Here is a 55,490-nt window from a genome sequence, read left to right on the forward strand (position 1 = left end):
GACCCGTACATGCGGGGACGCATGGACGAGGGCCCGTCGTACGCCGCGCCGGTGGCGGTGGGCGCGGTGATGGAAGGGCAGACCGTGGCCGAGGTGTTGCAGTCGAACGCCGAGGGCGTAGCCACAGGTGAGCTGGTGCTGGCACCGGGTGGCTGGCAGACCCACGCGGTGCTGCCGGCCAAGGCACTGGGGCGCCGGCTGGATCCGGCCGGGCTGCCGCTGAGTACGGCGCTGGGGGTATATGGCATGCCCGGCTTCACCGCCTATTCCAGCCTGCATGAAATCGCCCGTTTGAAGGCGGGCGAGACGTTGGTGGTGGCTGCCGCGACCGGGCCGGTGGGTGCGACCGTGGCGCAGCTGGCCAAGCTGCAGGGCGCGCGCGTGGTCGCCATCGCCGGTGGCGAAGCCAAGCGCGCTTACCTGCAGACGTTGGGGGTGGACGTGGCGCTGGATCATCGCGCCGCTGATTTCGCCGCGCAGCTGCGCGCAGCGGTTCCTGCGGGTATCGACGTGTATTTCGAGAACGTGGGCGGGCACGTGCTGGATGCAGTGCTGCCGCTGCTCAACGACTTCGCCCGCGTTCCAGTGTGCGGCACCATCGCCACCTACAACGAGCGCGGCGTCGAGCAGCCCGGTCCGGACCGGTTGCCCGCACTGTTCAGCCAGATTCTGCGCCAGCGCCTGACCGTGCGCGGTTTCATCGTGCACGACTTCAACCACCTGTGGCCGGACTTCGAACGCGAGATGCCGCAGTGGCTGCGCGATGGCCGCATCCAGTACCGCGAGGATGTGGTGGAAGGGCTGGAGAATGCGCCGGAGGCGTTCTTCGGGCTGCTGAAGGGGCACAACTTCGGCAAGCTGGTGGTGAAGCTGGATTGAGGGCTTGGCGGTGTGCCGACCAAGGTCGGCACCCACGTCAGGCAGTCGAGGCCTTTTCCCGGCGCAGCAGTTCGCGCTTGCGCGCTACACCCCACGCATAGCCGGACAGGTCCCCATCGCGACGTACGACGCGGTGGCAGGGAACTGCCACCGCTAGCGGGTTGCTTGCGCATGCACGTGCTACGGCACGGCTCGAGCGGGGCGCGCCGATGCGTGCGGCGACATCCGCATACGACGCGGTCTGCCCGCGCGGAATCTGCTGCAGCGCCTGCCATACCCGTTGCTGGAACGCGGTGCCGCGGATGTCCAGCGGCAGCGTGGCGCCCCGCGTGGGATCCTCGACCAGGCCCACCACCTGTGCCACCAGTTGTTCATAGCCCTGGTCGGCGCCGACCAGTTCGGCCTGGCGGAAGCGTTGCTGCAATGACTGCAGCAGCGTCTCCGGATCGTCGCCGAGCAGGATCGCGACCACGCCGGTGGCACTGCTGGCCACCAGCACGCTGCCCAGTGAACTTTCGGCAAGCGCGAAGTGGATGACTTCGCCACGCCCCCCTGCGCGCCATTGCTTGGGAGTCATGCCCAGCAACTTCGGTGCGTTCTCGTAGAAGCGTCCGCTGGAGCCGAAGCCGGCATCGTGGAAAGCGTCGGTGATGCGTTCCTGTTGTTCCAGCCCGGTGCGCAGGCGGTCGGCGCGCAGCGCGGCAGCGTACTGCTTCGGGGTCAACCCGGTTGCTTCCTTGAAAAGGCGATGCAGGCGGGTTGGGCTGCAACCCGCGATCCCGGCCAGTTCCTGCAGCGAGGGTTCGTCGTGGCTGGCCTGAAGGTGGCGGCAGACCCGTTCGACGCGGGCATCGAGGGCGGTGGTGGCGGTACTGTCCATGGCCGGATTCTGGCACGCGCCGGTGCTGCGGAAACTCCGTTTCCTGCACCGATGGGCCAGGCCCGGAAACGGAGTGTTGGCAGGGGAGAGGCGCGGCATCGTGGCGGCCACTTCACAACCGGTACCACGACCATGCGCCTGAACAACAAGATCGCTCTCATCACCGGTGCCAGCGCCGGCATCGGCCGCGCCAGCGCCCTGCGCTTCGCTGCCGAAGGGGCAAAGCTGGTGCTCAACGCACGGCGGCCGGAGCCGCTGCAGGCGCTGGCCGAGCAGATTCGCGCCGCCGGTGGCGAAGCCGTGGTACATGCCGCCGACGTGGCCGACCCGGGTACGGCGCAGGCGCTGGTCGATCTGGCCCAGCAGTCATTCGGCGGCCTGGATATCGCCCTCAACAATGCCGGCATGCTTGGCCCGGGCGTGCCGGCGGCGGAGTTCCCGGTGGACGCCTGGCGCGAAGTGATGGCGACCAATCTGGATGCCGCCTTCCATGCGGCACGCGCGCAGTTGCCGGCACTGCTGGCGCGCGGCGGCGGCTCGCTGGTGTTCGTCGGTACCTTCGTCGGCCACACCGTGGGATTCCCGGGCATGGCGGCCTATGCGTCGAGCAAGGCCGGGTTGATCGGCCTGAGCCAGGTGATCGCTGCCGAATACGGCGCGCGCGGCGTGCGCAGCAACGTGCTGCTGCCCGGTGGCACCGATACCGAGATGGGGCGGCAGGCCGCACCCACCGGCGATGCCCGCGACTTCGTGCGCTCGCTGCACGCACTGAAGCGCATGGCCGAGCCGGAGGAGATCGCCAACGCGGCGCTGTTCCTGGCCAGCGATGAAAGCAGTTTCGTTACCGGAACCGCGATGCGTGTGGAAGGTGGGGTGTCGATCACACGTACCTGAGCGGGGTCAGGAGCGTGGCGCGTAGCGGATACCGCTGCTGGCCATGAAGCCTTTCGGATCGAAACGGGCCCAGGCTTCGCCCCAGCCGAGCCGGGCGTGGCCGCCGGCCAGCTTGCGACCCAGCGCCGCACCCAGGGTGCGGCGCATGAAGGCGACTTCGGCATCGATCGCGGCCTGGGTCGGCCAGCCGTCTTCCAACGTTGCACCGGGTAGATCGACGCCCATTGTTACCATGTCGAGCTGTTGCCCGTGGAAGCACAGGCTGATGCCAGCGGGCGCACCGCCCAGGCTGAGCTGGTGCAGGCTGAGCCAGTGATAGCCGGTGCCGACATCGCGCTCTCCTCGCATCAGCGTGGCAAAGTCGATGCGCGCCTCCTCCAGTGACAGGGTGGGGCAGATCAACGTCGGCAGGTTGCCGAGCTGGATGCTGCCCTTGGTCGCATCGAGGAGCATCGGCAACGCGTGGGCTGCGTGCTGGGCAGAAGAGGGCATGGCATACCGGTGGGCGTGGTGCCCCGGATTCTGGCTGCGCGCGGCCGTGGCGGCAAGCCCGTGCCTGCACATGACGTTGGCGCAGGACTGACCTGCGGCTTACCCGGCAACCTCTAGCGTGGTGGGCAACGTGGGCCCGCCGCCGGCGTGGGAGATTTCAATGAACGAGCGAGGCAAGGATCAGGACCCGAAGCAGGGCATCCAGGAAAGCCGCCAGGACAGGAAGCAGGACGATGTGGCCAAGCAGCGGCCGGGGCAGCGCGATCAACAGGTGCGCGATAGGCACTCGCGCAGTCCACGTCGCAAGGATGGCGGTGAGGAGCCGGCCTGAGCCCCGGGTGCTGAAAAGAAAAAACCCGCAGATCGCGGAGATCTACGGGTTCTTTCCGAATAGTGGTGGAGCCAAGGAGGATCGAACTCCTGACCTCGTCATTGCGAACGACGCGCTCTCCCAGCTGAGCTATGGCCCCACGGCAGGCTTTCAGTGTAGCGCCGCCCGGCGGGCTTGCCAAGCGCCGGGCCGGACCGGAACAGCGGCAGCCGTGCAGCCACCACCGTCCCACACTGATTCAGGCCAGGGCCTGGCGTAGCAGGGCGCCCGCGCGCTGTACCGCCACGCCGGTAGAAACAGCCCCCCCCTGCAGGTGGATGCAGGCATGGATCATCCCGGGCAGTTGCTCCAGCGTGCAGGCGATACCCTCGGCCTGCAGGCGATGCGCGTACTGCTCGGCTTCGTCGCGCAGCGGGTCGTGCTCGCAGCTGAGTACGGAGGCTGGCGCCAGCCCCTGCAGGTCTGTTGCCTGCGCGGGCGAGGCCAGTGACGGCGGCTGATCCAGATTACCCAGATAGGCCTGCCAGCAGCGCTGCATCAGTTCGGCGCTGAGGTAGTAGCCCGTGGCGTAGTCGCGGTAGGAATCGCTGCCCATGCCGGCATCCAGCGCCGGGTACAGCAGCAACTGGTGGCACGGTTGCGGCAGGCCGAGATCGCGCAGCAGCAGGCAGCAGGCGGCGGCCAGATTGCCACCGGCGCTGTCGCCGCCGATCGCCAATCGCTGCGGGTCCAGCCCGAGGCGCTCGGCGTTGTCCTGCAGCCACGACCAGGCATCGGCAACGTCGTGCAGCGGCACCGGGAACGGGTGTTCCGGCGCCAACCGGTAGCCCACGGCCACAATCACGCAGCCACTGGCATCGGCCAGCGCACGGCAGGGACCGTCATAGACCGCCAACGAGCACTGGAACCAGCCGCCGCCGTGGGCGAACAGCAGGGCCGGCGCTGGTCCGTCGGGCAAACCTTCCGGTGTGTAGAGGCGGACGTCCAGCGCCTGCCCGTCGCGTGCGATCACCGTGTGTTCGATCACATGCGCAACCGGCTGCGGCGCACCCTGCAACTGTGGCAGCGCGCTCTCGCTGATCGCCCGCAGTTCGCGCAGCTCCTCCGGCAGCGGATGCGCCGCGACGGCGTCGACAAACTGCTGCAGCGCCGGTTCAAGCTGCATGGCGCACCTCCTGCAGGAACGGCAGAAGCTGCGCCAGGAACGCCTGCGGCGCTTCTTCCATGATGAAGTGGCCGCAGCCCGGCACGATGCTGCCGCGCACGTTGTCGGCGTGCGGTTGCAGGGTCAGCATCGGCGCATCGGCGGTGGCGTGCTCGGCGCCGATGGCCAGCACCGGCATCGCCAGCCGGCGCTGTGCACGTTCCTTGTTCTGGCGGATGGTTTCCGGGATCGCGCGGTACCAGGCGAAGCCGGCCCGCAGTGCGCCGGGGCGGCTGTAGGCGGCGATGTAGGTGTCGGCAGCCACCGCGTCACGGCGGTACGACCAGCGGTCGAACATGAACTCCAGGTAGGCGCGTTCGCGGCCACTGATCAGTGCTTCGGGCAGGTCCGCGACCTGGTTGAACATGAAGTGCCAGAGGAAGATGTTGTCGGCCGGGGCAGCGAAGATGCCCGGTTCCGGCGCCAGGCCGGGAATCACCGCTTCGGTAACCGCCAGCTGGCGCACCGCCTGCGGCTGGTCGCTGGCCAGTGCATAGGCAATCCACATACCGATGTCATGTCCGACTACCTGGTAGCGCTCGTGGCCCAGCGCCTGCATGGTCTGGTGCAGGACGGCGGCGGCACTGCCGGTGTCGTAGCCGTGGCTGGGGCGATCGGATTCGCCGATGCCCGGCGGATCGACCGCGATGGCTTCGAAGCCGGCTTCGGCCAGGGCGTGCAGCACATGGCGCCAGGCGTACCAGGTCTGCGGCCAGCCGGGAATCAGCAATACGGGTTCACCGTGACCCGCGGACACGCAATGCACGCGCTGGCCGTCGATGCGCAGGTAATGGTGGCGCAGGGGAGCGTCGCCGGCAGCGCCAGCGGAAAGAGAAGTGGTCATGAGGGAGTGCTCCGTTGGGGCTCAGGCGATGCCGAGCATCTGCTGCATCTGCGCGGTGCTGATCGGTGCACCGGCGAAGTCGTCGAAGATCTTGTCGGTGACCGGAATGATGTGGTCGTGGATGAATGCAGCGCCTTCGCGCGCGCCGGCTTCCTGGTCCTTCAGGCAGCACTCCCATTCCAGCGTCGCCCAGCCCTGGTAGTCGTACTGGGCCAGCTTGGAGAAGATCGACTTGAAGTCGACCTGGCCGTCGCCCAGCGAGCGGAAGCGGCCGGCGCGCTCGGTCCAGTCGGCGTAGCCGCCATAGATGCCCTGGCGGCCGCTGGGGCGGAACTCCGCATCCTTGACGTGGAACATGCGGATCAGCGGGTGGTAGATGTCGAGGTACTGCAGGTAGTCGAGCTGCTGCAGCACGAAGTGGCTGGGATCAAACAGGATGCGGCAGCGCTCGTGCTGGCTGACGCGCTCGAAGAAGCGCTCGAAGCTGGTGCCGTCGTGCAGGTCTTCGCTGGGATGGATCTCGTAGCAGAGGTTGATGCCATTGTCCTCGCAGCTGTCGAGAATCGGCCGCCAGCGGCGGGCCAGTTCATCGAAGGCGGCATCGATCAGGCCCGGCGGGCGCTGCGGGAACGGGAACAGGTAGGGCCAGGCGAACGAGCCGGAGAAGGTGCCCATGTCCTGCAACCCAAGACGGCGCGAGGCGCGAGCGGCCAGGTGCAGCTGCTGCTGTGCCCATTCCGTGCGGGCCTGCGGATTGCCGCGCAGTGCTTCCGGCGCGAAGCCATCGCAGAGTTCATCGTAGGCCGGATGCACGGCCACCAGCTGGCCGAGGATGTGGGTGGTCAGCTCACTGACCTGCAGGCCGTGCTCGGCCAGGGTGCCACGGATGTCGTCGCAGTAGTCCTGGCTGTCGGCGGCGGTGGCCAGGTCGAACAGGCGTGCATCCCACGCGGGAATCTGCAGCGCCTTGAAACCGTGGCCGGCGGCCCACGCGGCAATGCTGGCAAGTGAGTTGAACGGGGCCTGGTCGCCGGCGAACTGCGCCAGGTGCAGGCTGGGGCCCTTGAGGGTCTGCATGTGTTGCTCCAATTATTTGTCGGTCGACAAAGAATAGGCGCGACTCTCGCGATGGTCAACACCCGCGTTACACTGCGCGCCTCACTGGAGCAGGCAGGCAGATGGCAGGGCGACCGCGCGAATTCGACAGGGACCAGGCGTTGCGCAAGGCGATGCTGCTGTTCTGGCAGCACGGCTATGAAGGCACGTCGATGTCGGCACTGGTCGAAGCACTGGGCATTGCCTCTGCACGCATCTACGCCGCGTTCGGCAGCAAGGAGCAGTTGTTCCGCGAAGCCGTGGCGCTGTACGAAGAAGGCGAGGGCGGTTTCGCGCCGCGCGCGCTGGAGCAGGCAACATTGCGTGAGGCGATCGGTTCGATGCTGCGCGAGGCGGTGCTGACCTACACCCGTCGCGGGCGCCCGCATGGTTGCCTGGTGGTGTCCTCGGCCAGCAGCGTGTCGCCCGATGGCGAAGGCGTGCGGGACTGGCTGGCCAGTCATCGTCGCCAGCGCACGGCGGCGATCATCGCGCGGCTGCAGCAGGCGCAGGCCGAGGGGGAGCTGGCCGACGACGCGGCGGTGCAGGCGCTGGGCGACCACTTCGCCACGGTGCTGCATGGCATCTCGGTGCAGGCGCGTGACGGCATCAGCCGCGAGCGCCTGCTGGCGATGGTCGATGTCGCGTTGACCCCGCTGCCCTGAGTCAAGCCTTCAGGGCGTGCGGAATGCCCTGTAACTGTGCCGAAAGCGCTTGTTTCGCCGGGTTTGGGTGCTGCGCAACGAAATCGTAACAATTTGGGGGATAATGGCCGCTTGCGCAGTTTTCCTCCTTTTTGCCGCCCGGCCCGCGCAGGCCGCTCGGACGCCTCCTCAGAGCACTGCATGCCCTCCCATACCGATTCCCGCCGCCTGTCGGGTCTGTCGTCTTCCCTTGTTTCCTTCCGCCGCCACCCGCTGGCACTGGCCTGTGCCGGTCTGGCCCTGGTCGGCAGCTTCGGCGCCGCCGCGCAGGACAGCGCGCCGACCCCGACCGGCCTGGACACGATCACCGTGACCGCCGAACACCGTGAGCAGAACCTGCAGGAAGTGCCGGTTTCGGTCGGCGTGGTGCAGGGCGAGCGCATGCGCGACTTCACCGCTGGCGGCGACGACACCCTGCTGGCGCTGTCCGGCCGCGTGCCGAGCCTGTATGCGGAAACCACCACCGGCCGTATCTTCCCGCGCTTCTACATCCGCGGCCTGGGCAACATCGACTTCTACCTGGGTGCCTCGCAGCCGGTCTCGATCATCCAGGACGACGTGGTGCTGGAACACGTGGTGCTGAAGTCCAACCCGGTCTTTGACGTGGACCAGGTGGAAGTGCTGCGCGGCCCGCAGGGCTCGCTGTTCGGCCGCAATACCACCGCCGGCATCGTCAAGTTCGACACCCTGAAGCCAACCCAGGACTATACCGGCCGCGTCAGCGCCAGCTACGCCACCTACAACAGCGTGTCGATCGACGGCGGCTTCGGCGGCCCGATCAACGACATCGCCTCGTTCCGCGTGTCGGCCCTGTACCAGCACCGCGACGACTACGTCGACAACACCTACAAGGGCCCGAGCGCCGACGGCACGGTCAGCCCGAAGAAGAACGCCATGGGCGGCTTCGATGACCGCAACGTGCGCGCGCAGCTGCTGCTGACCCCGAGCGACCAGTTCTCGATCCTGGCCTCGGCCCATGCTCGTGATTACGAAGGTACCTCGACCCTGTTCCTGCGCGGTGCGCTGACCAAGGGCTCGAACAAGACCGACGTGCCGCGCGACAAGGTTGCCTACGACGAAGCCGACAACAATCCGCAGGCCTACAAGACCTACGGCGGCTCGGTGAAGGCACGTTACGACTTCGGCGCGATCGACTTCACCTCGATCACCGCCTACGAAACCACCTCCGGCTACAGCCGTGGCGACACCGACGGCGGCGCTGCGGTGAACTTCCCGGTGAACGGCGTGCCGAACGGCTACGGCCAGTCGATGGGCCGCATCCGCGACCTGGACCAGTGGACCCAGGAATTCCGCCTGGCCAGCCATGACGACAGCGCGCTGCAGTGGCAGGCCGGTGCGTTCTACTTCAACGGCAGCGACACCACCGACTTCTACCAGCGCGCCTGGTTCCTGCAGGGCGCGGCACGCAATCCGAACAACTGGGTGCGCCTGCGCAACAAGAACACCTCGTGGGCCGGTTTCGGCCAGCTGAGCTACGCCTTCACCGACAAGTTCACCGTCACCGCCGGCCTGCGCCAGACCAGGGACGAGAAGCACACCCGCCTGCTGAAGACCGCCGACACCGCTGCCGGCGTGGTCACCTACAAGGGCCGCACCGACGTCAAGATGTCCGACACCACCCCGAGCTGGGATCTGAGCGCGATGTATCAGATCACGCCGGACGTGAGCGTCTACGCCAAGGTCGCGCGTGGCTTCCGTGGCCCGACCATCCAGGGTCGTTCGGCAGTGTTCAATGCCGACTTCACCACCGCCGATTCCGAGACGATCCTGTCCTGGGAAGCGGGCGTGAAGAGCAGCCTGTGGGACAACCGCCTGCGCCTGAACGCCACCGCGTTCACCTACACCGTCAACGACATCCAGCTCAACGGCAACGATTCGGACGGCAACGGCGTGCTGTTCAACGCCGACAAGGCCAAGGCCTACGGCTTCGAAGCCGACATGGAGCTGCGCCCGATCCCGAACCTGACCCTGAGCGCCGGCCTGAGCCTGCTGCACAGCGAGATCAAGGACAAGCGCGTCTACGCGCAGGTCTGCGGCCTCAACGGCCAGGTGGTCTGCACCGTCGGCGACCCGACCATCAAGGTCGGTGCCAACACCTTCGCGCAGATCGACGGCAACCCGCTGCCGAACGCGCCGAAGTACAACGTGAACCTGGCCGCCCGCTACGACTTCCCGGTCAGCGACGCCGGCACCATGTTCGTCTCCACCGACTGGAACAAGCAGGGTTACACCAGCTTCGTGCTGTACGACAGCAAGGAGTTCAACTCCAAGGGTGACTTCGAAGGTGGCCTGAAGATCGGCTACTCGGGCAACTACGGTGCCTACGAAGTTGCGCTGTTCGCGCGCAACATCACCAACGAGAAGAACCTCAAGGGTGTGATCGAGAACTACATGGCGGCGGTCTACAACGAACCGCGTACCGTGGGTGTCTCGCTGAATATGAACTGGTAAGCCTTACCCCGTCGTGTACCGGAAACGGCGCTCATCGAGCGCCGTTTTTCGTTGCTGGCCAGGCATCATCCGTGCTCAAGGCGTGGCGCTGACGCCCTTGCCCAGCGCTGCATCGGACGGCGCACTGGGGCCCAGCACCTGCAGCTGCATCGCCTCCATCCGCTCCAGTACCTTGCGCTGCTTGCCGTTGAGGCCGCGCGAGGTGATTGCGATGTGCTTGCGTGCAGCGTCCAGCGGCGCGGGTTGGTAGTGCACCGTGAAGCGGCGCAGGGCGCATCCCGTAAGCTTGTCGACCGGTGCGCAGTCGTTGGCGTTGAAATCGATATCGCCGTCGGCGGCAACAATGAAGGGGCTGAGCAGGATCTGCCCTTCGCGGGCAGTGAAGGCCAGTGGCGCGTGGGCCTTGGCGATGACCGCCTGGATGCGTACGGCAGGGATGTCTTCAGGGACGACCCTGTCATCCCAGTAGCCTTCGGTCGGGCGCGAGGTTTCGTAGTTCTGGGTGCCCCATGCCACGCAGTTGCCGGAGGCCACATGCACCGAGATGCAGACCTGCTGGGAGTGCTGATCGGTCAGGACGCCGGGTGGTACCCAGACCTTCTTCCAGGAATAGAAACGGTAATCGACGTCGGCCAGGCGGGTGGCGCCGATGTCCTTCGATACTTCGTCCGTGGTCCCCAGCGGCTTCAGCTTGGCCACGCGGGTGTTCAGGCGGTAGTTCTCCGCACCGTTCAGCAGATAGGTGCCCGGCGGAATCAGATGCACCTCGAACACGTCCATCAACACCGTCCGCTGCGGGCCGGTTTCCAGTTCGTTGGTGTTGAACAGCTGCACATAGCCCTGGGAGGGAATATCCTTGTGCTGGAAGGACACCCGCGTCGAGAACCCGGGTAGGTCGGTCGAGCGGTTGCCCAGATGAAAGCCGGGGACCGGAGAGCCGACACCTGGCCCGCCGTTGTGCACGACATACGGGGCCGGCACCAGCACGGCAACCAGACCGTCGCGGGTGGCACCGTCAATGATGTCCACCAGCTTGGCTGTGTTCTCCTTTTCCTGTGCATAGGAAAGCGGTGCGGCCTGCCCAGAGCATGCCAGGCCCAACGTGGTTAGCAGCAGTGCGCAGGCGGTCGCGATCTTGAGGGTCTGCATCGACGTCTCCTTGTCAGTACCGCCAAACCCTAGCACGGCCCCTGCAGGCTTGAGGTGCACGGCGCCGGCGTGGTCCGGCGCCTTGTGCCATCAACGTGCGGGCAGCAGCGCCTGAAGCTGCGATTCCAGTTCCTGCTGGCGCCAGCCCGCCAGTGCGGCCGGCCATTTGCGGCGTTCCAGATAGCTTTCCAGATGCTTGCGGGAGGCCAGCACGCCATCCGGCAGGCCCAGCTCGCGGCTGCGTTCGGCCACCGCGTCCTGCAGCTTCTTCACTACCTGCTTGTTGCTGTCGTTGGCGGGCAGTGCCAGCGGTGCCTCGGCTTCATCGGCCAGCGGTGTGGACAGTGCCTGCCAGACCGCGCCTGCCAGCTTGCGCGGTGCCTTCGGGAACTGCTCGAACAGCCTGCCCAGCGCCGTCTCGTCGGCCGGTGGCGTGCGCGCCAGGGTGGCGGCCAGTTCGTTGTCCAGGATCCAGCTTCGCGGGCGGTCGCTGCTGCGTGCCTGCACATCACGCCAGCGCAGCAGGCGCAGCAGGCGGTGCTGTGCGGCCGCGTCGAGGAACTGCGCCGAGCGCATCGCCAGATGCGGCCAGCGGTCCTCATCGTTGGCGACGCTGGCCAGCAGGCGCTCGCCATCGTCGTGCAGCCACTGCTGGCGGCCAAGCGCCTGCAGCTTGGCATCAATGGCGTCATGCAGCGCGAACAGGTGCTCGACATCGTCGGCGGCGTACTGCAGCTGCGACTCCGAAAGCGGGCGGCGCATCCAGTCCGAACGGGTTTCGCCCTTGGCCAGGGCGACGCCGGTGATTTCCGCCACCAGCTTCTGGTAGCCCATGCCGCCGCCGATGCCGGCCAGCGCGGCACCGATCTGGGTGTCGAACAGTGGTCGCGGCAGCACGCCGCACGCCCACTTGAAGGCGACCAGGTCTTCGCTGGCGCTGTGCATCACCTTGATGATGGATTCATCGGCCAGCCACGGTGCCAGCGCCTCGGTCATGCCGGGAATCAGCGGGTCGATCAGCAGGATGTCCTGCCCGACCGCCATCTGCACCAGGGCCAGCTGCGGCCAGAAGGTGCGTTCACGGATGAATTCGGTGTCCAGGCCGATGCGGGTCGGGCGCTGCTGGAAGTACGCATCCAGCTCGGCGGGGGTGGTGATCCAGGTTGCCACGGTTCAGGGCCTACTACTCGGGTTTGCTCAGGCAGGGGAGAATAGCCTAACGTCGGTGCGCGTCCGTGCCGAAGGAGGCTCCGCTTGCGTTTTCCGTTGTCGTCCGCGCTGTGCACCGCCCTGGCCATGGCCCTGGCAGGCTGCACGCCGTCGCCCCCCACGGCAGCGGACCGGAGTGCCGGGGAGGAGGCGCGCCCGTCCGCGAACGCAAACAGCGACGAGCGCCCGCAGGCCGGGCAGGGCAGCGTGACCATCGCCGGTGAGGATGCCGCCGAGGATGTACAGCAGTGGACGCCGCCGCGGGTGGACCGCCAGGGCCGCAGCCTGGCCCAGTTGCGCCGCGCGGCCGGGCAGGCCTTCACTGAGGGCCGGCTGTATGAGGATGCCGATGCCGCCATTCCGCTGTGGCTGGCAGTACAGGAAGAGGACCCGGATGACCGCCAGGCCCGCCAGGGCCTGCAGCGTGCCCGCCAGCGCCTGCAGCAGCAGGCGGATGCGTTGCTGGTGCGGCCGCTGAAGCAGCGCGAGGCGCTGGCCGAGGCCAGCCGCCAGGCGCTGGTGCTGCTGACCCTGGCGCCCAAGGACGAGAAGGTACGCGCACTGCAGGGTCGGGTGGAGCTTGCCCAGCGGGTGGTCGCTTACAACCGCGCCGGTGAAGAGGACCTGCGCGCGGACCGGATCGGCGAGGACGGGGATGGCGCCATCGGCAACTTCCGCGAGGCGCTGGCACTGGACGAGAACAACAGCCGTGCACGGCAGGGACTGGCCGCGGCCGAAAGCGGGTTGATCCGTCGTGCCGAGGACGCTGCTCGCACGCGCGATTTCGCCAGCGCGGGCACCTGGCTGGCCGAAGCCAGCAAGGTGCGCGACTCGTCGCCGACCATTGCCGACGCGTTCGAGCGCATCGAGCAGATCCGTGCGGCGGCATTGCTGCAGTTGCGCGATGACGGCCTGCGCGACCTGTCCACGCCGCAGGGCCTGAAGCCGGCACGCGAGAAACTGGCCGAGGCCCTGCGCATCGCCCTGCCGGGAGACGCGGTGGTGGCCCAGCTGCGTGAGCGCATCGACCTGGCCACCCACTACGGCAGCTTCCGCCCGGGACAGGTGTTCAGCGACGCCATGCGTGATGGCGGACGCGGTCCGCAGATGGTGGTGGTGCCGCATGGCGGTTTCCAGATGGGCGCCGGTGATGCCGAACCGGGTTCGAGCGATGCTGAGCGACCATCGCACTATGTGCGCTTTGATCGAGGCTTCGCGATGGCGATCACCGAGGTCACGGTCAGCGATTTCCAGCGCTACGTGAAGGCCACCAACGCGCGCCCCCGGGCGACGCGGCGTGGCCATTCGGTGGTCTATGACGAACGCAGCGGCAATTTCATCCGCCGCAGCGGCGTGGACTGGCGCTCGGATTACGACGGTGGCCGCGCGATGGCCAATTCGCCGGTGATGCACGTCAGCATCCGCGATGCCGAAAATTATGCGGCGTGGTTGTCCGAGCAGACCGGGCGCAGCTACCGGTTGCCCAGTGAAGCAGAGTTCGAGTACGCGCTGCGCGGCGGCAACAGTGGTCGCTACCCCTGGGGCGATGCGGGCACGCCGCCGCCGGGCAGCGGCAATTTCACCGGCAGCAAGGATGTGTCGCCGTCCGGGCGGCATTGGCACAACGCCTTCATCGGCTATGGCGATGGCTGGTGGGGGCCGGCACCGGTAGGGAGTTTCCAGGCCAATGCCTTCGGCCTGCACGATATGGGCGGCAATCTCAGCGAATGGGTGGCCGATTGCTGGCATGCCAGCTACCGGCGCGCGCCCTCCGATGGCGCCGCCTGGTTCAACCCGGGCTGTCGCGCACGGGTGATCCGGGGGGGCAACTGGGCCAATGCGCCGGAGCAGACCCGCGCCGCCTGGCGGCAATCCCAGGACTCGGATACCACCAACGCGCGCATCGGCTTCCGCCTGGTACGCGGTATCTGATCGGCAGCCGGCTTCACCCGTTGCTGGCATCGGCGCACTAAGATTGCGCCGTGCCCGCCGGCCGGCGGGGCCTGCTGGAAGCCGACCCGATGCGCAACGATCCCTTTTCCCGCCCGCCACAAGGCTCGCAGCGCCGCGGCCTGTTCGGCAACATCCGCTGGTGGGTGCTGCTGCTGGCCGCCGGCTACGCGGTCTTCTACTGGTTTTCCAACCGCACGGTGGATCCCTATACCGGCGAGAAGGTGATGATCGACAGCAGCCTGGACGCGCGCCAGGAGACTGCTTTGGGGCTGCAGGCCTACCAGCAGATCCTGTCGCAGGAACGGCCGATGGACCCCAATGCACCGATCGCGCGTGATGTGCGTGACATCGCCCAGCGCCTGATCGCCAAGGTCGATGTGGTGGAGACCGCGCTGGCGCAGGAGCATGGCGTGCAGCCGGCGCACTTCGCGCGGGATTTCCAGTGGGAAGTGAACGTGATTCCGTCCGACCAGGCCAATGCGTTCTGCCTGCCGGGCGGCAAGATGGCGGTCTACACCGGGCTGGTGCCGGTGGCGCGCACCCGCGATGCGATGGCGGTGGTGATGGGCCACGAGATCGCGCATGCGCTGCTGCGCCATGGTGCACAGCGCATGGCCCAGCAGAAGCTGACCCAGATCGGGCAGGTGGCCGGCGCCGCCAGCGGCATGGATGCGCAGCAGCAACAGATGATGATGTCAGCGATGGGCTACGGTTACCTGTTGCCGTATGCACGCAGCCACGAGACACAGGCCGACGAAGTGGGCCTGATGCTGGCGGCGGCGGCGTGCTTCGACCCACGCGAGGCGGTGCCGCTGTGGCAGCGCATGGGCCAGGCCAGTGGTGGCCAGTCACCACCGGAGTTTTCCTCGACCCACCCGAACCCGGGCACCCGCATCCAGAACCTGCAGGCGCTGATGCCGAAGGCACTCGAGTACCGGCAGAAGTTCTGCGAGCAGGCAAAGTAGAGGGTGTTCGGCAGGGCTTGCAGCCCTGCACCTGCCGAATCCAGAGCAACAGCAACCGCCGAAGCAAAAGCTGGCTATCCGTGGGATAGCGGGGTGGGTCCGGCTGCGGGAGACGCCGTAACCCCGTCCATGGGGGCTTGGCCGCGGCATCCATGCCGCGGACACTCCCGCAACCGGACCCACCCCGCCTTCGACAGATTTCTGCGACCTGCTGTAGATCCACGCCATGCGCGGATGCTTTTCGATCTCGATTCGAAATATTCGATTCCGATGGAGATTCATCCACACATGCGTGGATCTACCGTGTCGACCAAGGTCGACACCTACCAACAGCCACCGGAATCTGTCAGAGGTGGGGCGGTGTCGGAGTGCGGGGTGTCAGCCGCATGGATGCGGCTGCCAAGCCTACAAGGACGTACTTGCGGCGTCCCCGCACTCCGACATCGCCCCGCCATCCCACGGAATGCCTGCTTTTGACGTTGACGTTGCCTTGGCTTGAAGCCTCTGTGGGTGCAGGGCGCAGCCCTGCCGAACAACCCTCTACTTGACCTGCACGTCGATCACGCCGTCGCCGACGCGCGCCTGCAGCGCATCGCCAGGCTGCACCTGATCGACCTTCCGCACCAGAGTGCCGTCGTCGCTGCGGGTGAGGATGCTGTAGCCGCGGGCCACGGTCGCCAGCGGGCTGACCGCTTCCAGCGAACGCGCCAGCCCGCGCAGGTGCAGTGCATCGCGTTCCAGCAGGCGCTGCATTGCAGCCTGCGGACGCCCACGCAGGGCGGCGAGGCGGCGCTGCATCGCGTCGAGCTGGCGCTGCGGATGGTGCCCGCGCAACACCGCCGCTGCATGGCGCAGGCGTGCGGCACGGCGTTCCTGCTGCTGATTGAACGCGGCATGCAGGCGCCGGCCCAGGTCCAGCTGGCGGCGACGCAGCAGATCCAGCCTGGCCTGCGGGCTCTGCGCGCTGAGGCGCAGCAGCGCACGGTCGGCACGCTGCATCGCCTGCTGCATCGTGTGCCGCTGCAGCTGCACCATGCGTGCCGCCGTGCGGCGCAGGCGCAGCGCCAGTTCGCGCTGGTCCGGCACCAGCAGTTCGGCGGCCACCGACGGTGTCGGCGCGCGCAGGTCGGCGGCGAAGTCGCTCAAGCTGAAGTCGGTTTCGTGGCCCACCGCCGACACCACCGGGGTGCGGCTGGCGGCGATCGCACGGGCCAGTGCTTCATCGTTGAAGGCCCACAGGTCTTCCAGTGAACCGCCGCCGCGGGTCAGCAGGATCACGTCGTAGCGACCACTGGCATCGGCGGCCTGCAGCAGGCGGGTGATCTGTGCAGCGGCGCTGCTGCCCTGCACCAGGGTCGGCAGCAAGTCCACTTCAAGCAGCGGGAAGCGGCGGGCCAGCACGCTCAGCACGTCGCGCACGGCGGCGCCGGTGGGCGAGGTGATCACTGCCAGGCGCTGCACGTGCGCGGGCAGCGGCCGCTTGCGCGCCGGGTCGAACAGGCCCTCGGCCTCCAGGCGTGCCTTCAGCTCTTCGAAGGCGCGGCGCAATGCGCCTTCGCCGGCTTCCTCCATGTGGTCCAGCACCATCTGGTACTCGCCACGAGCGTCATACAGGGTCACCTTGCCACGCACCAGCACGCGCATGCCTTCGCGCGGCACGAACTTCAGGTACTGCGCCTTCATCCGGAACATCGCCGCGCGCAGCTGCGCGCGTGCGTCCTTCAGGGTGAAATACAGGTGCCCGGAGGAAGGACGGGCCACGCTGCCCAGCTCGGCCTCGACCCAGATCGCCGGGAAGCTGCCTTCCAGCAGGTCGCGGGCCAGGGTGTTGAGCTGGCTGGGGGTGAGGATGTCGTTGTTGCGTGGCTGCATGGGAACGGCGTGCTGCGGGTGGAGCGGGTGCTCAGGATCGCACGTCAGCGCGCCGTGTGCTGGCCCAGCGCCCACTGCACGTGTTCACGCACCAGCGGCGAGGGATCGTCGATGCGGGTCTGCAGTGCAGCGAGCGCTTCGACCGAAGAGGGGGCATTGCCCAGCGCCACGGCGATGTTGCGCAGCCAGCGCTCGTGGCCGCTGCGCCGGATCGGGCTGCCTTCGGTGCGGCGCAGGAACTCGGCTTCATCCCAGGCGAACAGCTGGTCCAGCCGCGCGGTATCGAGGTTGTTGCGTGCGCGGAAGTCGGCTTCGTCGGTGCGCTTGGCGAACTTGTTCCAGGGGCACACCAGCTGGCAGTCGTCACAGCCGTAGATGCGGTTTCCGATCAACGGCCGCATGTCTTCGGGGATGGCACCGTTGTGCTCGATGGTCAGGTAGGAGATACAGCGCCGCGCATCCAGGCGCTGCGGGCCGGTGATGGCCTGGGTCGGGCAGACATCGATGCAGCGCGTGCAGGTACCGCAATGTGCAGTGGCCGGAGCATCGATCGGCAGCGGGATATCGATGTAGATCTCGCCGATGAAGAACCATGAGCCGCCATGACGGTCGATCAGGCAGGTGTGCTTGCCGATCCAGCCGAGACCGGCATTGCGCGCCAGTGCGCGTTCCAGCACGGGGGCCGAATCGACGAACACGCGGTAGCCCAGCGGTGCCACTTCATCGTTGATCTGCGTGGCCAGCTTCTGCAGGCGGTTGCGCATCAGCTTGTGGTAGTCGCGGCCCAGCGCGTAGCGGGCCACGTAGGCACGTCCCGGGTCGGCCAGGGTCGCCCAGGCTTCGGTGTCGTCCTTGTGGCTGTAGTCCATGCCTACCGAGATCACCCGTACGGTGCCGGGCAGCAGCTCCGCAGGGCGCGCGCGCAGGGTGCCGTGGCGCGCCATCCAGTCCATCGTGCCGTACAGGCCCTGGCCCAGCCAGTCGGCCAGGTGCGCTTCATCCTCGCCCAGCTCGATGCCGGCGATGCCGCAGCGCTGGAAGCCATGCGCACGGGCCAGTTCGCGGATGCGCTGCACGGCCTGGGCCGGATCGACAGGGGTGGGGGCAGGGGACATGTGCACCAGTATAAAATCCCTGCATGGCCAACCTCGCCGATCTGTTCGATTCTGCTGCCGCGCGTGCGCTTGATGCGCAGGCCTCGGCACTGGCTGCCGAGGGCGGCTGGGGCCTGATGGCGCAGGCCGGCCAGGCTGCCTGGCAGTGCCTGCTGCAGCACTGGCCGCAGGCGCGGCGGATCGGCGTGGTGGTCGGAGCGGGCAACAACGGTGGCGATGGCCATGTGCTGGCCCGCCACGCGCTGCAGGCCGGGCGTGAGGTGATGGTGATCGCCTTGCCGGGGAAGTCACCGTCAACCGTGCTGGCACAGCGTGCGGCATCGGAATTCAAGTCCGGCGGCGGCACCATCACCGATTTCGACGGCGCGCTGCCCGAGGCTGATATCTGGGTCGATGCCCTGTTCGGTCTGGGCTTCGATCGCGCGCCGGAAGGCGTGGCGCAGGCGCTGATTGTCGCGCTCAACGCGCAGGCGGTACCGGTATTGGCGCTGGACGTCCCCAGTGGCGTCGATGCCGATCGCGGTGCCGTACCGGGCGTGGCCGTGAAGGCCGCTTTGACCCTGCAGTTCATCGTGCCGCATCGCGGGCTGTATACCGGCGACGCGCTGGATCATTGCGGCCAGAAGGCGCTGGCGCCGCTGCAGCTGCCCGCGGCCGCACGGCAGGGCGTGTCACCCGCCGCGGAGCACTGGACCCAGGCCCGCTTGCCGGCACTGCTGCCGCCGCGCCGCGCCAACACCCACAAGGGCGAATCCGGGCACGTGCTGTGCGTCGGCGGCAACCATGGCAGCGGCGGCGCCATCGCCATGGCGGCCGAGGCCGCTTTGCGTGCGGGCGCGGGATTGCTGAGCCTGGGTACCCGCCGCGATCACGTCGGTCCGTTGCTGGCGCGCCTGCCGGAGGCGATGACCCATGCGCTGGAAGACGGCGATGTGCTGCCGGCGCTGCTGGACAAGGCCAGGGTGGTCGCGATTGGCCCCGGTCTGGGCCAGGACGAATGGGCGCTTGCACTGTTTGCGCGGGTGCTGGCCAGCGCCAAACCGCTGGTGGTCGACGCCGATGCGCTGAACCTGCTGGCGCAGGATCCGCGCGCGCTACCGGACGCCATCCTTACGCCACATCCGGGCGAGGCCGCGCGCCTGCTCGGCTGCAGTACCGCTGACATCCAGGCTGATCGCTACCGCTGTGCGCAGGCGTTGGCCGAACGCTTCCACGCCGTGGTGGTGCTGAAGGGCGCAGGCAGCATCGTGACGGCCCCCGGGCAGGCGCCACGGCTGATCGGTGCAGGCAATCCCGGCATGGCCGTGGGAGGCATGGGCGACCTGCTCACCGGCATCATTGCCAGCCTGCGCGCGCAGGGGCTGGCCGCCTTCGACGCTGCCGCCGCTGGTGCACTGCTGCATGCGCTCGCGGGCGACGCCGCGGCCGCCGATGGCGTGCGCGGCCTGCTTCCTACTGATCTGCTGTCGCCGTTGCGGCGACTGGCCAACCCGGAACTCTCTCGATGATCGATTTCTTCCTTGCCGACAGCGATGCCACTGAACTGCTCGGGCAATGGCTGGCGGCCACCCGGCCGCCGCAGGCGTTGGTCGAACTGCGCGGCGACCTGGGCGCCGGCAAATCCACCACCGCCCGCGCACTGCTGCGCGCGCTGGGCGTGCAGGGCGCTATCCGCAGCCCCACCTACACCCTGGTCGAGCGCTATCCGCTGGCCAGTGGCGGTGAGGCGTGGCACTTGGACCTGTACCGCATCGGCCAGGCCGGTGAGCTGGATTTCCTCGGCCTGGACGAGGGCAGCGCGGTGCTGTGGCTGGTGGAATGGCCGGAACGGGGCGCCGGCGCGCTACCGCCGACCGACCTGGTGGTGGCGCTGGAGATCGAGGGGCAGGGGCGTCGCGCGCGTCTCACTGGAGTAAGCGACGTCGGACATGAATGGCTGAAGCGGCTTCCCCAAGGGGGCGACTTGCAGGCCATTTCTGTCGGCTGACGAGAACAAAGACCGGCAGGTTACGGATTATTAAGGAAAAAGGTGTTGCATTCCGTTCAGCGCGGTGATTGAATCCTGAGCCATGCGCCCGGGGAACCGTCTCATCGCCATCTGTGCCGCCGTCGGACTGGGTCTGGCGAGCGTCAGCGCGTGGGCCGGTGAAATTCGCCAGGTCCTGCTGAATACCGGTGCCACCGGCACCCGTGCCGAGATCTCGCTGGTGGGCAGTGGTGGTTACAAGACGCTGTCGCTGGCCGGACCGAACCGCCTGGTGGTCGATTTCCCGGACTCCAGCGCCGTACGCAACCTGAAAATGCCGGCGGCGCAGGGCGTGGTCACCGCAGTGCGGACCGGACAGCCGGTGCCGGGTACCTTCCGTGTCGTTTTCGACCTTGCTGAATCGGTGGCGCCGTTCCGCCCACAGATGCAGCGCGAGGGCAATGAATCCAAGCTGGTGATCGAATGGCCGGGCGATGGCCCGGCCGTGGCCGCCAGCCGTCCGGCAGCGACGCCGGCGGTGCAGCCACAGGCACCGGTCAACACGCCTGCACCGACGCCGACGCCGGCGGAGAGCGCGCAGTCGCGTTCCGATGCTGCGCGTGCCACCGCGCTGCTGACTGCCCAGGTTCGCCAGCAGGCCAGTGCCACTGCCGCCGCGCCGGCCACGCCCACCCCGGCGCCGTCCACTGCACCGGCCCAGGTCGCGGCGGCCGGTACCGTGGCCAGCAGCTCGCCTTCTTCGTCGCCGGCCGCGATCCTGGCTGGACAGCGCACCGCCGCGGTGGTGACCACGCCGCCGGCTACGGTGCCCGCACCGGAACCGACGACGGTGGAACCGCCGCGTCCGGCCATGCCCAGCGATGCGTCGCGCATCCGCATGCAGGCTGGCATGCGTCATCTGGTGGTGGCCATCGATCCGGGTCACGGCGGCCAGGATCCGGGCGCGATCGGCCCGACCGGCAAGCGCGAAAAGGATGTGACCCTGGCGGTGGCGCGTGAACTGGCCCGCCAGGTCAATGCGACGCCGGGCCTGAAGGCTTACCTCACCCGCGACAGCGACGTGTTCATCCCGCTGCCGATGCGCGCACAGAAGGCGCGTGCGAACAAGGCCGACATCTTCATTTCGATCCATGCCGACGCGGCCGAAAACCGTTCGGCCACCGGTTCGTCGGTGTACGTGCTGTCGACCAAGGGCGCCTCTTCGCAGCGCGCCCGCTGGCTGGCGGACAAGGAAAACGCGGCCGACCTGGTCGGTGGCGTGCGCCTGCAGCAGACCGAAGGCACGCTTGCCAACGTGCTGCTGGATCTGGCCCAGAGCGGCTACATGAAGGCGTCCGAGGACGCGGCCGGCCACGTGCTGGGCGGCCTGAAGCGGATCGGCAACAACCACAAGCCGAACATCGAGCGCGCCAACTTCGCGGTGCTGCGCACCTCGGACATGCCGGCGATGCTGGTGGAAACCGCGTTCATCTCCAACCCGGATGAAGAGCGCCGCCTGATCGACCCGGCCTACCAGCGCAAGATCGCCGGTGCCGTGCTGGACGGTGTGCACACCTTCTTCAGCCGCCAGCCGCCACCGGGCACGTTGTATGCCGCCCGCGCCCAGGCCGAGATCGACGCAGCCGGCACCATGGCCGGCGGCAGCAAGTAACCCGCCGAAGGCGGTTTACTGCTTTCTGTAGAGTCGAGCCGCGCCCCATGACCGATGGGCGCCCTTCTGATGAACGCAACGCCATGCGCGCGGACCCTGCCGCTGGGCACGCGGGATGATTCATGCTCGACTGGGCCTTGCCGGTAGCCCGTCAGGCGAGCATGGCTCGACTCTACCCTCGGCCGCTCCGTTATCATCCCCGCATGACGTCTGCTACCCATCCGCGCCCGATCCGGCCGTTGCCGGAGATCCTCATCAACCAGATCGCCGCCGGCGAAGTGGTCGAACGTCCCGCGTCGGTGGTCAAGGAGCTGGTCGAGAACGCGATCGACGCCGGTGCCAGCCGCGTTGATATCGATCTTGAAGAGGGCGGTGTACGCCTGATCCGCATCCGCGACAACGGCAGTGGCATCGCACCGGAACAGCTGCCGCTGGCGGTATCGCGCCATGCCACCAGCAAGATCGCCGATCTGGACGACCTCGAATCGGTGGCCACGCTCGGCTTCCGGGGTGAAGCGCTGCCGTCGATCGCCTCGGTCAGCCGTTTCACCCTGTCCTCGCGTCGCGCACATGACGAACACGGTTCGGCGCTGCAGATCGAAGGCGGCAAGATCGGCGAAGTGACCCCGCGCGCGCATGCGCCGGGCACCACGGTAGAAGTGCGCGAGCTGTTCTACAACGTACCGGCGCGGCGCAAGTTCCTGCGCGCCGAGCGTACCGAGCTGGGCCATATCGAAGAATGGCTGCGTTCGCTGGCGCTGGCGCGGCCGGATGTCGAGCTGCGCGTGTCGCACAACGGCAAGGCCTCGCGCCGCTACAAGCCGGGCGATCTGTATTCCGATGCGCGATTGGCTGAAACGCTGGGCGAGGATTTCGCCAACCAGGCCGTGCGCGTCGACCACAGTGGTGCCGGCCTGCGCCTGCACGGCTGGATCGCGCAACCGCATTATTCGCGCGCCAGCGCCGACCAGCAGTACCTGTACGTCAACGGCCGTTCGGTGCGCGACCGCAGCGTCGCCCATGCGGTGAAGATGGCTTACGGCGACGTGCTGTACCACGGTCGCCAGCCGGCCTATGTGCTGTTCCTTGAGCTCGACCCGACCCGCGTTGATGTCAACGTGCACCCGGCCAAGCACGAGGTGCGTTTCCGTGATTCGCGGCTGGTGCATGATTTTGTCTACCGCACGCTGAAGGATGCGCTGGCCGATACCCGTGCCGGCATGTCGGCGCAGGGCATCGGTGCCGGCTCCGCGCATCCGGCGGATGCAGGTGCGGCATCGATGGTCTCCAGTGCGGGCGCCTCCGGTTTCGGTCTGGTCCGCGGTGCCGCACCGGGTGCCGGTTCGAGTGGCGGCGGTGGTGGATTCTCTGGCTGGCGCCCGCAGCAACCGCTGGGGCTGCAGGTGGCCGATGCTCCGGCTGCCTATGCCGCGCTGTATGCCGCACCAGCCGGCGCCGAGCGCGGTGCTGCGCTGCCGCCAATGCCGACCGAGAACGGACTGCCGGTCACCAGTGCCGACGCAGGCGTGCCGCCGCTGGGCTACGCGATCGCGCAGCTGCACGGCATCTACATCCTGGCCGAGAATGCAGAAGGCTTGATCGTGGTCGATATGCATGCCGCGCACGAGCGCATCGGTTACGAGCGCCTGAAGAACGCGCACGACGGTATCGGCCTGCAGTCGCAGCCGCTGCTGGTGCCGATCACGCTGGCAGTGGGCGAGCGTGAGGCCGACACTGCCGAAAGCGAAGCCGACACACTGGCGGCGCTCGGCTTCGAGGTGACCCGCGCCGGCCCCGGATCCCTGCATGTGCGCAGCATTCCAGCGCTGTTGGCGCATGCCGAACCGGAAGGGCTGCTGCGCGACGTGCTGACCGACCTGCGCGAACACGGCCAGAGCCGGCGCGTGGCCAGTGCGCGCGATGAACTGCTGTCGACCATGGCCTGCCATGGTGCGGTGCGCGCCAACCGGCGCCTGACCGTGCCGGAGATGAACGCGCTGCTGCGCGACATGGAAATCACCGAGCGGTCTGGCCAGTGCAACCACGGCCGACCGACCTGGGCCCGTTTTTCGCTGGCGGAGATCGACCGCTGGTTCCTGCGCGGACGTTGAGGGGAGCATCGATGCGTTATCGGGGAGTGGGCGGCCTGCTGGCCGCTCTGGTGTTGGTTGCCTGCAGCCCGGCGACACCGCCGGCGCCGGCTTCGGCCGCGGAGGATCCGTCCTATGCCGCCGGGCAGCAGCAGTGGCGGGTGGCACGCTATCAGGACCTGACCCGCCCGGACGGTTGGACAGCGCTGGTCGGCCTGCACTGGCTGCAGAACAAATCGCACTTTGTCGGCAGTGGCGCGACCAATGGCATCCGCCTGGCGGTTGGGCCGGACAAGCTGGGCCTGCTGCGCCGCGAAGGCAGCCAATGGTGGTTCACACCTGAGGCCGGCGTTGACGTCAGCCATGACGGGCAGCCGGTGCGCGGCCGCATCCGTGTCGACACCGACAAGGATCCGCAGCCGACGCTGCTGGCCTTCGATGGCAGCAAGGGGCAGCTCAGCATCATCCGCCGCGGCCCGCGCGATGCGCTGCGGGTCAAGCATGCCGATGCGCCGGCACGCCGAGATTTTGCAGGACTGGAGTACTGGCCGGGTGGTCCTGACTGGCAGGTGCAGGCGCGCTTCATCGCGCACTCGCCGGGCAAAACCCTGCCGATCGTCGATATCACTGGCCTGACCACCGAGATGCCCAACGCAGGCGCGGTCGAGTTCCAGCGTGATGGCCGCAGTTGGCGGCTGGAGGCGATTGGTGCGCCCGGTCAACCGCTGTTCCTGATCTTTGCCGACCGCACCAGTGGCCGCGGCAGCTATCCGGCCGGGCGTTACCTGGATACCGATGCGCCGGCAGCCGATGGCACGGTACGCATCGATTTCAACCATGCCTACAACCCGCCGTGTGCGTTCACCGCCTACGCGACCTGCCCGTTGGCGCCGCCGGAGAACCGGCTGGACCTGCGCGTGGAAGCGGGCGAGAAGGCTTACCACCTGCCTGAAGGAGAAGGCTGATATGCCGATCAGATCCCTGTTGCGTACCGCCGTTGTACTGGCGGCCTGTGCGCTGGCACCGCTGGTTGCAGCGCGTACCGCGCAAGCCGACATCGCTGGCGCAGCGGTGGCCAAGCCGCCGGTGCCGTTGCTGTGGAAAGTGACTGGGCCGGGCGACTCGCGCCTCTACCTGCTCGGTTCCTTCCACCTGCTGAAGCCGCAGGACTACCCGTTGTCGCCCGATGTCGAACAGGCGTTCGAGGCCTCGCAGCGGGTCGTGTTCGAACTGTCGCCGGAAGACATGCAGTCGCCACAGCTGGCCAGCCGCATGGTGCAGGCAGCGGTCCGCACCGATGGCAGCGAGCTCAAGCGTGACCTGGATGCTGCGACCTGGCAGAAGCTGCAGGTGTTCGCCACCGAGAACAAGCTGCCGCTGGCGCAGATGCAGGGCATGAAGCCGTGGTTTGTCGGCCTGAGCATTTCGGTCGGGCAGATGCAGAAGCTGGGCCTGGACCCCGCACTGGGCCTGGATCGTCACTTCATGGAGCGTGCGCAGAAGACCGGGCGCAAGACCGCGGGACTGGAAGACATCGATACCCAGATCGGCATGCTCGACGGAATGACGCTGCAGGAACAGCGGCAGATGCTGGCCGAAGCGCTGGACCAGGCTGGCAAGGCCGACGAGCAGGCACGCCAGCTGCATGATGCCTGGCGCCGGGGTGACGAGCGCCTGTTGTGGACCAGGATGGCGGCGGAAATGCGCCAACAGTATCCACAGCTTTACCAGCGCATCAATACCGGCCGCAATGACGCCTGGGTGCCGAAGCTGCTGCCGTACCTGCAGGCCGGGCAGGGTGGCACGCTGGTGGTGGTGGGCACGCTGCACCTGCTGGGCAACGACGGCGTGGTCGAGAAGCTGAAGGCGCAGGGTTACAAGGTCGAGCGCGTATGCACGGGGTGCAAGGCGAAACGCTGATGTATCGCTGACGCGATTCAAACAAAACGGCGCGCCAGGGGCGCGCCGCTTTCGTATCAACCGTTGCTGCAGCTCAGCGGCGGGTCTTGCCGCCGGTGCCGGCGCCCGGTTCGTTCGGCTTGTTGCCGGTACCTGCCCCGGTTCCCGTTCCGGTGCCGCCCGGGCGCGGGCCACCGAAGCCCGTGCCCATGTTGCGCTGGAATTCCTGCCACAGCTCCAGGTTGCGCTCGGTCAGCTGGTTCATCATCGCCCACGGGGTCTGCCCCAGCAGGTTGCCCATCTGCTGGCGGAACTGCTGCTGCTGGTCGAGGAAGACCTGCATGCTGCGCTCCAGGTAATTGCCCATGAAGCCCTGCAGGGAGTCGCCGTAGAAGCGGATCAACTGGCTCAGCAGCTGGGTGGACAGCATCGGTTCGCCGTCCTGTTCCTGGTCGGCGATGATCTGCAGCAGGACTGATCGCGTGAGGTCGTCGCCGCTCTTGGCGTCGCGGACTTCGAAGTCTTCACCGTCCAGGATCAGCTGGCGCACGTCCTCGATGGTGATGTAGCTGGAGATCTCGGTGTCGTAGAGACGGCGGTTCGGATACTTCTTGATGATGCGGGTCGCAGCCATGAAGCGGTACTCGTCACAGTAGACGCGCAGCATGGCGCAGTGCAGCAGCCGTTGCAACCGCCTCAGCCCCCGCCAGGCTTGGCTTTCGGCGGCGATCATGTTGCGCAACAAGGGTTTGCGTGCTGCGCAGCATGACGCTTGGCAGGGGCCCGGCGGCGATCGCCGCGAGGGTCCCCTGCGCGGCTTACCAACCCATATGGTGGCCGCCGTTGATGTCCAGGTTGCTACCGGTGATCCACGAGGCTTCGTCGGCAACCAGGAACGAGACGCCGTAGGCGATTTCCTCCGGCTTGCCGAGGCGTCCGGTGGGGATGTCGGCGATGATCTTGGCGCGCACTTCCTCCGGAACCGCCATCACCATGTCGGTGGCGACGTAGCCGGGCGAAATGGTGTTGACGGTAATGCCGAAGCCGGCGTTCTCGCGCGCCAGCGAGATGGTGAAACCGTGCATGCCGGCCTTGGCCGCCGCGTAGTTGGCCTGGCCGTACTGGCCCTTCAGGCCGTTGATCGAGCTGATCTGGATGACCCGGCCCCAGCCGCGGCGGCGCATGCCCTCGATGACCGGACGGGTGACGTTGAACACCGAATTGAGGTTGGTATTGATCACATCGTGCCACTGGTCCGCGCGCATGCGATGGAACGTGGTATCGCGGGTGATGCCGGCGTTGTTGACCAGGATCTCGACCGGGCCCAGCGCGGCTTCGACCGCCCGCACCAGCGCTTCGGCGCTGCCCGGATCGGAGACATCGCCCGGGAAGATCGACACGCTGTAGCCGCGTTCGGTCATCGCCTGCTGCCAGGCGCGGGCCTTGGCCTCGTCGCGGTAGTTGGTGGCGACCCGGTGGCCCTGGTCGGCCAGGCGTTGGCAGATGGCGGTACCGATGCCGCCGGTTCCGCCGGTGACCAGTGCGACGCGAGATGTCATGGAGTGCTGTCCGGGTATCAGGTGGGGGAAGGGTGATTCTGCAACATCGGCGCGGAAAGTGCGCCGGCTGGCAGCAGGATGTCGGTACGTGGCAGCCGCGCTGGGTCGAAGGCATTCCGAGCGGCCGCCAGCAGCGTGTCCAGATCGTGCGCAGGTTCCAGCGCTTCAGGTGCCTGGCCGAGCAGTTGCCATAGCTGGCGCAGCACGGGCAGCGGGCGCGAACTGTCCACTGGCAGCGCCGCCAGCGACTTGGACAGCTTGTGGCCCGGGGCATCGAGCAGCAGCGGCAGGTGCCAGTAGCGCGGTACCGCCAGCCCCAAGGCCTGCTGCAGCAGGATCTGCCGTGCCGTGGAGTCGAGCAGGTCGGCACCGCGCACCACTTCGGTCACCCCCTGCGCGGCGTCATCGACCACCACCGCCAGCTGGTACGCCCAGCAGCCATCGGCGCGGCGCAGCACGAAGTCGCCGACCTCGGCATGCACGTCCTGCTGCTGCGGGCCGCGCAGGCCATCGTCGAAGTGCACGATGCTGCCCGGTGGCACGCGGAAACGGACGGCGGGGTCCGGTCGCGGTTGCCGGGCGACGCAGTGATGGTGGATGCCGCCGCTGGCGGCCAGGTCGCCGCGGCTGCAGTGGCAGACAAAGGCCTGGTCGCTGGCGAGCAGTACGTCCAGCGCAGCCTGGTAGGCCTCGCCGCGCGCGCTCTGCCAGAAGATCGGGCCATCGTGGACCAGCCCGAACGCCGTCAGTGCCTGCAGTTGTGACTCGGCGGCACCGGGCACGGTGCGCGGCGGGTCGACGTCTTCGATGCGCAGCCGCCACAGGCCGCCGTGATGGCGCGCGAGCAGCCAGCTGCCGAAGGCGGCGAGCAGAGATCCGGGGTGGAGCAGGCCGGTCGGCGAGGGCGCGAAGCGGCCGCAGGGAATGGGGGAGGTCATGCTGGCTGAATCGTCGGTCAGGTTGGCGCTTGAATTCAAGCTGACCACACCGCAAATTGACCGGTATCGACCCCTTCCGAGCCGGATTTTCCCATGTTTACCCGCATTGCCCTGTTCCTGGCGACCAATTTCGCGGTCCTGATCCTCGCCAGCATCGTGATGTCGCTGTTGGGAACCGACCCGAGCAAGATGAGCGGCCTGCTGGTCATGGCCGCGATCTTTGGTTTTGGTGGCTCCCTCATCTCGCTGCTGCTGTCCAAGTGGATGGCCAAGCGCTCCACCGGTGCGGTGGTGATCACCGAGCCGCGCAACCAGACCGAACGCTGGCTGCTGGCCACGGTCGAGCGCCAGGCCAAGGCGGCCGGCATCGGCATGCCGGAGGTGGCGGTGTATGAAGGCCCGGAGATCAACGCCTTCGCCACCGGCGCCAACCGCAACAACGCGCTGGTGGCGGTGTCCACCGGCCTGCTGCACAACATGAGTGAAGATGAAGCCGAAGCGGTGTTGGGCCACGAGATCGCCCACGTCGCCAACGGTGACATGATCACCATGGCGCTGCTGCAGGGCGTGCTGAACACCTTCGTGATCGTGCTGGCCCGCGTGGTCGGCGGCATCATCGACAGCGCGCTGTCGGGCAACCGCGAAGGTGGCGGCCGCGGCTTCGCCTACTACATCATCGTGTTCGTGCTGGAGATGGTGTTCGGCCTGTTCGCCACGATGATCGCGATGTGGTTCTCGCGCCACCGCGAGTTCCGCGCCGATGCGGGTGGTGCCTCGCTGGCCGGCCGCCAGAAGATGATCGCCGCGCTGGAGCGCCTGCAGCTCAACCACGGCCAGAGCACGCTGCCGACCCAGATCGCGGCGTTCGGTATTGCCGGTTCGACGGCGAAGAAGCTGTTCATGAGCCACCCGCCGCTGGAAGAGCGCATCGCCGCGCTGCGGGCGTCGACGGTGGCGTAAGCTTCTGCTTTCAAGGTAGTGCAGGAACGCCTGGCCTCGCGCCGGGCGTTTTTGTTTGCGCGCCGACGCATTGGTGGCGCCGGGCCATGCCCGGCGTATCGTTTCCGCGCCTGCGGAGAGGTGTCACTTTCTTTGCTCGTGCAAAGAAAGTAACCAAAGAAACACGCCGCCAGGGCGCGAGCCGATGCTGCGCATCGGTACCCTGCGCTCCTCGGCCCGTCGAGGGACGGTGCGGGAACTCGCTGCGCTCAGACACCCGCACCTCTTCGCCCTCGCCGGACCTGCGGTGCTCGGCTCGCTCAGGGCGGACCCAAGGTCAAATGCCACAGCGGCACCCGGTTGATCCATGCTACGCGTGGATGCTGTTGCTCTTGCTCTTGACCTTCCAGTCCGCCTTGAGCGAGCCGAGCATCGCAGGGGAATCAGGGGCGAAGAGGCGCCAGTGTCTGAGCGCAGCGAGTTCGGCGCCGTCCCCTGATTCGCCGAGAAGCGCAGGGTACCGGCGCGTAGCGTCGGCTCGCGGCTGGCGGAGCGTTTCTTTGGTTACTTTCTTTGCGCGCAAAGAAAGTGACACCCCTCCGCGGTCGCGGAAACGAATCTCCGTGCGCACAAACGAAAACGGCACCTTCGCAGGTGCCGTCTCCATGAACCGCTTTACACGGAACCTCAGAACTTCGCGTCGAACTCGGCAGCGTAGCCGGTGTTCACCAGCACCTTCTGCAGCGACTCGGCCACCTTCAGGTTGCCGGCCACGATCTGATGGGTGTCCGGGCCACGGTTGTCCATGCGGCCCAGGGTCGCGCCCTTGAAGTCGCAGACCTTGCCGCCCGCCTCGCGGACCAGCAGCAGGCCGGCAGCGATGTCCCATGCCTTCACCCCGGCTTCGAAGTAGGCGTCCGCACGGCCGCAGGCCACATAGGCCAGGTCCAGTGCCGCCGAACCGGTACGGCGGATGTCCTCGCCGTGCACCAGCAGGGCGTCGACCGCCTTCAGCTGGGCGCTGGCGCGGGAACGCTCGCGCGGGGCGAAGCCGGTGTGGATCATCGTGCCTTCCAGATCCTTGCGATCCGCCACGCGGATGCGGCGGTCGTTCAGCACGGCACCCGCGCCACGGCTGGCGGTGAACAGTTCATTGCGCAGCGGGTCGAAGATGACCGCATCGGTCGGCTCGCCGTTTTCGACCAGGGCGATCGACACGCAGTAGTGCGGCACGCCGCGCAGGTAGTTGCTGGTGCCGTCCAGCGGGTCGATGACCCACATCTGGCGGCGCTCGCCCTGCACGCCACCTTCTTCACCGAAGATGCCGTAGTCCGGGTAGGCGCGCTTGAGTTCCTTGACGATGACCTTTTCCGCGTCCGCATCCACTTCGCTGGCGTAGTCCATCCGGCCCTTCTGCACCACGTTCAGTGCCTCGAGCTTGTTGATGTTGCGCAACAGGACGTTGCCGGCGAGGCGGGCGGCCTTGACCATGACGGTTACGGCGGGTTTCTGCATGGCGTGGGCTCCCGGAAAGGCAGAAGAGATGGACTGGCGGGGGAAAAGAGCGGGTCCGGCGCAGTGGCCGGCCGCACAGTTTACCATTGGTCATCGTCCAGCTCGACCTTTTCCCTGTTCATGTCCCAGTTTCCCGCCGCCACCCGCCTCCGATTCGTCCTGGTCGGTACCCAGCACCCCGGCAACATGGGGGCCGCCGCCCGTGCCCTGAAGACCATGGGCCTGGCCCGCCTGGTACTGGTCGCTCCCGAAAAGCCGCTGGACGAGGAGGCCTTCCGGCGCTCGGCCGGTGCCGAAGACGTACTGGGGGACGCCCCGGTGGTGGCGACTCTGGCCGAGGCCGTGGCTGACTGCCGCCTGGTGCTGGGCTGCACCGCCCGTGCCCGCCGTGTCCAGCTGGAGGAGTACCTGCCGGCCGATGCCGCTGCCCGCGCGGTGGCCAAGGCCGGCGAGGGTGCCGAGGTGGCGCTGGTGTTCGGCCGTGAGCGCACCGGCCTGACCAACGAGGAACTGCAGCTGTGCCATGCAGCGGTGCACATCCCGTCCGACCCGGAGTTCAGCTCGCTCAACCTGGCTGCTGCCGTGCAGGTGCTGGCCTATGAAACGCGCATGCAGCTGCTGGGTGCGCAGCCTGCAGCCGACGCCGAGCCGGGCTTCCGCGAACAGGCGGCCAGCCACGAGCAGATGGAGAGCTTCTTCGCCCAGCTTGGCGACACGCTGGATGAGATCGATTTCCACAAGGGCCGCGCCCCGGAATCGGCGATGCGCAAGCTGCGCCGCCTGTTCCTGCGCAGCGAACCCAGCGAGCAGGAAGTGCGCCTGTTGCGCGGCATCCTCGCCGACACCCAGCGCATGGCGCGACTGGCACAAGCGGGCAACAAGGACAGCTGACGACGTTCTCATTTTTTCGGGTAGTCTGTCTGGATACCCAGGGGGGATGAAGCCTGTGTCGGGTCTGCGAAAGGCAATGCAGGGGGGACTGCTGAGCCTGGCCATGGTCCTGCTGGCCGGGACGGTGCGTGCAGCACCGGACCCGGTACTGGTGCTGGGCCGGATCAGCGATGATCCCAAGGCGCATTACGAACAGCTGCAGCCCTTGCTGGACTACGTGGTGGCGCGCATGCACGACGTTGGCATCAAGGAGGGGAGGATCCTGATGGCACGCGACCCGCAGCAGATGGCCAGCTATCTGCGGCGGGGCAGGGTCGACTGGGTCACCGAAACCTCGGGTACGGCGGTGGCGCTGGGCCAGCGCAGTGGCGCCCGCCCACTGCTGCTGACCGAGCGCAACGGCGTGCGTGATTACCAGACGGTGTTCTTCGTGCGCCGCGACAGCCCGATCCAGCGCGTACAGGATCTGCGGGGCCATCGCCTGGCCCTGCAGAACACGGCGTCCACCAGTGCCTATCTGGTGCCGGTGATGACGTTGCTGCAGGAGGGCCTGTCGCCCCAGATCCTGGCCGGTGCATGGGACATGCCGGGCCGGGACAGTGTGGGTTACGTATTTGCACGCAGCGAGCTGAACATCGCGACGTTCGTGCACAAGGGGGTGGTTGACGTGGGAGCGGTGAGCAGCGTGGACTGGAATGACGAGCGGCGGATGCCGGCAGCGTTCCGGCGCGACTTCCGCGAGCTGCTGCGCACCGAACCCTACCCGCGTGCGGTGGAGATGGTCCGCGCCGACCTGGATCCACGCGTGCGCGATCGCCTGCAGGAAGTGCTGCTGCAGGCAGCCAGCGACCCGCAGGCGCAGGGGGCGCTGCATCGGTTTTTTGGCACTTCCGGGTTCCACCGCGTCGATGCGCATGCGCAGCAGCGGTTGGATGAATTGAAACAAGGATTGACGCGCGTGCGGATGGAAGTGGAATGAAGTGGCTTGGCTCGGGGATGCAGGCCCGGTTCCTGCTCGCGATGGGCGGGGCGATGGTCGTGGTGATCGCGATCCTTGCAGTGTTGTTGGGGCGGCAGACGGCGATGCAGGGCGAGGTGCGCAACCTCAGCGGCGGCGTCATCCATGAACTGTTCGACCGCAGCGTGCGCAGCCGCGGCGAGGCGATGGCGCGTGAGTTGTCCGACGCCCTGGCCAACCCGTTGTACTACCGCGATCTGGACCAGGTCGGCGTACTGGTACGCAGTACCGCGCGCCAGCCCGTGGTGCGCTATGTACTGGTGTTCGACGAACGCGGCCGGCTGGTACACGACGGCTCGGTCGAGGTGTCCGGATTCGGCCAGCCGATGGCCGATCCCCTGGCACCCAAGGCTGCAGCCGCGCAGATGCTGGTCGTGCAGGAATCGCCGAAGGTGCTCGACAACACCATGCCGATCATGATCGGCAACCAGCGCATTGGCGGCGTCCGGGTCGGCATGGCGCTGGATGAGGTGCAGCAGCGCGAGCAGGCGGCCAACGCCACCCTGGGCGAGCGCCTGCAGCAGGTCGGCAGCCGTCACCTGGGCTGGCTGCTGCTGATGCTGGGCCTGCTGGTGGTGATCGGCGTGGTGGTGATCCTGTACGTGCAGCGCACCCTGGTCGCGCCGATCCGTGATCTTGCCGTCGCCGCGCGTCGCATCGAGGCCGGTGACTACCAGACGCCCCTGGCCGAGAACACCCGCGACGATGAGGTCGGCGAACTGGTACGTGGTTTCGCCCGGATGCGCGATGCGATCGCCCGCCATGACCGCGAAGTGCGACGCATGGCCTATACCGACGCGCTGACCGGGCTGACCAACCGGCTGGCATTCCGCGAGGCGCTTGATCATCGGTTGATGGCCGCCCGTGCCGCCAATCACCGGTTGGGCCTGCTGTTCGCCGATATCGACGACTTCAAGCGGGTCAATGACACCCTTGGCCACGAGGCCGGCGATGAGGCATTGCTGCAGTTCGCCCAGCGCATCGGCCGCGCGGTCACCGAGGCCGGGGGCGATGAAACCCTGCTGGCGCGCTTCGGCGGAGACGAGTTCGTGATCCTGGTGGGCGACGGTGATGTGGCCGCCAACGCGCGGCTGCTGGCCGAAGTGCTGGTGCGCGAGCTGGGCAAGCCGCTGGTGGTGCAGGGCAGGGAACTGTTCCTGGGCACCTCGATCGGCGTGACCCTGTTCCCCGACGATGCAGCCGATGCGACCACCCTGCTGAAGAACGGCGACATCGCCATGTACCAGGCGAAGATGGCCGGCAAGAACTGCTATCGCTATTACAGCCGGGCGATGGACCATGCGGTCGAGCGTCGCGTGCATATGGAACAGGAGCTGCGCGGTGCCTGGGAGCGCGGCGAACTGCGCCTGGCCTACCAGCCGATCTTCCGCATGCGCGACCGCCGCATGGTCGGCGTTGAAGTACTGCTGCGCTGGCAGCACCCGACCCTGGGCACGATTCCGCCCTCGGTGTTCATCGAGGTAGCCGAGCAGAGTGGGCTGATCGAGATCATCGGCCCGAAGGTCCTGCGTGCGGCCTGCATGGAGGCCTCGCAGTGGCCGCGCGGGGCGGCCGGGGACGACCTGTTCGTGTCGGTCAACGTGTCGCCACGGCAGTTGCGCGGCGGTGAGCTGCCGGCACTGGTCGCGCAGTGCCTGCATGAGTCCGGGCTGCCGGCGTCGCGCCTGCATCTGGAGCTGACCGAAACTGCCGTGATCGGCGACGAGATGGTTGCCGCGCAGCTGCTGGACAAGCTGCATCGCACCGGCGTGAAGGTCTGGCTGGATGATTTCGGGACCGGCTTCTCCGGGCTCAGTCATCTGCGCCAGGTACCCGTGGACGGCGTGAAGATCGACAAGAGTTTCGTGGCCGACATGCAGCGTGACCCCGATGACCTCGCGCTGACCACGGCGATCATTGCCATGGCCCACGCGCTGGGCATCACCGTGGTGGCCGAAGGCATCGAGCAGCAGGCGCAGTTCGAGCTGCTGGCGCAGCGCGGCTGCGACCTTGGGCAGGGCTATTGGTTGAGCCACCCGGTGACCGCCACCGAAGTGGTGCGGATGATCGAATCGGGCATCTGACCGACACAAAAAAGGGACGAAGGGGGTGAAGTCGCTTATGCATTTGCGACTTAATCCCCTCCATCCCCTTTTTTGGGGCTACACCGGGCGCTTGCTCGGGTCGCCGGGCAGTTCGCGCACCAGTTTCGGGATCAGATAACCGGACAGGCGTGCGGTCAGGCCGGCAATCAGTGCCTTGGCCTGGGCATCGTCCACTTCGAAATGGGCTACGCCCTCGACCCGGTCCAGCTGGTGCAGGTAGTAGGGCAGCACGCCGGCGGCGAAGCTGCGCTCGCTCAGGTCCTGCAGGGCCTGCACGCTGTCGTTGACCCCGCGCAGCAACACCGCCTGGTTCAGCAGCTGGGCGCTGATGCCGCGCAGGCGGACCATCGCCGCGTCCACGCTGGCATCGAATTCATTGGCATGATTGGCGTGGACCACGATCGCCAGCGGCCACGGCAGGCTGCCCAGCCAGGAGACCAGTTCATCGTCCACGCGCTCCGGCAGCACGATCGGCAGCCGCGTATGGATGCGCAGGCGGCGGATATGCGGGATCGCGCGCAGGGCGTCGGTCAGCTCGGCCAGCTTGTGCGTGGCCAGCGACAGCGGGTCACCGCCGGACAGGATCACCTCGTCGATGTCCGGGTCGGCGGCGATGGCGGCTACGGCCTCCTGCCAGCCACCCTTGGCGGCGTTCTCCGCCCCATAGTCGAAGTGGCGGCGGAAGCAGTAGCGGCAGTTGATCGCGCAGCTGCCGGTGGCGACCAGCAGGGCACGGCCACGGTACTTCTGGATGACGCCGGTGGCCTTCTTGGCGGCACCGTCGCCCACCGCATCGAAGCTGAACCCGGGCACCGGGCGCATTTCCTCGTCGATCGGCAGCACCTGGCGCAGCAGCGGGTCGGCCGCATCGCCAGGGCGCATGCGGGCCACGAAGCCTTCCGGCACGCGTAGCGCGAACTGGGCCATGGCCGCCTCCGAGACGCCCAGCGCGGCCGGGTCCAGCTGCAGCCGGGCCAGCAGCGCGTGCGGGTCGCGCAGCGCCTGGCGCCAGAGCTGCTGCCAGCGCGCGGGCGCACCTGGCGACTGGGGCCGTGGGAAGGCGGAAAGCTGCATGGAGAGGGGGCCTGCGGTTATCATGGGGGCAGAAAAACAGTCGCCCACCGGCATCCGGTGGGCTTTCCATTCTAACGGCTCGCCGCACCCGCGGCGTTTTTGCCACTCAGGAGTTTACGCATGGCCAGCTACGGCATGAACGACGTCAAGAACGGGATGAAGATCCTGGTCAACAACCAACCGGCCGTCATCATCGACACCGAATACGTCAAGCCGGGCAAGGGCCAGGCCTTCACCCGCGTGAAGTACCGCCTGATCAAGGACGGCCGTACCCAGGAAGTGACCATGAAGTCGACCGACTCGCTGGATGCAGCCGACGTCGTCGATACCGACATGAACTTCATGTACAGCGACGGCGAGTACTGGCACTTCATGGACCCGGAATCCTTCGAGCAGGTCCAGGCCACCAAGGCCGGCATGGGCGGCGCCGAGAAGTGGCTGAAGGGCGAAGAGTCCTGCGTGGTCACCCTCTGGAATGGTGAGCCGATCTTCGTGCAGCCGCCGAACTTCGTTGAACTGAAGATCACTGAAACCGATCCGGGCGTCCGTGGCGACACCTCGGGCGGCGGCGGCAAGCCGGCCACCCTGGAAACCGGTGCCGTGGTCCGCGTGCCGCTGTTCGTCAACCAGGACGAAGTGATCCGCGTCGACACCCGTTCGGGCGAGTACTCCGCACGCGTCAAGTAAGGTTCCGGCCGCAGGTCGACCAGACTGTAGAGCCGAGCCCGTGCTCGGCTTTCCGGGCATCGCCCGGACCCGTTGCTGGCGCCCATGGCGCCGCAGCGGACAGCCGCCGGGCATGGCCCGGCGCTACCGCCTCCCGCCAGGCCCTTCTCCAATAGCCAGTGAGCCCGCATGAGCGATAGCCCGCACCTCCCCGAAGCCTGCGACCTGCTCATCGAAGCCGGTTACGTCGTTCCGATAGAGCCGCATGCGGTGGTGCTGGAAGACCACGCCGTGGCCGTGCGTGGCAGCGAGATCATCGCGATCCTGCCGCGTGCCGAGGCGCGCGCGCGTTTCCGCGCCGCCCAGGTGGTCAGCCGCCCCGAGGCCGCACTGATGCCGGGCCTGGTCAACGCGCACACGCACAACCCGATGACCCTGCTGCGCGGCGTCGCCGACGACCTGCCGCTGATGACCTGGCTGCAGCAGCACATCTGGCCGGTGGAAGCCGCGGTAATCGGCCCCGAATTCGTTGCCGACGGCACCACCCTGGCCATCGCCGAGATGCTGCGCGGCGGCACCACCTGCGCCAACGAGAACTACTTCTTCGGCGACGTGCAGGCCGCGGTCTACAAGAAGCACGGTTTCCGCGCGCTGGTTGGCGCGGTCATCATCGATTTCCCCACCGCCTGGGCCAAGACCGACGACGAGTACTTCGCCAAGGCCGGTGAACTGCATGACCAGTGGCGCACCGATCCGCTGATCGGCACCGCGTTCGCGCCGCATGCGCCGTACACCGTCAACGATGCCAACTTCGAGCGGGTGCGGATGCTGTCCGACCAGCTCGACATGCAGGTGCACCTGCACACCCACGAGACCGCGCAGGAAATCACCGATTCGATCAAGCTGCACGGCCAGCGTCCGCTGGCGCGGCTGGATCGACTCGGCCTGGTCAACGACCGCCTGATCGCGGTGCACATGACCCAGCTGACCGACGCGGAAATCCACCTGTGCGCCGAACGTGGCGTCAGCGTGGTGCACTGCCCGGAATCGAACCTGAAGCTGGCCTCCGGTTTCTGCCCGGCCTGCGCCCTGCAACGCGCCGGCGTGAACCTGGCGATCGGCACCGACGGCTGCGCCAGCAACAACGACCTGGACATGTTCAGCGAGAACCGCACGGCGGCGATCCTGGCCAAGGCCGTGGCCGACGACGCCACCGCGCTGGATGCAGCCACCACGCTGCGCGCCTCCACGCTGGGCGGCGCCCGCGCGCTGGGCTTCGGCGAGCGCATCGGCTCGATCGAAGTGGGCAAGCAGGCCGACCTGGTCTGTGTTGACCTCTCGGCGCTGGAAACCCAGCCGCTGCACAATGTGCTGTCGCAGCTGGTGTACGCCACCGGCCGCCAGCAGGTCAGCGATGTCTGGATTGCCGGCAAGCCGAAGCTGGTGCAGCGCGAGCTGGTCGGCATGGACCTGCCGGGCATCATCGCCAACGCGCGCCAGTGGCGCGAGCGCATCCGCCATATCCGCGCCTGAACCCTGGCGCCGCAAGGACACCCTCATGACTGCCCCCCACGCATCCTCCAATTTCGATCAGGCCGAGCTGGACAAGTTCGCCGCGCTGGCCAACCGCTGGTGGGACGCTGATGGCCCGCAGAAGCCGCTGCATGCGCTGAACCCGGTGCGGCTGAAGTACGTGGCCGACCGCGTGCCGCTGCGCGGTGCGCGCGTGCTGGACATCGGCTGTGGTGGCGGCCTGCTGAGCGAGGCGCTGGCGCAGTCCGGTGCCGACGTCACCGCCATCGACCTGGCCCCGGAACTGGTCAAGGTCGCGCGCCTGCACGCGCTGGAAAGCGGTGCCAAGGTGGATTATCGCGTCCAGGCCGCCGAGGACCTGGCTGCCGAGCAGTCGGGCAGTTTCGATGTGGTCACCTGCATGGAAATGCTCGAGCACGTGCCGGATCCGGGCGCGATCATCGAGGCCTGCAAGCGCCTGCTGAAGCCGGGCGGCCACCTGTTCCTGTCGACCATCAACCGCACCGCTGCCGCATTCGCGGTGGCGATTGTCGGTGCCGAGTACGTGGCGCGATTGCTGCCCAAGGGCACCCATCACTACCAGGAATTCATCAAGCCGGCCGAGCTGGCACGCTGGCTGCGCGAAGCCGACATGCAGCTGGTGGATGTCAGCGGCATGGCCTACGAGCCGTGGCGCAACCACGCCCGCCTGAGCAGCCGCACCGACATCAACTACCTGGCCTACGCGGTCAAGCCGGCATGACCTCTGCCCGCTTCCCGCGCGCGGTGCTGTTCGATCTGGACGGCACCCTGCTGGACAGCGCGCCGGACTTCGTTGCCACCTGCGATGCGATGCTGGCCGAACGTGGCCGTGCGCCGATCGATCCGGCACTGCTGCGTCCGGTGGTGTCCAAGGGCTCGCGCGCGATGGTCGGTGCGGCATTCCCGGACCTGGATGCCGCTGCGCGCGATGCATTGATCCCGGAATTCCTGCAGCGCTATGAAGCATTGATCGGCCAGCACGCGGTGCTGTTCGATGGCGTGGCCGGCATGCTTGCTGCACTGGATGCCGCCGGTACGGTGTGGGGCATCGTCACCAACAAGCCCGAGTACCTGGCGCGCCTGATCCTGCCGCAGCACGGCTGGCAGCAGCGCTGTGCGGTGCTGGTGGGTGGTGACAGCCTGGCCGAGCGCAAGCCGCATCCGCTGCCGCTGCTGCACGCGGCGCAGGCAATCGCCGTTGCCGCCGAAGACTGCGTGTACGTGGGCGACGACGAGCGCGACATCATCGCCGCGCGTGCCGCGGCCATGCCGTCGGTGGCGGCACTGTGGGGCTATCGCCTGCACAGCGACGACCCGCTGGCCTGGCAGGCCGACGTGCTGGTCGAGAACGCCGGACTTCTGCAACTGGCCAGTCTCTGGCCGACCCGGCCGGCAGCCCCGGCCCAGCCGCAAGGAATGACGTAGTGAGCAGTACCGCGCTGGACAGTTTCCTCGACAAGTGGCGCAGCCGTTGGCCGGAATGGTCGGTGGCCGCCCCGTTCGTGGCCGAATCGCAACGCGAGCTTGCGGTGGCGTGGTTCGCGCTGCTGCAGGAATTCGACGACATGCTCAACACCGGCGGCGATCCGTTGCCGGCCGACGCCAAGCTGGCGTGGTGGGGCGAGGAGCTGCGCAGCTGGGCTGCGCATCGTTCGCGCCACCCGTTGGGTCGTTTGCTGGAACCGGTGCATGCGCCGTGGGCGCAGCTGGCCGAAGCGCTGCCCGATCTGGTTGAAGCGCGCTCGGTCGCGCTGGATGCGGCCGGTGCCGAGCGTGCGCTGGCCAATTACGCCGACGCGGTTGCCGCGGTGGAAGCGGCGCTGTTCAACGACAAGCCGCGCACCGGCGCTGGTCGTGCGGTGCAGCTGCAGACCCTTGCCCAGCGCCTGCAGGATGCCGGCGTGGCCGGTGTACCGCGCAGCCTGCTGGATGAGGATTCCAGCACGGCTGCGCAGCGCTGGGCGCAGTACCTGCTGAAGGGGTGGGGCAGTCGCGTGCCCGGCCCGCGCCCGCGCCGTGTGTGGTCCAGCCTGGCGCGCGCACGCGTGGCGGCGCAGGCCGCAGGCAAGCCGATCGAAGCCACCCCGGTGCGCACCCTGCTGCGCGTGTGGTGGGCTGCCCGCGGTTGATCCGGCGCTCCGCCGGGCATGGCCCGGCGCTACCTCGCGCGGTTGATTGAATGCTGTCTGTAGAGCCGAGCCCATGCTCGGCTCATCTCTGCGCGACAGCCTAGCGTGGGCTCGGCTCTACAACAGCAGCTCACCACTGCACCGGGCGATGGGTGTCATTTACGTTCCAGCACCAGCAACGGGTCGATGCGGGTATCGAACCAGTTCATGCCCCAGTGCAGGTGCGGGCCGGTGGCGCGACCGGTGGCGCCGACCGCGGCGATCACCTGGCCCTGTTCCACCCGGTCGCCGACCTTCACGTCGATGCGCGACAGGTGCAGGAAGTTGGAGCTGACCCCGAAGCCGTGGTCGAGCAGCAGCGTGCCACCGGTCAGGTACAGGTCCGGGCCGGCGAAGGTGACGATGCCGGCGGCCGGTGCCTTCACCGGGGTGCCGGTCGGCACCGCGATGTCCATGCCGGAATGACCGGCACCAGGTTGACCGTTGTAGACACGCGCATTGCCGAAGCGGCCACTGATGCGGCCCTGCACCGGCCAGATGAAGGTCTGGGTGAAATCAGTGCGGTCGTCATCGCGGGCACGTGCCGCGGTCACCTGCGCCTGTTCGCGCTTGATCCGCTCGGCAATCGCCGGCGGCGGGTTCACCGTTTTCGGCGGCACGCCGTTGACCCGCTCGGTGGGCCAGTCGCGCGGCGTCACCGCAATGGTCGCCGTCTCGCTGCCACCATCGGGGCGCTGTACCTGCACGCGCAACGGGCCCTTCTCGTCGCGACCGATGCCGAACACCACACTGCCATAGCCGCTCACCCGCAGTTGGCGGCCGGCGTACTGCACGCGGCTGCCGGCGGGCACCTTGCCGATCACCAGCGCGCCCTGCGACGCGCTGGCCGGAAACACCACGCGACTGTCGATCAGGCTGCCGATGCCATCCTGCGCCTGCGCCGCCGGTGCGGTGAACAGGGGCGCGGCCAGCAGCAGCGCCCCGAACAGGAATACCTTGCGCATCAGCGGTCGTAGGTCATGCGCTGGCCGGCCGGTTCACCCACCAGTTTGCTGCCGTCCCACACCAATTGGCCGTTGACCCAGGTCGAGGCCACGCGCGAACGGAAGGTGGTGCCTTCGAACGGCGACCAGCCACACTTGGACAGCACGTCCTCGCGCTTGACGGTGAATGGCACGTCTTCCACCAGCACCAGGTCGGCGAAGTAGCCTTCGCGCAGGAAGCCGCGTTCTTCCACGTCGAACAGCTGCGCCGGCGCATGCGCGAACTTCTGCACCACCTGCTCGCGGGTCAGCTTCCCTTCGTGCACGCGCTCCAGCGCGGCCACCAGCGCGTACTGCACCAGCGGCAGGCCCGACGGCGCCTGCGCGTAGGGCTTCTGCTTCTCTTCCCAGGTGTGCGGGGCGTGGTCGGTGGCCAGCACGTCCAGCACGTCGTCGGCCAGCGCAGCGGTGATTGCTTCGCGGTCGGACACTTCCTTGATCGCCGGGTTGCACTTGATCAGGTTGCCCTTGGTCGCATAGTCCGGGCGCGCGAAGTGCAGGAAGTGCACGCAGGTTTCGGCAGTGATCTGCTTGCGGCTGCCGTCGGCGCGGATCAGTGGACCCTTTTCGAACAGCGCCAGCTCGTCGGCGGTGGAGATGTGCAGTACATGCAGGCGGGTGCCGTGCTTGCGCGCCAGCGACATCGCCAGGCGGGTCGACTTGATGCAGGCCTCGCGCGAACGGATATCCGGATGCATGTCCGGGGTCAGCGCGTCGCCGTACTTTTCCTGGAAGGCCTTCAGGTTGGCATCGATCATCGGCGTGTCTTCGCAGTGCGTGATGATCGGGGTCGGGCATTCGCGGAAGATCGCATCCAGCGTTTCCGGGTTGTCCACCAGCATGTTGCCGGTAGAGGCGCCCATGAACACCTTCACGCCCGGGGCCTTCTTCGGGTCCAGCGCACGGATCGCGTCCAGGTTGTCATTGCTGGCGCCGTGGTAGAAGCCGTAGTTGGCCCAGGCGCGGCCGCGCGCGAGTTCGTACTTGGCTTCCAGGATGGTCGAATCCAGCGTCGGCGGGTTGGTGTTGGGCATGTCCATGAAGCTGGTCAGGCCACCGGCCACGGCGGCGGCCGACTCGCTGGCAATGTCGCCCTTGTGGGTCAGGCCCGGTTCGCGGAAGTGCACCTGGTCATCGATCATGCCGGGCAGCAGCCAGCGCCCGGCCGCGTCCACCACCTGCTCGCCGTCGCGCGGCGCCAGCCCATTGCCGATCTGCGCGATGCGGCCGTTCTCGATGCGCAGGTCGCCGTCGAAGGTGCGGCCTTCGTTGACCATCCGGGCGTTGGTGATGAGGGTGGAGGACATGTCAGTGTTTTCCTGTGCAACGGCAAGAGGGAGCGTGGTTGGATTCGGGCACCGGGTCGAAGCCGCCGGGGTGGAACGGGTGGCAGCGGCCCAGCCGGCGCGCAGCCAGCCAGCTGCCGCGCAGCGGGCCGTGCCGCGAGATGGCTTCCATCGCGTATTCAGAACAGCTCGGCACGAAACGGCAGCGTGGCCCCAGCAGGGGGCTGATGAAGCGCTTGTAGAAGCGCAGCAGGGCAATGAGCAGGCGCGAGATCACCCAGTCATCTTATGCCAGTTGGCATGAAGGCCGCATTTGTGCAGGATGGGCCGTTGGTCGCATGTCGCCGATGGCCTGCGACCGGTACCAGCACCTTCGGGTGCTGGCCAGGTTCCGTACCGCGCAAGGCGGTCCGTGTTCGTCGGACTGCCTCCAAGGGCGCCTTGACTCCAGGACTGAATGGAGCAGGGGGTCGAGGTTGCTGCTGCGGGTCGGGTAGGCTATAAAGGCCCGCTTTCCCGGGCCCCGGGGAATCCAAGGAAGAGCGTTTCGTGGCTGCTAAAAAAACTGCAAAGAAGGCCGCAACGGCCGCCAAGAAAACCGCCAAGCCTGTTGTGAAGAAGTTGGCGGCAAAGCCCGTTGCCAAGAAACCGGCCAGCAAGCCGGCGACCAAGGCAGCGTCCTCGCAACCGGCGGCCAGGAAGGCCACCGCAAAGAAAACGCCGGTCAAGGCAACCAAGCCGGTGGCGAAGAAGGCTGCTGCGCCCGCCAAGGCCAAGCCTGCCGCTGCCAGCAAGAGGGCGCCGGTGATGAAGAAGGCCGCCAGCAAGGCCGCGCCGGTGAAGAAGGCCGCCGCCAAGCCGGTGGCGAAGAAGGCCGTAGCCAAGCCGGCGCCGAAGGCGGTGGTGAAGAAGGCTGCAGCCAAGCCGGTCGCCAAGCCCGCGGCAAAGAAGGTCGCTGCGGCTAAACCGGTTGCCACGCCTGCCGCTGTAAAGAAGGTTGCCAAGAATGTTGCCGTGCCGGCCGTGAAGCCGGCCCCGGCCCCAGTAGTGAAGTCCGCACCGAAGCCTGCTGCCAAGCCGGCTCCGGCCAAGCCTGTCCCGGTCAAGACCGTGGCAGTGGCAGCAGCCCAACCGGCTTCCAAGCCGGCCCCGGCCGCCGCTCCTGCCGCTTCGAAGGCCCCGCAATCCAAGAATCCCGTGCCCGTTTCGAAATCGCCTGCCAAAACCGCCGTGAAATCCGATTCCGCCCCGAAGACCGTGTCGCGCCCTGTCGGCAAGGTTGCCGTGGCCGTCGCCGCCCGCTCGGCTGCACCGGCCCCGCGCAGCAAGTACAAGGTGGTCGAGTACAAGACCGACGAGGCCACCGGCCGCCCGATCCTGCCGACTGGCTACAAGCCGTCCTCGGAAGAGGAATACATGAGCCCGCTGCAGCAGGAGTACTTCCGTCAGCGTCTGCAGAACTGGCGCGCGGACCTGGTGGAAGAGTCCAAGCAGACCATCGAGAATCTTCGTGAGGAAGTGCGTGACATCGGCGACGAAGCCGAGCGCGCGACCCGCGAGACCGAGAACTCGCTGGAACTGCGTACCCGCGACCGCTACCGCAAGCTGATCGGCAAGATCGACAGCACCCTGAAGCGCCTGGAAGCGGGCGACTACGGTTACTGCGTCGACACCGGTGAAGAAATCGGCCTGGAGCGCCTCGAAGCGCGCCTGACCGCCGAGCGCACCATCGACGCCCAGGAGCGTTGGGAGCACCTGCAGAAGCAGCAGGGCGACTGATTCCTGCTCGTTGTATGGTCATGCGAAAAACCCGGCCTCGGCCGGGTTTTTTGTTGGGTTCGAGTTGACTGTGTAGAGCAGCGCCTTCCGGGTATCGGGTGGAGCCTGCGGGTGGGTCCGGGCAGGACACGCTGCAAGTACATCCCTGTAAGCTCGGCCGCGGCATCCATGCCGCGGACGGTCCCGCCCGGACCCACCCGCAGGCTCTCGACGGTTTCCTGCGTGCGCGGCCGATGTAGAGCCGAGCCCACGCTCGGCTCAGGCCGACAGGAGCGGTCATGCGTGCGCTCGCGGCTGTTGAGTCCGCCTTGTAGCGAGCCGAGCACCGCAGGGGAATCAGGGGCGAAGAGGCGCCGCTGTTTGAGCGCAGCGAGTTCGGCGCCGTCCCCTGATTCACCGAGGAGCACAGGGCACCGGCGCGCAGCGCCGGCTCGCGGATGGCGGAGCGCTTCTTTGGTTACTTTCTTTTCGCGAAAAGAAAGTGACAAGCCCAATCATCGAGGGAGAGCAACGGCCCCAGCCAAACACCCGGCGCCGCCGAATCCGCTGTTAGCAGCGTCACTGCAGGTCGCGAAGATTCAGTTTCCGCAGCGTCGGGTTCTTCCACGCCGTGATCCCGGCCACGCTCAGCACCGCGAACCCACCCAGCACCACGGCCGGCACCAGGCCGAGCAGCTTGGCCATCGTGCCTGCATAGAACGCGCCCAGCTCGTTGGACGAACTGATGAAGATGCCGTTGATTGACGACACCCGTCCGCGCATTTCTTCCGGCGTGGCCAACTGCAGGATGGTCGATCGGATCACCACCGAGACGCCATCGAAGGCCCCGTAGAACAGCAGGATCAGCGCCGACAGCCAGAAGTGCTGCGACAGGCCGAAGCCGATCACGCACAGGCCGAAACCGGCCACCGCGAACAGCAGTACGCGGCCGGCATTGCGGTGCAGCGGGTGGCGGGCCAGCCACAGGCCCACGCACACCGAACCGAGCGCCGGCATCGCGCGCAGGATGCCCAGGCCTTCCGGGCCGTGGTGCAGGATTTCGTGCAGGAACGCCGGCAGCATCGCCACCACGCCGCCGAGCAGGACCGAGAACATGTCCAGCGCCATCGCCCCGACCATGATCCGGTTGCCGACCACGAAGCGCGCGCCTTCGGCGATGCTCTTGAAGATCGGCGCGGCGGGACCGGTGTGCACCGGTTCTTCCACCTTCAATGTAGCCAGGCAGGCCATCGCCACCAGCGCAAAGGCCGTAGCCACCGCGTAGGAGAGGCCCTTGCCGCCGAAGCCGACCAGCACGCCACCCAGTGCCGGACCAGCCACCATGCCGGCCTGGAACACCACCGCGCCGAGGCCTGCGCCGCGCGCGAACTGATCGCGGGCCAGCACGCGGGCGAACAGCGCGTTGTAGATCGGCGACAGGAAGGCGCGGACCATGCCGGTCAGGGCGATGGCTGCATAGATGGGCCACACGCCTTCAAACGGCAGCCAGCCCTTGGCCACGCTGGTCAGTACCAGCGCGGTGGCGATCAGCCCGGAACAGGCCGCCATGCCCAACCGACGCCGCGGCAGATGGTCGACCAGGTAGCCGGCGAATGGCGCCACGCAGAAGAACGGCAGCACCTCGGCCAGGCCGATCAGGCCCAGCGAGAACGGATTGCGGGTGACTTCGTAGATGTGCCAGCCGACGGTGACTGCCACCACCTGGTAGGACAGCATCGCGAAGATGCGGTAGGCCAGCAGCTTGGCGAAGCCGGGTCGGGACAGCAGGCCCAGCGCGGTGTCCTCGGCTGTGGCAGGCTCGCTCACGACGGATCGCGCTGCAGCTGGGCCTGCGCGGTCTCGCGGATGAAGGCCAGCATCGCTGCCACACCATTGCTGCGGGTCGGAGACAGGTGGCGGGCCAGGCCGATGTCCTGGATATAGCTCGGTTCGGTGGCCAGGATCTCCTGCGCCGAGCGCCCGGAGTACACGCGCAGCGCCAGGAAGATCAGGCCGGAGACGATGGCCGAATCACTGATGGCATGGAAGCGCAGCGACTGCGCATTGCCTTCCGGCACGATCCAGACCATCGACTGGCAGCCGAGCAGGCGATGCTCTTCGGTCTTCCATTCTTCCGGGAAGGCCGGCAGCTTGCGGCCGAGGTCGATCAGGTACTGGTAGCGCTCGGACCAGTCGCCGAAGAAGCCGAATTCCTCGGCGATGGCGGTCTGTGCCTCGGCGGCGGTGGGTTCAAGCGGGAACGGGGAGTCGGTCACAACAGTCTCTACGGTGGGGCGTGGCCGGCGTACCGGCCACGGGGCAGGGCAGGTCAGCCGCGCTTGCGCGACCAGCGCACGCCCTGCGGGGTATCTTCCAGCACGATGCCTTCGGCGGCCAGCTGGTCGCGGATGGTGTCGGAACGGGCGAAGTCGCGGGCCTTCTTGGCAGCGGCACGCTCGTCGATCAGGCCCTGGATACGGGCATCGTCGCCGTCATCGCCCGCAGCGGTACCGAACCATTGCGCCGGATCGGCCTGCAGCAGGCCCAGGGCCAAGCCGGCACCGAGCAGCTCGCCCTTCAGGCGCGCCTGTTCGGCCGGGTCGGTGGCTCGGCGTGCATCGGCAGCGATGCGGGCCACTTCGGCCAGCGCCTGCGGGGTGTTCAGGTCGTCATCCAGGGTCGCCTCGACCGTGGCCGGGATCGCCACGACCGCGTCGACCGACGCCAGTTCGCGCAGGGTGCCGTACAGGCGATCCAAGGTGCGCACCGACTGCTCGATCAGGCCATCGGACCAGTCCAGCGGCTGCCGGTAGTGGGCCGACAGCAGCGCCAGGCGCAGGGCTTCCGGCGGATGCTGGCGCACCAGGTCGTGCACGCGCTCGATGTTGCCCAGCGACTTGCTCATCTTGGCGCCGCCGAAGTTGAGCATGCCGTTGTGCAGCCAGAAACGGGCGAAGATCTTGCCGCCGTGGGCGCATTCGCTCTGCGCGATCTCGTTCTCGTGGTGCGGGAACTGCAGGTCGACGCCGCCGGCATGGATGTCGATGGTCTCGCCCAGATGGGCGGCGGCCATCGCCGAGCATTCGATGTGCCAGCCCGGGCGGCCACGGCCCCACGGCGATTCCCAGCCGGGCAGGTCGTCGCTGGACGGCTTCCACAGCACGAAATCGCCGGGATCGCGCTTGTAGGGGGCGACATCGACACGGGCGCCGGCCAGCATCTCTTCCGGGTCGCGGCGCGAGAGCTTGCCGTAGCCGTCGAAGCTGGCCACCGCGAACAGCACATGGCCCTCGGCGGCATAGGCATGGCCGTTGGCGATCAGCTGCTCGATCATGGTGACGATCTGCGGCATGTGCGCCGTCACTTCCGGTTCGATGTCCGGCGGCACCACGCCCAGGGCGGCCATGTCTTCACGGTAGGCGGCAGCGAACCTGTCGGTGATGGTGCTGATCGGCACCCCCTGCTCGCGCGCGGCGGTGTTGATCTTGTCGTCCACGTCGGTGATGTTGCGCGCGTAGCGCAGGCCACCGAAACGGCGCCGCAGCAGGTCGGCCAGCACGCCGAACACCACCGGGCCACGGGCGTTGCCGATGTGCACGTAGTTGTAGACCGTGGGGCCGCACACATACAGGGTCGGACAGGCCGGGTCGAGCGGGATGAACGGTTCGAGCTGGCGAGTCAGGTTGTTGTGCAGGCGCAGGGTCATGGGGCTGTGGCTGGGGGACAAGCCTGTGATTTTAGAACGTGTCGGCCCCCTTTGGGGGCACCGCCTGCCACCGGTGGACGCCGGGGCCATCCAAGGTGGGGTGGGCAGGAGCAGCGTGGACGGGTAATGTTCAGCCCCTTGCGCTCGCCACTGCCTACACTATTGCCGTGTCCTTGCTCCCTTCGCCAATGAAATCCACCGCGTTGCTGACCCTGGCCTGCCTGTCGGCGCTGGCCGCCGTGGCCCAGGCGCAGGAGGCCGAGCCCCGCAACCGGGTGGTGATCGTGGAGAACGTGAAGTTCGACTACGCGCAGGTGCTGAACGTCGAGCCCGTGTTCCAGACCCTGCGCGCGACCCGCACCGAAGAACACTGCGAGCCGGTCTCGACCCGGACCCTGGCGCCGGTCAATGTCACCGGCGAGGAGCCGGTTGAGGACAAGGGCCGGATCAGCCGCTTCTGGGACTCGGTGCGCTCGATGTTCAAGCGCAGCGATGAAGAGGTCTCCGAGGACACCGCCGCCGAGTCACCCGCCCCGGCGCCGGCACCGGCCAACAATGGCCCGATGCTGACCCGTGACTGCCGTATCGTGCCGGTGGGGCGTGAATTCCGCAGGCCCATCGCCTACGACGTGGATTACGTCTACAAGGGCACCAAGTACCGCTCACGGCTGCCGGAAGACCCCGGCAACCGGCTCAAGATCCGGGTGTCTATCACCCCTTGGGTCGGCCCCGAGCAGGGCGCCACGGGCAATCCCTGATTCTGCGACCCCGGCCCCTTGCGTCGGCCCCGGCCGCATGCAAAGATGGTTGACCATGAAGCTCATCGACTTCCAGCACGACAGCAGCGCAGCCCGACAGGCGTCCGGCATGACCTCGCGTGCGCGTCGACCGGAACCCCACATCCTCGCTGGGTAACCGGAGCTTTTTGCTGTTCGTCCGAAAAAAACCCAGCCGCCCGGCTGGGTTTTTTCGTTTCTGCGTTCTGAAAGCTGCAACTGCAACCTTTTCGTTCCACCTTTGCTTCCTGTTTTCCCTTCCACCGCGTCGAACCCGGCGCCGCCACGCAAGGAAAGATGATGTCCCCCAAGCACTTCCTGAACACCCAGGACTGGAGCCGCAGCGATCTCGACGCGCTGCTGACCCAGGCCGCGCTGTTCAAGCGCAACAAGCTCGGCGACCAGCTCAAGGGCAAGTCGATCGCGCTGGTGTTCTTCAATCCGTCCATGCGCACCCGCACCAGCTTCGAACTGGGCGCGTTCCAGCTCGGCGCCCACGCGGTGGTGCTGCAGCCGGGCAAGGATGCGTGGCCGATCGAGTTCAACCTCGGCACGGTGATGGACGGCGATACCGAAGAGCACATCGCTGAAGTGGCCAAGGTGCTGGGCCGTTACTGCGACATCATCGCCGTGCGCGCGTTCCCCAAGTTCATCGACTGGGCCTACGACCGCCAGGACATCGTCCTCAACAGCTTCGCCAAGTACTCGCCGGTGCCGGTCATCAACATGGAGACCATCACCCACCCGTGCCAGGAACTGGCGCACGTGATGGCCCTGCAGGAGCACTTCGGCACCCAGGACCTGCGTGGCAAGAAGTACGTGCTGACCTGGACCTACCACCCCAAGCCGCTGAACACCGCCGTGGCCAACTCGGCGCTGACCATCGCCACGCGCATGGGGATGGACGTGACCGTGCTGTGCCCGACCGCCGACTACATCCTGGATGACCGCTACATGGGCTGGGCCGAGCAGAACGTGGCCGAGAGCGGCGGTTCGCTGAAGATCAGCCATGACATCGACAGCGCCTACGCCGGCGCCGACGTGGTCTACGCCAAGAGCTGGGGGGCGCTGCCGTTCTTCGGCAACTGGGAGCCGGAAAAGCCGATCCGCGACCAGTTCAGGCACTTCATCGTGGACGAGCGGAAGATGGCGCTGACCAACAACGGTGTGTTCAGCCACTGCCTGCCGCTGCGCCGGAACGTGAAGGCCACCGATGGCGTGATGGATTCGCCGCAGTGCATCGCCATCAACGAAGCCGAGAACCGCCTGCACGTGCAGAAGGCGATCATGGCCGCGGTTGCCGGGCGCTGATTTTTTCCGATTCAATCATTTCCGCCGGGCACGGCCCGGCGCTACCAGGACATACCCTCCCCATGAGCAACAAAGACGTCGTTCTCGCCTTCTCCGGCGGCCTGGATACCAGCTTCTGCGTGCCGTACCTGCAGGAGCGTGGCTACAACGTGCACACCGTGTTCGCCGACACCGGCGGCGTGGATGATGAAGAGCGCGATTTCATCGAAAAGCGCGCCGCCGAGCTGGGCGTGACCAGCCACGTTACCGTCAACGGTGGCCCGGCCATCTGGGAAGGCTTCGTCAAGCCGTTCGTGTGGGCCGGTGAAGGCTACCAGGGCCAGTACCCGCTGCTGGTGTCGGACCGTTACCTGATCGTCGATGCGGCGCTGAAGCGTGCCGCCGAACTGGGCACCCACATCATCGCCCACGGCTGCACCGGCATGGGCAACGACCAGGTCCGCTTCGACCTGGCCGTGAAGGCACTGGGCGACTACCAGATCATCGCGCCGATCCGCGAGATCCAGAAGGAACACACCCAGACCCGCGCCTACGAGCAGAAGTACCTGGAAGAGCGCGGCTTCGGCGTGCGCGCCAAGCAGCAGGCCTACACCATCAACGAGAACCTGCTGGGCCTGACCATGTCCGGCGGCGAGATCGACCGCTGGGAAGCCCCGGGCGAGGGCGCCCGTGGCTGGTGCGCACCGCGCAGCGAGTGGCCGGAGCAGGCGCTGACGGTCACCCTGAAGTTCGTCGAAGGCGAAGCGGTTGAACTGAACGGCAAGGCGCTGCCGGGCGACCAGATCCTGGCCCAGCTCAACAAGCTGTTCGCCCCGTACGGCGTTGGCCGCGGCGTCTACACCGGCGATACCGTGATCGGCCTGAAGGGCCGCATCGTGTTCGAGGCACCGGGCCTGGTCTCGCTGCTGGCCGCACACCGCGCGCTGGAAGATGCGGTGCTGACCAAGCAGCAGAACCGCTTCAAGCCGGATGTGGCGCGCAAGTGGGTGGAGCTGGTGTACGAAGGCTTCTACCACGACCCGCTGAAGACCGACATCGAAGCGTTCCTGAAGTCCTCGCAGGCCAAGGTCAACGGTGAAGTGGTGCTGGAGACCCGTGGTGGCCGCGTCGATGCAGTGGCGGTGAAGTCGCCGCACCTGCTCAACACCAAGGGTGCCACCTACGCGCAGTCGGCCGACTGGGGCGTGGAAGAGGCCGAGGGCTTCATCAAGCTGTTCGGCATGAGCTCGACGCTTTACGCGCAAGTCAACCGCTGAGCGGTTGACCACGCATTCCACCTCAACCCTGCGCCGTTGGCGCGCCCCCTTCAACAAGAAGGGGGCTCTCCACCAGACGCATTCCGGTAGCGCCGGGCCATGCCCGGCGGAATTCCACAGGATTGTTGATTCATGCTTGAACAGACGCTCGATCACCTGCAGGCGCTGGTGTCCTTCGACACCCGCAACCCGCCGCGTGCGATCACCACCGGTGGCATCTTCGATTACCTGCGCGCGAACCTGCCCGGCTTCAACGTCGAGGTGATCGACCACGGCGCCGGTGCGGTCAGCCTGTACGCCGTGCGCGGGACGCCGAAGTACCTGTTCAACGTACACCTGGATACCGTGCCGGATTCGCCGCACTGGAGTGCCGACCCGCACGTGATGCGCCGCCTGGACGACCGCGTGGTCGGTCTGGGCGTGTGTGACATCAAGGGCGCGGCCGCCGCACTGGTGGCCGCAGCCAATGCCAGCGACGGTGACGCAGCCTTCCTGTTCTCCAGCGATGAAGAAGCCAACGATCCGCGCTGCATCGCTGCGTTCCTGGCCCGTGGCCTGCCGTATGAAGCGGTGCTGGTGGCCGAGCCGACCATGAGCGAGGCGGTGCTGGCGCACCGTGGCATCAGCTCGGTGCTGATGCAGTTCGCTGGCCGCGCGGGGCATGCCTCGGGCAAGCAGGATGCAGCCGCCAGCGCGCTGCATCAGGCCATGCGCTGGGGCAACCGCGCGCTGGACCACGTGGAATCGCTGGCGTCGGCGCGCTTCGGCGGGCTGACCGGCCTGCGCTTCAACATCGGTCGCGTCGAAGGTGGCATCAAGGCCAACATGATCGCGCCCGCTGCCGAAGTGCGCTTCGGTTTCCGTCCGCTGCCGTCGATGGATATCGATGCGTTGCTGGCGACCTTTGCCGGCTTCGCCGAGCCGCAGGCGGCACTGTTCACCGAAACCTTCCGTGGCCCCAGCCTGCCGGCCGGTGACATCGCCGAAGCCGAGAACCGCCGCCTGCTGGCGCGCGACGTGGCCGATGCGCTGGACCTGCCGATCGGCAACGCGGTGGACTTCTGGACCGAGGCCTCGCTGTTCTCGGCCGGTGGCTACACCACGCTGGTGTTCGGCCCGGGCGACATCGCCCAGGCCCACACCGCCGACGAGTTCGTGACGCTGGAGCAGCTGCAGCGCTACACCGACGCCGTGCACCGCATCATCGCCGCCGGCGCCTGATTCTTCCCTTTCCGACGAAACCGAAATGTCTCCTGCCCTCCAGCCCCACCGCCAGACCCGCCAGACCATCGTGCGCCTGCTTTCCAGCATGGCCAGCGCGAAGGAGATCAGCCAGTACCTCAAGCGCTTTTCGCAGCTGGATGCCAAGCGCTTCGCCGTGGTCAAGGTCGGCGGCGCGGTGCTGCGCGACGACCTCGACGCGCTGACCTCCTCGCTGTCGTTCCTGCAGGAGGTCGGTCTGACCCCGATCGTGCTGCACGGCGCCGGCCCGCAGCTGGATGCCGAGCTGTCGGCCGCTGGCATCGAGAAGCAGACCGTGAACGGCCTGCGCGTGACCTCGCCGGAAGCGCTGGCGATCGTGCGCCGGGTGTTCCAGCAGTCCAACCTGCGCCTGGTCGAGGCGCTGCAGCAGAACGGCGCGCGCGCCACCTCGATCACCGGTGGTGTGTTCGAGGCCGAGTACCTGGACGTGGACACCTACGGCCTGGTCGGCGAGGTGAAGAAGGTCAACCTGGCGCCAATCGAGGCCAGCCTGCGCGCCGGCTCGATCCCGGTCATCACCAGCCTGGGTGAAACCGCCGGCGGCCAGATCCTCAACGTCAACGCCGACTTCGCCGCCAACGAGCTGGTGCAGGAGCTGCAGCCGTACAAGATCATCTTCCTGACCGGCACCGGCGGCCTGCTGGACGAGCAGGGCAATGTGATCGATTCGATCAACCTGTCCACCGAGTACGACCACCTGATCGCGCAGCCGTGGATCCACGGCGGCATGAAGGTGAAGATCGAACAGATCAAGGATCTGCTTGATCGCCTGCCGCTGGAATCGTCGGTGTCGATCACCCGTCCGGCCGACCTGGCCAAGGAACTGTTCACCCACAAGGGCTCGGGCACGCTGGTACGCAAGGGCGAGAAAGTACTGCGCGCCACCGCCTGGGACGAACTGGACCTGCCGCGCCTGAAGGGCCTGATCGAATCCAGTTTCGGCCGCACCCTGGTGCCGGACTACTTCGAGAAGACCAAACTGTTGCGTGCCTATGTCAGCGAGAACTACCGCACCGCGGTGATCCTCACCGACGAGGCAGAGGGCGTGTACCTGGACAAGTTCGCCGTGCTCGACGACGCGCAGGGCGAGGGCCTGGGCCGCGCAGTATGGAACGTGATGCTGGAGGAAACCCCGCAGCTGTTCTGGCGCTCGCGCCACGGCAACCCGATCAATCACTTCTACTACGCCGAGTCCGATGGCTGCTACAAGCAGGATCAGTGGAAGGTGTTCTGGTTCGGTGCCGATGGCATCGACCGGATCAAGACCTATGTCGATCATTGCGCGCAGCGCACCCCGAGCCTGCGGGGCTGAGTGATGAGCAACCTCGATGCCTGGAACACGGTTCCCACCCTGCGCGGCCAGCACGTAACCCTGCAGCCGCTGCAGATGGAGCACGTGCCGGGCCTGCGCGATGCGCTTGAAGGCAGCGGCCTGGACCAGCTCTGGTACACCCAGGTGCCGTCACCGCAGCGGGTCGAGCACTATGTGCAGGCCGCGCTGAAGGCGCAGGCTGAAGGCAAGGTGCTGCCCTTCGTGATCCGCGATGCGGCGGGTGAGATCATCGGCAGCACGCGCTTCTACGACATGGATGCCGGCGTGCCCAAGCTCAGTCTCGGCTACACCTGGTATGCGCCGCGTGTGCAGCGCACCGGCGCCAACACCGAAGCCAAGCTGTTGCTGCTGCAGCACGCCTTCGAGGCCATGGGCTGCATCAGCGTGGTGCTGGAAACCAGCTGGTTCAACGTCACTTCGCGTACCGCCATCGCCCGCCTCGGCGCCAAGCAGGACGGCGTGCTGCGCAACCACAAGCGGCATGCCGACGGCACGCCGCGCGACACCGTCATCTTCTCCATCATCGATGCGGAATGGCAGGGCGTGAAGCGCCACCTGCAGTACCGCCTGGACAGTCACGCATGAACGATTCGACTTTCACCCTGGGTATCGTCGGTGCCCGCGGCCATACCGGTGCCGAGCTGATCAAGCTGGTGGCCGCCCATCCGCGGCTGAAACTGGCTTTCGTCTCCTCGCGCGAGCGCGCCGGGCAGCGCCTGTCCGATCACCATCCGGAATTCCAGGGTGACCTGCAGTACGAGAACCTGGACGCCGACGCGGTGGCCGCCAAGGGCGTGGATGCGGTGATCCTGGCCCTGCCCAATGGCCTGGCCGCGCCGTTCGTGGCCGCGCTTGAAACCGCGAAGCCGGACACTGTCATCGTCGATCTCTCGGCCGACTACCGCTTCGACAACAGCTGGTACTACGGCCTGCCGGAGCTGACCCGCGGCCGCTACAACGGCCAGAAGCACATCAGCAACCCGGGCTGCTATGCCACGGCAATGCAGCTGGCGGTGCATCCGCTGCTGGACCTGCTGGCCGGTCCGCCGCAGTGCTTCGGTGTCTCCGGCTACTCCGGTGCCGGTACCACGCCGTCGGACAAGAACAACGTTGAACTGCTGGCCGACAACCTGATGCCGTATGCGCTGACCAACCACGTGCACGAGCGCGAAGTGTCCGTGCAGCTGGGCGTGGCGGTCGAGTTCATGCCGCACGTCGCGCCGCATTTCCGTGGCATCACGCTCACCGCCAATCTGTGGCTGAACCGGGTGCAGACCCGCGAGCAGATCGTCGAGCGCTTCCAGCAGGCCTATTCCGGCGAACCCTTGATCGAAGTGGTGGATGAAGCGCCGTGGGTCAGCCGCATTGCCGGTCGCCACGGTGCCCAGGTCGGTGGCTTCACCTTGGCCCCGGGCGGCAAGCGGGTCGTGGTGGTGGCGACCCTGGACAACCTGCTCAAGGGCGCGGCCACCCAGGCCATGCAGAACCTCAACCTCGCGCTGGGCATCGACGAACTGACGTCGATCCCGCACTGAACACGTATTCCGGAGCCCCCATGGCAGACCTTCTTTGGCAGAAGCCCGGCGTCGCCGTCGACGCCCAGATCCAGACCTTCCTCGCCGGCGACGACGTGATCCTCGATCGCGAATTCTTCCTGCACGACATCGCCGCCAGCGCCGCGCATG

The 55,490-nt window shown here is 67.3% G+C and carries 51 protein-coding genes and 1 tRNA gene (2 of these 52 only partly in view); 31 read left to right on the top strand and 21 right to left on the bottom strand.

Going from position 1 to position 55,490, the window contains the following annotated elements; translation table 11 throughout:
* On the top strand, positions 1 to 879 hold the 3' portion of the coding sequence (gene curA, locus AC5QAH_RS01305; protein ID WP_010486522.1) for an NADPH-dependent curcumin/dihydrocurcumin reductase. 147 nt of this gene lie to the left of the window's left edge; the window shows 879 of its 1,026 coding nt (coding positions 148–1,026); the start codon falls outside the window, past its left edge; it ends in the stop codon at positions 877 to 879.
* Between the two features lie 37 nt (positions 880 to 916).
* On the opposite strand, the gene AC5QAH_RS01310 is transcribed toward curA, so the two are convergent.
* Positions 917 to 1,759 (bottom strand): bifunctional transcriptional activator/DNA repair enzyme AdaA, encoded by an 843-nt coding sequence (locus tag AC5QAH_RS01310; RefSeq protein ID WP_049409128.1) that lies wholly within the window; start codon positions 1,757 to 1,759, stop codon positions 917 to 919.
* A 132-nt stretch (positions 1,760 to 1,891) separates the two neighbouring features.
* Between AC5QAH_RS01310 and AC5QAH_RS01315 the strand changes: the two genes are divergently transcribed.
* A complete protein-coding gene (locus AC5QAH_RS01315; RefSeq protein WP_043400854.1) occupies positions 1,892 to 2,653 on the top strand; it encodes an SDR family oxidoreductase in 762 nt (253 codons plus the stop codon).
* Positions 2,654 to 2,659: 6 nt separating this feature from the next.
* Here the strand turns inward: AC5QAH_RS01315 and AC5QAH_RS01320 are convergent, their stop codons facing one another.
* Positions 2,660 to 3,145 (bottom strand): hypothetical protein, encoded by a 486-nt coding sequence (locus tag AC5QAH_RS01320; RefSeq protein ID WP_495232032.1) that lies wholly within the window; start codon positions 3,143 to 3,145, stop codon positions 2,660 to 2,662.
* 160 nt (positions 3,146 to 3,305) lie between these two features.
* Between AC5QAH_RS01320 and AC5QAH_RS01325 the strand changes: the two genes are divergently transcribed.
* Positions 3,306 to 3,476, top strand: a complete 171-nt coding sequence (locus AC5QAH_RS01325) for a hypothetical protein (protein WP_171955226.1) — start codon at positions 3,306 to 3,308, stop codon at positions 3,474 to 3,476.
* 63 nt (positions 3,477 to 3,539) lie between these two features.
* On the opposite strand, the gene AC5QAH_RS01330 is transcribed toward AC5QAH_RS01325, so the two are convergent.
* From AC5QAH_RS01330 to AC5QAH_RS01345, 4 genes are all read right to left on the bottom strand, one after another.
* Positions 3,540 to 3,615, bottom strand: a tRNA-Ala gene (locus AC5QAH_RS01330).
* A gap of 99 nt (positions 3,616 to 3,714) precedes the next feature.
* The gene (locus AC5QAH_RS01335; RefSeq protein WP_495232033.1) at positions 3,715 to 4,641 is read right to left on the bottom strand and encodes an alpha/beta hydrolase; all 927 of its coding nucleotides are present in this window, start codon (positions 4,639 to 4,641) and stop codon (positions 3,715 to 3,717) included.
* Positions 4,631 to 5,524, bottom strand: a complete 894-nt coding sequence (locus tag AC5QAH_RS01340; protein WP_010486561.1) for an alpha/beta fold hydrolase — start codon at positions 5,522 to 5,524, stop codon at positions 4,631 to 4,633. Before AC5QAH_RS01340 ends, AC5QAH_RS01335 begins: the two co-directional genes overlap by 11 nt.
* A gap of 21 nt (positions 5,525 to 5,545) precedes the next feature.
* Positions 5,546 to 6,601 carry a sugar phosphate isomerase/epimerase family protein gene (locus AC5QAH_RS01345; protein WP_313312445.1) on the bottom strand — a complete coding sequence of 352 codons (1,056 nt, stop codon included), beginning with the start codon at positions 6,599 to 6,601 and terminating at the stop codon, positions 5,546 to 5,548.
* Between the two features lie 101 nt (positions 6,602 to 6,702).
* On the opposite strand from AC5QAH_RS01345, the gene AC5QAH_RS01350 reads away from it, so the two are divergent.
* Together AC5QAH_RS01350 and AC5QAH_RS01355 are read left to right on the top strand one after the other, a co-directional pair.
* Positions 6,703 to 7,284 carry a TetR/AcrR family transcriptional regulator gene (locus AC5QAH_RS01350; RefSeq protein WP_005414039.1) on the top strand — a complete coding sequence of 194 codons (582 nt, stop codon included), beginning with the start codon at positions 6,703 to 6,705 and terminating at the stop codon, positions 7,282 to 7,284.
* 180 nt (positions 7,285 to 7,464) lie between these two features.
* Positions 7,465 to 9,795 (top strand): TonB-dependent receptor, encoded by a 2,331-nt coding sequence (locus tag AC5QAH_RS01355; RefSeq protein WP_049409140.1) that lies wholly within the window; start codon positions 7,465 to 7,467, stop codon positions 9,793 to 9,795.
* 75 nt (positions 9,796 to 9,870) lie between these two features.
* On the opposite strand, the gene AC5QAH_RS01360 is transcribed toward AC5QAH_RS01355, so the two are convergent.
* Both AC5QAH_RS01360 and rnd read right to left on the bottom strand, forming a co-directional pair.
* Positions 9,871 to 10,944, bottom strand: coding sequence for a hypothetical protein (locus AC5QAH_RS01360; RefSeq protein WP_241877446.1), 1,074 nt, complete (start codon positions 10,942 to 10,944; stop codon positions 9,871 to 9,873).
* Positions 10,945 to 11,034: 90 nt separating this feature from the next.
* Positions 11,035 to 12,114, bottom strand: coding sequence for a ribonuclease D (gene rnd / locus AC5QAH_RS01365; protein ID WP_312662943.1), 1,080 nt, complete (start codon positions 12,112 to 12,114; stop codon positions 11,035 to 11,037).
* Positions 12,115 to 12,198: 84 nt separating this feature from the next.
* Here rnd and AC5QAH_RS01370 point away from each other — a divergent pair, with 84 nt between their 5' ends.
* On the top strand, positions 12,199 to 14,085 hold the full coding sequence (locus tag AC5QAH_RS01370; protein WP_143993983.1) for a formylglycine-generating enzyme family protein: 1,887 nt from the start codon (positions 12,199 to 12,201) through the stop codon (positions 14,083 to 14,085).
* An 89-nt stretch (positions 14,086 to 14,174) separates the two neighbouring features.
* Complete coding sequence (locus AC5QAH_RS01375; RefSeq protein WP_019336850.1) at positions 14,175 to 15,071, top strand: M48 family metallopeptidase; 897 nt, start codon at positions 14,175 to 14,177, stop codon at positions 15,069 to 15,071.
* 540 nt (positions 15,072 to 15,611) lie between these two features.
* On the opposite strand, the gene xseA is transcribed toward AC5QAH_RS01375, so the two are convergent.
* Together xseA and queG are read right to left on the bottom strand one after the other, a co-directional pair.
* The gene (gene xseA / locus AC5QAH_RS01380; RefSeq protein ID WP_043400889.1) at positions 15,612 to 16,943 is read right to left on the bottom strand and encodes an exodeoxyribonuclease VII large subunit; all 1,332 of its coding nucleotides are present in this window, start codon (positions 16,941 to 16,943) and stop codon (positions 15,612 to 15,614) included.
* A 44-nt stretch (positions 16,944 to 16,987) separates the two neighbouring features.
* On the bottom strand, positions 16,988 to 18,058 hold the full coding sequence (gene queG, locus AC5QAH_RS01385; protein ID WP_241873158.1) for a tRNA epoxyqueuosine(34) reductase QueG: 1,071 nt from the start codon (positions 18,056 to 18,058) through the stop codon (positions 16,988 to 16,990).
* A gap of 23 nt (positions 18,059 to 18,081) precedes the next feature.
* Here queG and AC5QAH_RS01390 point away from each other — a divergent pair, with 23 nt between their 5' ends.
* The 6 genes from AC5QAH_RS01390 to AC5QAH_RS01415 all read left to right on the top strand — a co-directional run bounded on the left by AC5QAH_RS01390 (position 18,082) and on the right by AC5QAH_RS01415 (position 25,706).
* Complete coding sequence (locus tag AC5QAH_RS01390) at positions 18,082 to 19,566, top strand: NAD(P)H-hydrate dehydratase (protein ID WP_171955220.1); 1,485 nt, start codon at positions 18,082 to 18,084, stop codon at positions 19,564 to 19,566.
* Positions 19,563 to 20,045: a tRNA (adenosine(37)-N6)-threonylcarbamoyltransferase complex ATPase subunit type 1 TsaE gene (gene tsaE / locus AC5QAH_RS01395; protein ID WP_043400894.1), complete on the top strand. Its 483-nt coding sequence runs from the start codon at positions 19,563 to 19,565 to the stop codon at positions 20,043 to 20,045. The genes AC5QAH_RS01390 and tsaE overlap by 4 nt, the downstream gene beginning before the upstream one ends.
* Positions 20,046 to 20,127: 82 nt before the next feature.
* Positions 20,128 to 21,696, top strand: a complete 1,569-nt coding sequence (locus tag AC5QAH_RS01400) for an N-acetylmuramoyl-L-alanine amidase (RefSeq protein WP_049454828.1) — start codon at positions 20,128 to 20,130, stop codon at positions 21,694 to 21,696.
* Positions 21,697 to 21,899: 203 nt separating this feature from the next.
* Complete coding sequence (mutL, locus tag AC5QAH_RS01405; RefSeq protein ID WP_143994824.1) at positions 21,900 to 23,807, top strand: DNA mismatch repair endonuclease MutL; 1,908 nt, start codon at positions 21,900 to 21,902, stop codon at positions 23,805 to 23,807.
* Between the two features lie 11 nt (positions 23,808 to 23,818).
* The gene (locus AC5QAH_RS01410) at positions 23,819 to 24,751 is read left to right on the top strand and encodes a DUF1684 domain-containing protein (protein ID WP_143994823.1); all 933 of its coding nucleotides are present in this window, start codon (positions 23,819 to 23,821) and stop codon (positions 24,749 to 24,751) included.
* A 1-nt stretch (position 24,752) separates the two neighbouring features.
* Complete coding sequence (locus tag AC5QAH_RS01415) at positions 24,753 to 25,706, top strand: TraB/GumN family protein (protein ID WP_143994822.1); 954 nt, start codon at positions 24,753 to 24,755, stop codon at positions 25,704 to 25,706.
* A gap of 73 nt (positions 25,707 to 25,779) precedes the next feature.
* On the opposite strand, the gene phaR is transcribed toward AC5QAH_RS01415, so the two are convergent.
* From phaR to gluQRS, 3 genes are all read right to left on the bottom strand, one after another.
* Entirely contained in the window at positions 25,780 to 26,319 is a 540-nt protein-coding gene (gene phaR, locus AC5QAH_RS01420; protein WP_010486594.1) for a polyhydroxyalkanoate synthesis repressor PhaR, read from the bottom strand.
* A gap of 184 nt (positions 26,320 to 26,503) precedes the next feature.
* Positions 26,504 to 27,244: an acetoacetyl-CoA reductase gene (gene phbB, locus AC5QAH_RS01425; RefSeq protein ID WP_010486596.1), complete on the bottom strand. Its 741-nt coding sequence runs from the start codon at positions 27,242 to 27,244 to the stop codon at positions 26,504 to 26,506.
* A gap of 17 nt (positions 27,245 to 27,261) precedes the next feature.
* On the bottom strand, positions 27,262 to 28,182 hold the full coding sequence (gene gluQRS / locus AC5QAH_RS01430; protein WP_071306038.1) for a tRNA glutamyl-Q(34) synthetase GluQRS: 921 nt from the start codon (positions 28,180 to 28,182) through the stop codon (positions 27,262 to 27,264).
* A gap of 93 nt (positions 28,183 to 28,275) precedes the next feature.
* On the opposite strand from gluQRS, the gene htpX reads away from it, so the two are divergent.
* Positions 28,276 to 29,142 (top strand): protease HtpX, encoded by an 867-nt coding sequence (gene htpX, locus AC5QAH_RS01435; protein ID WP_043400907.1) that lies wholly within the window; start codon positions 28,276 to 28,278, stop codon positions 29,140 to 29,142.
* A gap of 666 nt (positions 29,143 to 29,808) precedes the next feature.
* Here the strand turns inward: htpX and AC5QAH_RS01440 are convergent.
* Positions 29,809 to 30,636 carry an inositol monophosphatase family protein gene (locus AC5QAH_RS01440; RefSeq protein ID WP_049435104.1) on the bottom strand — a complete coding sequence of 276 codons (828 nt, stop codon included), beginning with the start codon at positions 30,634 to 30,636 and terminating at the stop codon, positions 29,809 to 29,811.
* A 120-nt stretch (positions 30,637 to 30,756) separates the two neighbouring features.
* Between AC5QAH_RS01440 and AC5QAH_RS01445 the strand changes: the two genes are divergently transcribed.
* The 3 genes from AC5QAH_RS01445 to AC5QAH_RS01455 all read left to right on the top strand — a co-directional run bounded on the left by AC5QAH_RS01445 (position 30,757) and on the right by AC5QAH_RS01455 (position 34,629).
* The gene (locus AC5QAH_RS01445; protein ID WP_010486603.1) at positions 30,757 to 31,527 is read left to right on the top strand and encodes an RNA methyltransferase; all 771 of its coding nucleotides are present in this window, start codon (positions 30,757 to 30,759) and stop codon (positions 31,525 to 31,527) included.
* Positions 31,528 to 31,603: 76 nt separating this feature from the next.
* Positions 31,604 to 32,506 (top strand): phosphate/phosphite/phosphonate ABC transporter substrate-binding protein, encoded by a 903-nt coding sequence (locus AC5QAH_RS01450; RefSeq protein WP_032952775.1) that lies wholly within the window; start codon positions 31,604 to 31,606, stop codon positions 32,504 to 32,506.
* Positions 32,503 to 34,629: a putative bifunctional diguanylate cyclase/phosphodiesterase gene (locus AC5QAH_RS01455; protein ID WP_010486608.1), complete on the top strand. Its 2,127-nt coding sequence runs from the start codon at positions 32,503 to 32,505 to the stop codon at positions 34,627 to 34,629. Before AC5QAH_RS01450 ends, AC5QAH_RS01455 begins: the two co-directional genes overlap by 4 nt.
* 78 nt (positions 34,630 to 34,707) lie before the next feature.
* On the opposite strand, the gene epmB is transcribed toward AC5QAH_RS01455, so the two are convergent.
* Entirely contained in the window at positions 34,708 to 35,724 is a 1,017-nt protein-coding gene (epmB, locus tag AC5QAH_RS01460; protein ID WP_478411454.1) for an EF-P beta-lysylation protein EpmB, read from the bottom strand.
* Between the two features lie 120 nt (positions 35,725 to 35,844).
* Between epmB and efp the strand changes: the two genes are divergently transcribed.
* The 5 genes from efp to AC5QAH_RS01485 all read left to right on the top strand — a co-directional run bounded on the left by efp (position 35,845) and on the right by AC5QAH_RS01485 (position 40,073).
* Entirely contained in the window at positions 35,845 to 36,411 is a 567-nt protein-coding gene (gene efp, locus AC5QAH_RS01465; protein WP_005410381.1) for an elongation factor P, read from the top strand.
* A 168-nt stretch (positions 36,412 to 36,579) separates the two neighbouring features.
* A complete protein-coding gene (locus AC5QAH_RS01470; RefSeq protein WP_019336839.1) occupies positions 36,580 to 37,923 on the top strand; it encodes a TRZ/ATZ family hydrolase in 1,344 nt (447 codons plus the stop codon).
* A 25-nt stretch (positions 37,924 to 37,948) separates the two neighbouring features.
* Entirely contained in the window at positions 37,949 to 38,665 is a 717-nt protein-coding gene (ubiG, locus tag AC5QAH_RS01475) for a bifunctional 2-polyprenyl-6-hydroxyphenol methylase/3-demethylubiquinol 3-O-methyltransferase UbiG (RefSeq protein WP_126559470.1), read from the top strand.
* Positions 38,662 to 39,369: a phosphoglycolate phosphatase gene (locus AC5QAH_RS01480; RefSeq protein WP_049482294.1), complete on the top strand. Its 708-nt coding sequence runs from the start codon at positions 38,662 to 38,664 to the stop codon at positions 39,367 to 39,369. The genes ubiG and AC5QAH_RS01480 overlap by 4 nt, the downstream gene beginning before the upstream one ends.
* Positions 39,369 to 40,073: a squalene/phytoene synthase family protein gene (locus tag AC5QAH_RS01485; protein ID WP_043400920.1), complete on the top strand. Its 705-nt coding sequence runs from the start codon at positions 39,369 to 39,371 to the stop codon at positions 40,071 to 40,073. Before AC5QAH_RS01480 ends, AC5QAH_RS01485 begins: the two co-directional genes overlap by 1 nt.
* 155 nt (positions 40,074 to 40,228) lie before the next feature.
* On the opposite strand, the gene AC5QAH_RS01490 is transcribed toward AC5QAH_RS01485, so the two are convergent.
* From AC5QAH_RS01490 to yidD, 3 genes are read right to left on the bottom strand one after another with little or no spacing between them, the layout of a single operon-like run.
* Complete coding sequence (locus AC5QAH_RS01490; protein WP_010486622.1) at positions 40,229 to 41,077, bottom strand: M23 family metallopeptidase; 849 nt, start codon at positions 41,075 to 41,077, stop codon at positions 40,229 to 40,231.
* Positions 41,077 to 42,423 (bottom strand): dihydroorotase, encoded by a 1,347-nt coding sequence (locus AC5QAH_RS01495; RefSeq protein ID WP_010486624.1) that lies wholly within the window; start codon positions 42,421 to 42,423, stop codon positions 41,077 to 41,079. The genes AC5QAH_RS01490 and AC5QAH_RS01495 overlap by 1 nt, the downstream gene beginning before the upstream one ends.
* A gap of 1 nt (position 42,424) precedes the next feature.
* Positions 42,425 to 42,679 (bottom strand): membrane protein insertion efficiency factor YidD, encoded by a 255-nt coding sequence (gene yidD / locus AC5QAH_RS01500; protein WP_010486626.1) that lies wholly within the window; start codon positions 42,677 to 42,679, stop codon positions 42,425 to 42,427.
* Positions 42,680 to 42,951: 272 nt separating this feature from the next.
* Between yidD and dksA the strand changes: the two genes are divergently transcribed.
* A complete protein-coding gene (gene dksA, locus AC5QAH_RS01505; protein ID WP_495232034.1) occupies positions 42,952 to 44,181 on the top strand; it encodes an RNA polymerase-binding protein DksA in 1,230 nt (409 codons plus the stop codon).
* A 558-nt stretch (positions 44,182 to 44,739) separates the two neighbouring features.
* On the opposite strand, the gene AC5QAH_RS01510 is transcribed toward dksA, so the two are convergent.
* Genes AC5QAH_RS01510 through cysS form a run of 3 tightly spaced genes read right to left on the bottom strand, consistent with a single transcriptional unit; the run spans position 44,740 to position 47,866 of the window.
* Positions 44,740 to 45,987, bottom strand: coding sequence for an MFS transporter (locus AC5QAH_RS01510; protein WP_049482302.1), 1,248 nt, complete (start codon positions 45,985 to 45,987; stop codon positions 44,740 to 44,742).
* Complete coding sequence (locus AC5QAH_RS01515; protein WP_010486631.1) at positions 45,984 to 46,436, bottom strand: SufE family protein; 453 nt, start codon at positions 46,434 to 46,436, stop codon at positions 45,984 to 45,986. The genes AC5QAH_RS01510 and AC5QAH_RS01515 overlap by 4 nt, the downstream gene beginning before the upstream one ends.
* Before the next feature lie 53 nt (positions 46,437 to 46,489).
* Complete coding sequence (cysS, locus tag AC5QAH_RS01520; RefSeq protein ID WP_440865444.1) at positions 46,490 to 47,866, bottom strand: cysteine--tRNA ligase; 1,377 nt, start codon at positions 47,864 to 47,866, stop codon at positions 46,490 to 46,492.
* 188 nt (positions 47,867 to 48,054) lie between these two features.
* Here cysS and AC5QAH_RS01525 point away from each other — a divergent pair, with 188 nt between their 5' ends.
* From AC5QAH_RS01525 to argH, 8 genes are all read left to right on the top strand, one after another.
* Positions 48,055 to 48,624, top strand: coding sequence for a glycine zipper 2TM domain-containing protein (locus AC5QAH_RS01525; RefSeq protein ID WP_043400934.1), 570 nt, complete (start codon positions 48,055 to 48,057; stop codon positions 48,622 to 48,624).
* Between the two features lie 318 nt (positions 48,625 to 48,942).
* On the top strand, positions 48,943 to 49,953 hold the full coding sequence (locus tag AC5QAH_RS01530) for an N-acetylornithine carbamoyltransferase (RefSeq protein ID WP_313311392.1): 1,011 nt from the start codon (positions 48,943 to 48,945) through the stop codon (positions 49,951 to 49,953).
* Positions 49,954 to 50,015: 62 nt separating this feature from the next.
* Positions 50,016 to 51,209 (top strand): argininosuccinate synthase, encoded by a 1,194-nt coding sequence (locus tag AC5QAH_RS01535; RefSeq protein WP_019336650.1) that lies wholly within the window; start codon positions 50,016 to 50,018, stop codon positions 51,207 to 51,209.
* A gap of 132 nt (positions 51,210 to 51,341) precedes the next feature.
* The gene (locus AC5QAH_RS01540) at positions 51,342 to 52,430 is read left to right on the top strand and encodes an acetylornithine deacetylase (RefSeq protein WP_010486641.1); all 1,089 of its coding nucleotides are present in this window, start codon (positions 51,342 to 51,344) and stop codon (positions 52,428 to 52,430) included.
* Between the two features lie 25 nt (positions 52,431 to 52,455).
* Positions 52,456 to 53,784 carry an acetylglutamate kinase gene (locus tag AC5QAH_RS01545; protein ID WP_164193895.1) on the top strand — a complete coding sequence of 443 codons (1,329 nt, stop codon included), beginning with the start codon at positions 52,456 to 52,458 and terminating at the stop codon, positions 53,782 to 53,784.
* A 3-nt stretch (positions 53,785 to 53,787) separates the two neighbouring features.
* Positions 53,788 to 54,390, top strand: a complete 603-nt coding sequence (locus AC5QAH_RS01550; protein ID WP_049482324.1) for a GNAT family N-acetyltransferase — start codon at positions 53,788 to 53,790, stop codon at positions 54,388 to 54,390.
* Positions 54,387 to 55,340, top strand: a complete 954-nt coding sequence (argC, locus tag AC5QAH_RS01555; RefSeq protein WP_313311395.1) for an N-acetyl-gamma-glutamyl-phosphate reductase — start codon at positions 54,387 to 54,389, stop codon at positions 55,338 to 55,340. Before AC5QAH_RS01550 ends, argC begins: the two co-directional genes overlap by 4 nt.
* 20 nt (positions 55,341 to 55,360) lie before the next feature.
* A protein-coding gene (gene argH, locus AC5QAH_RS01560) for an argininosuccinate lyase (RefSeq protein ID WP_019336646.1) crosses the window boundary here: on the top strand, positions 55,361 to 55,490 show its start. Its footprint extends 1,166 nt past the window's final position; 130 of the gene's 1,296 nt are visible here — the first part of the coding sequence; it begins with the start codon at positions 55,361 to 55,363; its stop codon lies beyond the right edge, outside the window.

Source organism: Stenotrophomonas sp. YJH_SMC_43 (assembly GCF_059372535.1).

What these genes read in the sequence shown, in the direction of transcription:
- AC5QAH_RS01310 (WP_049409128.1), bottom strand. Translation starts at nt 1,759, where the DNA reads ATGGACAGTACCGCCACCACCGCCCTCGATGCCCGCGTCGAACGGGTC.
- AC5QAH_RS01315 (WP_043400854.1), top strand. Translation starts at nt 1,892, where the DNA reads ATGCGCCTGAACAACAAGATCGCTCTCATCACCGGTGCCAGCGCCGGC.
- AC5QAH_RS01320 (WP_495232032.1), bottom strand. Translation starts at nt 3,145, where the DNA reads ATGCCCTCTTCTGCCCAGCACGCAGCCCACGCGTTGCCGATGCTCCTC.
- AC5QAH_RS01325 (WP_171955226.1), top strand. Translation starts at nt 3,306, where the DNA reads ATGAACGAGCGAGGCAAGGATCAGGACCCGAAGCAGGGCATCCAGGAA.
- AC5QAH_RS01335 (WP_495232033.1), bottom strand. Translation starts at nt 4,641, where the DNA reads ATGCAGCTTGAACCGGCGCTGCAGCAGTTTGTCGACGCCGTCGCGGCG.
- AC5QAH_RS01340 (WP_010486561.1), bottom strand. Translation starts at nt 5,524, where the DNA reads ATGACCACTTCTCTTTCCGCTGGCGCTGCCGGCGACGCTCCCCTGCGC.
- AC5QAH_RS01345 (WP_313312445.1), bottom strand. Translation starts at nt 6,601, where the DNA reads ATGCAGACCCTCAAGGGCCCCAGCCTGCACCTGGCGCAGTTCGCCGGC.
- AC5QAH_RS01350 (WP_005414039.1), top strand. Translation starts at nt 6,703, where the DNA reads ATGGCAGGGCGACCGCGCGAATTCGACAGGGACCAGGCGTTGCGCAAG.
- AC5QAH_RS01355 (WP_049409140.1), top strand. Translation starts at nt 7,465, where the DNA reads ATGCCCTCCCATACCGATTCCCGCCGCCTGTCGGGTCTGTCGTCTTCC.
- AC5QAH_RS01360 (WP_241877446.1), bottom strand. Translation starts at nt 10,944, where the DNA reads ATGCAGACCCTCAAGATCGCGACCGCCTGCGCACTGCTGCTAACCACG.
- AC5QAH_RS01375 (WP_019336850.1), top strand. Translation starts at nt 14,175, where the DNA reads ATGCGCAACGATCCCTTTTCCCGCCCGCCACAAGGCTCGCAGCGCCGC.
- xseA (WP_043400889.1), bottom strand. Translation starts at nt 16,943, where the DNA reads ATGCAGCCACGCAACAACGACATCCTCACCCCCAGCCAGCTCAACACC.
- queG (WP_241873158.1), bottom strand. Translation starts at nt 18,058, where the DNA reads ATGTCCCCTGCCCCCACCCCTGTCGATCCGGCCCAGGCCGTGCAGCGC.
- AC5QAH_RS01390 (WP_171955220.1), top strand. Translation starts at nt 18,082, where the DNA reads ATGGCCAACCTCGCCGATCTGTTCGATTCTGCTGCCGCGCGTGCGCTT.
- tsaE (WP_043400894.1), top strand. Translation starts at nt 19,563, where the DNA reads ATGATCGATTTCTTCCTTGCCGACAGCGATGCCACTGAACTGCTCGGG.
- AC5QAH_RS01400 (WP_049454828.1), top strand. Translation starts at nt 20,128, where the DNA reads ATGCGCCCGGGGAACCGTCTCATCGCCATCTGTGCCGCCGTCGGACTG.
- mutL (WP_143994824.1), top strand. Translation starts at nt 21,900, where the DNA reads ATGACGTCTGCTACCCATCCGCGCCCGATCCGGCCGTTGCCGGAGATC.
- AC5QAH_RS01410 (WP_143994823.1), top strand. Translation starts at nt 23,819, where the DNA reads ATGCGTTATCGGGGAGTGGGCGGCCTGCTGGCCGCTCTGGTGTTGGTT.
- AC5QAH_RS01415 (WP_143994822.1), top strand. Translation starts at nt 24,753, where the DNA reads ATGCCGATCAGATCCCTGTTGCGTACCGCCGTTGTACTGGCGGCCTGT.
- phaR (WP_010486594.1), bottom strand. Translation starts at nt 26,319, where the DNA reads ATGGCTGCGACCCGCATCATCAAGAAGTATCCGAACCGCCGTCTCTAC.
- phbB (WP_010486596.1), bottom strand. Translation starts at nt 27,244, where the DNA reads ATGACATCTCGCGTCGCACTGGTCACCGGCGGAACCGGCGGCATCGGT.
- gluQRS (WP_071306038.1), bottom strand. Translation starts at nt 28,182, where the DNA reads ATGACCTCCCCCATTCCCTGCGGCCGCTTCGCGCCCTCGCCGACCGGC.
- htpX (WP_043400907.1), top strand. Translation starts at nt 28,276, where the DNA reads ATGTTTACCCGCATTGCCCTGTTCCTGGCGACCAATTTCGCGGTCCTG.
- AC5QAH_RS01440 (WP_049435104.1), bottom strand. Translation starts at nt 30,636, where the DNA reads ATGCAGAAACCCGCCGTAACCGTCATGGTCAAGGCCGCCCGCCTCGCC.
- AC5QAH_RS01445 (WP_010486603.1), top strand. Translation starts at nt 30,757, where the DNA reads ATGTCCCAGTTTCCCGCCGCCACCCGCCTCCGATTCGTCCTGGTCGGT.
- AC5QAH_RS01450 (WP_032952775.1), top strand. Translation starts at nt 31,604, where the DNA reads ATGCAGGGGGGACTGCTGAGCCTGGCCATGGTCCTGCTGGCCGGGACG.
- AC5QAH_RS01455 (WP_010486608.1), top strand. Translation starts at nt 32,503, where the DNA reads ATGAAGTGGCTTGGCTCGGGGATGCAGGCCCGGTTCCTGCTCGCGATG.
- epmB (WP_478411454.1), bottom strand. Translation starts at nt 35,724, where the DNA reads ATGCAGCTTTCCGCCTTCCCACGGCCCCAGTCGCCAGGTGCGCCCGCG.
- efp (WP_005410381.1), top strand. Translation starts at nt 35,845, where the DNA reads ATGGCCAGCTACGGCATGAACGACGTCAAGAACGGGATGAAGATCCTG.
- AC5QAH_RS01470 (WP_019336839.1), top strand. Translation starts at nt 36,580, where the DNA reads ATGAGCGATAGCCCGCACCTCCCCGAAGCCTGCGACCTGCTCATCGAA.
- ubiG (WP_126559470.1), top strand. Translation starts at nt 37,949, where the DNA reads ATGACTGCCCCCCACGCATCCTCCAATTTCGATCAGGCCGAGCTGGAC.
- AC5QAH_RS01480 (WP_049482294.1), top strand. Translation starts at nt 38,662, where the DNA reads ATGACCTCTGCCCGCTTCCCGCGCGCGGTGCTGTTCGATCTGGACGGC.
- AC5QAH_RS01490 (WP_010486622.1), bottom strand. Translation starts at nt 41,077, where the DNA reads ATGCGCAAGGTATTCCTGTTCGGGGCGCTGCTGCTGGCCGCGCCCCTG.
- AC5QAH_RS01495 (WP_010486624.1), bottom strand. Translation starts at nt 42,423, where the DNA reads ATGTCCTCCACCCTCATCACCAACGCCCGGATGGTCAACGAAGGCCGC.
- cysS (WP_440865444.1), bottom strand. Translation starts at nt 47,866, where the DNA reads ATGACCCTGCGCCTGCACAACAACCTGACTCGCCAGCTCGAACCGTTC.
- AC5QAH_RS01525 (WP_043400934.1), top strand. Translation starts at nt 48,055, where the DNA reads ATGAAATCCACCGCGTTGCTGACCCTGGCCTGCCTGTCGGCGCTGGCC.
- AC5QAH_RS01530 (WP_313311392.1), top strand. Translation starts at nt 48,943, where the DNA reads ATGTCCCCCAAGCACTTCCTGAACACCCAGGACTGGAGCCGCAGCGAT.
- AC5QAH_RS01535 (WP_019336650.1), top strand. Translation starts at nt 50,016, where the DNA reads ATGAGCAACAAAGACGTCGTTCTCGCCTTCTCCGGCGGCCTGGATACC.
- AC5QAH_RS01540 (WP_010486641.1), top strand. Translation starts at nt 51,342, where the DNA reads ATGCTTGAACAGACGCTCGATCACCTGCAGGCGCTGGTGTCCTTCGAC.
- AC5QAH_RS01545 (WP_164193895.1), top strand. Translation starts at nt 52,456, where the DNA reads ATGTCTCCTGCCCTCCAGCCCCACCGCCAGACCCGCCAGACCATCGTG.
- AC5QAH_RS01550 (WP_049482324.1), top strand. Translation starts at nt 53,788, where the DNA reads ATGAGCAACCTCGATGCCTGGAACACGGTTCCCACCCTGCGCGGCCAG.
- argC (WP_313311395.1), top strand. Translation starts at nt 54,387, where the DNA reads ATGAACGATTCGACTTTCACCCTGGGTATCGTCGGTGCCCGCGGCCAT.